This is a genomic window from Agromyces bauzanensis (assembly GCF_014645655.1).
GTDB lineage: Bacteria > Actinomycetota > Actinomycetes > Actinomycetales > Microbacteriaceae > Agromyces > Agromyces bauzanensis.
Genome location: NZ_BMMD01000012.1, coordinates 1 through 56,143, shown reverse-complemented (window position 1 = coordinate 56,143; position 56,143 = coordinate 1). Strand labels below are relative to the sequence as shown.

Below are 56,143 nucleotides of genomic sequence, written 5' to 3'. Positions count from 1 at the left end.
GAGGTAGTCCTCGATCGCCATCTCGATGGCGACCTTGCTGTTCGGACCCGAGAGGTCCTTGTAGACGCCCGACTGGTCGTTGAGCAGGCCGATGACGACCTTGTCGTTGCTGAGATCGGACTCGGGGGCCGGCGGGGGGCCTCCTGCGCAGCCGGCCAGCATCAGCGCGCTGGCTGCAAATCCTGTGACGGTGACGAGGCCGCTTCTCGTGGTTGTCATGGCTACTCCTTCGTAGGCGTTGCTGTGTTGTGGTGCCGGGGTGGGACTGGACGGTGGTCAGGTTGTGGATTCGGTACGGGACGGTGCTTCGGTGTGCGACATCCGGATGCCGCGGCTACATGCCCAGGTGTTCGAGCAGTTCGACTTCGCGAGCCTTGAAGTCGTCGTTGCTGAGTTGCTCGACGACGCGGCCTTGCGAGAGGAGGTAGTGGCGGTCTGCGACCGTCGACGCGAACTTCACGTTCTGCTCGACGAGCAGCACCGCGACTCCCTGCGCTTTGATCTCGCGGATGATCTCGCCGATCCGCTGCACGATGACCGGGGCCAGACCCTCGCTCGGTTCGTCGAGCAGCAGGAGCCGCGAGCCCATGCGCAGCACGCGGGCGATCGCGAGCATCTGCTGCTCGCCGCCCGAGAGCTGCGTGCCCATCGACGACCGGCGCTCCCGCATGCGCGGGAACGTCGCGTGGATCTGCTCCATCGACCAGGCGTCCTTGTGCACGACGGGCGGCAGCGTGAGGTTCTCGGCGACCGTGAGGCTCGCGTAGATGCCCCGGTCGTCCGGCACCCAGCCGATGCCGGCGCGGGCCCGCGCATTGGGCGACCACTTCTCGATCGGCTTGCCGTCGAACGAGATGCTGCCGCTCAGGTCGCGATGCAGGCCCATGATCGAGCGCAGCATCGTCGTCTTGCCGGCGCCGTTGCGGCCGACGAGGGTCACGACCTCGCCCTGGTGCACCTCGAGCGAGACGTCGTTCAGTACGCGCGCCTCGCCGTAGTTGGCGGAGAGTCCGTGGATCTCGATCATTGCGCCTGCCCCAAGTATGCCGTGATGACCTTCTCGTCGGTGCGGACCTCGTCGTACGTACCCTCGACGAGGATCTCGCCCTGCTGAAGCACGCTCACCCGATCGGCGAGGCTGCCGACGACATGCATGTTGTGGTCGACGAAGACCACTGTGCGGCCCGCCGAGATCTGCTTGACGAGCTCGATGGTACGGTCGACGTCTTCGAGGCTCATCCCCGCGGTCGGCTCGTCGAGCAGTAGCAACTTGGGGTCGAGGGCGAGGGCGAGGGCGAGTTCGAGCGCGCGCTTCTGGCCGTACGCGAACTCGCCCACATTGCGATCGGCAAGGTCTGTCATGCCCACCTTGTCGAGCAGGTCGAGTGACCGGGTGCGGAACCGGCGGAGCGTGCGCGACGACCGCCAGAAGCGCAGCCCGAGACCAGTCGGACTGGCGAGCGCGAGCTCGAGGTGCTCGAGCGCCGTGAGGTTATCGAAGAGACTCGTGATCTGGAACGACCGCGCGACGCCCAGGTGCGCGATGTTCTCGGGCTGCTTGCCCGTGATGTCCTGCCCGTCGAGGATGATCGTCCCCGACGTCGGCGTGAGGAAGCCCGACAGCAGGTTGAAGAGCGTGGTCTTGCCGGCGCCGTTGGGGCCGACGAGGGCGTGAATGGACCCGACTGCGACGTCGAGGTCGACGTGACGCACTGCGGTGAACCCCCGAAAGTTCTTCGTCAGCGCCCGAGTGCTCAGCAGCGGCCGTTGGTCGGTGCCGGCCGTCATCGGTTGGCCCGGGTGCGGGCTGGGCATCGTGATCGCATGGGGTGTGTCGCTCCTGCTGTCATAGAAGGAAGGGCTGAATCTGACGGATGATTCAGGTGTCACGACATTACCGCGCTGTCTCACCAAGATCAAGGAAGAGCCGCAAACAGCACCATGGCCGGTTTTGCAGCGTGGGTGTGCAGATACGCAGGATGGTGGACCCTTCGACGAGATCTCGCCATCGGTGAGCCATGGGGTCGGACGCCGTCCCGCGCTCGCGCGCGGTGTGGCACGCGGTACCACTCGGAGGCGGTGCCGAGCATTGGGGTCTTTCGAACCTGTGAAGCCTCACAACGATCGCAGACGGGGTCCTCAGCCGATGAGATACTTTGAGTTCCGTAGTATCCGATCTGGGAGGCGTTCGTGGACGTAGCGGTGTTCGGTGGGACGGGCCCGACGGGCCGCCTGGTGTGCCTCCAGGCATCGGCGGCGGGTCATCGTGTGCGGGCGGTGACTCGGCGCACTGGCGGGAATGTTCTGTCAGAGGACGACTCGGCGCGGGTTATGCGCGCTGATGCGCAGTCCGGGGACGGGGTGGTGGATGCCGTCGACGGCGTGGATGCGGTCATCTCCGTGCTCGGGACCGCGTACTCGCGTCACAAGATCACGATCTATTCAGAAGGGGTGCGCCACATCGTCGAAGCACTCCGTTCCCGGGGCAACGGTCGACGCCTGATCGTGGTCAGTTCGGGACTGACGTACCCTCCCCCGCGGACGAACTGGTTCGCTGACCATCTGCTGTTCCCGTTCCTGCGCGGCGTGGTCGGTCGCACGCTCTACGCGGACATGCGACGGATGGAGGAGTACCTGCACACCTGTGACGACATCGAGTGGACTGTCATGCGCCCCGGCCGGCTCTTCGACAGCGACGGGATCTCGGACTACCGCATCGACCTGAACCACCTGACCGGCGGCTACACCTCCCGCGCCGACCTCGCCGCAGCGATAGTCGCCGAACTCGCCACCACAGGCCACTTCTACCGTGCCGTCGCCCCGAGCACGGTCCGATGACCGACAATGCCGAGGAACTGCGCCAGCGCGTGCTCGACCTGCGAATCGAGCTGGGAATCCTCAACGACCGAGTAGCGAACGCGTGCGGCCTCAGACCCCGCGATCTCGACATCCTCGACGTGATCGACCGGGAGGGGAACTGCACGCCCACGCACTTGTGTTCGCGGACGGGAATCCACGGCGCCACGATGACCGGCATTCTGGGAAGACTCAGACGCGACGGCTGGATCGAGCGCATTGCCTCGACCACCGACGCGCGCTCGGCCACAGTGACCGCGACAGCACGGACGATGGAAATCCGCGCGATGTACGCGGCAGCGGACGAAAAGACCGCCCACCTCACAGAAGAGCTGAGCCCCATGCAACGCGAGACCATCTCACACTTCCTCCAACGGGTCAGCACCATCGCCCGCGACGTCGCCGACCACATCAACGCACCCCGGACGCGCGCGTAGTCCCCACCTGAGGGGCGTCAAACACGACATGCGGTCTTGCGCCCCGGCGGCGCCTTCGACAGCAGCAAGCGGGTCGTGCGAGGCGATCGTGGTCGCGGCCCGCGCCAGCGCCGGTTCGAGGGCGGTCAGGGCCGGGATGCGTCAGGCGGCTGGCCGGGTGGCAGTGTCGCGTCGGCGAAGTCGCGGGTTCTGGACGGCGGGCGGGATGTGGGCCATGTCGAAGTGCCCGATGCCGGTGCCGGGCGGCACGATCGCGTCGAGCTGGTCGAGCACATCGTCGGTGAGCACCACGTCGAGGCCGGCGAGCAGATCGTCGAGGTGCTCCATCGTGCGGGGTCCGATGATCGCGGAGGTGACGCCCGGGTGGGCGATGCTGAAGGCGACGGCGAGGTGCGTCATCTTCAGGCCGGCCTGCTCGGCGACCGGGACGATCCGCTCGACGGCGTCGAGGCGGCGCTCGTCGCGCATGTGCTGGAACATCGCTGTGCGGCGCAGATCCGTCTGCTGCCCCTTGCGGACACGGCCGGTGAGCAGGCCCTGCGCCAGTGGGCTCCACACGAGGACGCCCATGCCGTACCGCTCGGCGGTCGGCAGCACGTCGAGCTCGATGCCGCGGTCGAGGATCGAGTACGGCGGCTGCTCCGTGCGCACCGGCTCGAGGCCGCGGCGCGCGGCGATCCACTGCGCCTCGACGAGTTCGGTCGCCGGCAGCTTCGAGGTACCGAAGGCGCGGATCTTCCCGCTGCGGACGAGGTCGCTCAGCGCGGAGAGGGTCTCCTCGATGTCGGTCGTCGGGTCGGAGAGGTGGAGCTGGTACAAGTCGAGGTAGTCAGTGCCGAGGCGGCGCAGCGAGCCCTCGACGGCCTGCATGATCCAGCGGCGGGAGGCGCCGCGCGCGTTCGGGTCCTCGCCCATGGGCAGGCCGAACTTGGTGGCGATGACGAGTTCGTCGCGGCGGCCGGCGATCGCCTTGCCGACGATCGCCTCGGACTCGCCGTGCGAGTATGCGTCCGCGGTGTCGATGAAGTTGATGCCGGCGTCGAGTGCTTTGTGAATGATGCGGATGGAGTCCTCGTGGTCGGGGTTGCCAACCCGGCCGAACATCATCGCGCCGAGCGCGTACGGGCTGACCGTGATCCCGGTCCGGCCGAGGGTGCGGTACTGCATGGCGTGCTCCTTTGGTGGCGCGGCGGTCCGCACCGTAGGATCGACGAATCGGAACGTTGTCCCGTTACGATGCCCGACTATATGGGACAGTGTCCCGATTGGCAAGGAGGTGCCAGTGCCGCGGGCCGATGCGCAGCGCAACATCGACGCGCTCCTGGCTGCGGCCAAGGCGGAGTTCTTGACGAACGGTGTCGACGTCAGTGTCCGCGCCATCGCCGCGCGCGCCGGCGTTGGCACTGCGACCCTGTACCGGCACTTCCCGACCCGTGCCGACCTCATTTCCGCCGTTTTCCACAAGGCGATCGACGCGCTCACCGAGGCGGCGAACGACTTGGCCGCCGCTTACCCGCCCGACGCCGCACTCGAGCGCTGGGTGCACGGCTACATCGACTTCGTCGCCACCAAGCACGGACTGGCCGGCGCCCTCTACTCCGGCGACCCCGCCTTCAACGGACTCCGCGAGCACTTCGAGACCCGCATCGGCCCGACCCTGCAGCGGCTCCTCGACGAGGCGGAGCACGTCCGCGCGATCCGCCCCGGCATCGACCCGCTCGATCTGCTCGGCGCCGTCGCCAACCTCTGCATCCCCCCGCCCGACAGCACCGACACCTCCCGCCCCTACCGCATGGTCGCCCTCCTCCTTGACGGACTCCGCTACGGCGCGGCGTCCCGGCCCAGCGCGTCGGCGTGAGCTCCCACGAGGAGTAGAGCACCGCAACGGACGAACACGACTGCCGAACTGCACACGAACGTCCTCGTCATCGGCGCGTCTCCGGGCCTGGGACTCGCGATCGTGAAGCAGTAGCGCGACAACGGCGCGCACGTCGTCGCCACGGTGCGAGGGGCGAGCAGGACACCACTGCACGACCTTGAAGGCGCGTACATCGAACTCGATATCGAAACGGGCGACTGGCTCGGCGATCCGTCCGGTGCCCGTCAGCGACGGATACTGGTGCGGGTGAACGGCTCTTCCGATGCTTGAGTCTCGACCCTTCTCCCTCCTCATCGGCGTCGCCGACCGGGGGGGATCGCACCGCGGCAGCCGCGGCGGGGTGCGCTCCGTCCTCCTCGTCCGAGCAGCTGTCGAGACTCGAGAAAGTGCCGAGTCCGTCATCGTCGTCGGCAGGAAGCGGTACTGGCAGGCGTTGTCGACGAGGATGTCGACATCCTCGGGAGCCTCGAGCACAGCGAGACCGTCCGGGCTTGATGTCGGCGATCACCGCGCTCACCGATCCCCGGCGTCGCTGATCTTGGCGACGAGCGCGACCGCCCGACCTCGGAGGTCGACCCCGTGATCCCTCGAAGCGGATGCTTCCCGACTCGATCGTCACGTTCGAGGCGGGCAACCGGTTGATCGCAGCCGCCAACGTGGACTTGCCGGATCCAGACTCCCCACGATGGCGAGCGTGCGCCCGCTCGTTTCCAGAAGCGGGCGCTCCTGTTTCGGACGCGCGAATTGGCTCGGCCGGGCCAGTCACCGCCCTGATCCCGCTCCTCGAACCGGCCGCGGAACCGATCGAAGCGAGTCAGTCGATGCGGAAGTGGCTGAGTGCCAGCGGGACCCGCAGGGAACCGCTCCTCGTCGGGGAACGTGACCGGATCCGTGCGCCAGCGAGGTCCCGCGTACGTGGCGAGCGCCCGCTCATCACGCCATCGGGATACGTACTGGATGCGAACCGGATCCTCGAGATCGATCAGCACATCGTGACCGAGCAGCCCGTCATAGGCGTCCGGGAACGTCGCGACGAGCTCGTGGAGAAGCACCAAGAACTCGTCTCTCGACTCACGGTGCACGTGCGCCTCGGAGACCCGGATGATCACGGACCGAGCGTACCGCCGCCGAGGCATCGGCAGCGGGCATGTGGCGGTTCACCATGCCTATTTGGAAGAAGCGCCACTTATCATCCGAGCGCGATCCGGTCGGCCTTGCCGTCGGTCCAGCGCACGACGACATCGTCGCCATCGAGCTCCGCCCCGTCCGCCGAGACGTGCTCGCCCATCGGGTTCGCACCGCGCGCGCGATGGATGCCGGTCGTCACGTGCCCGGTGAGCGGCCGCAGCCCTCGTGAGCTCTCCCGCCGAGGTCGTCACGCGCACGGTCGGCGCGACGCCCGTAGCATCCTTCGGCTCGATATCGGCCGCGATCGCCCATCCGCCGGCATCCGCGCGCCACGGGCCGGCATCGCGCGGCATCGCCGCCCAGCCGAGGTCGACGAGCTCACCGGACTCCCCGTGCGAGGCGTCCACTGGCGGCTCCGCCTCGAGGCGAGCGACGCGCACCTCGACGACGCCCCGCGTTGCGATCGCGATGGTGAGCCGCGGGCCGACCACGATGCCGCCGGCTCGGGCGCGCCCGAGAGCTCGCCGAGTGGATCGGACCACGAGAGCCGGGACCGGGACACAGCGACACGGCCGTCGAGCCGCACGCGATCGATGGCACCGCGCCGCGACCGGCGGTAGAAGGGGTCGTAGCTCTCCGAGATGCCGAAGTGGTCACTCCCGTGCACGGCGACCCGTACGATCCGGCGCGCTTCACGCGGTCGAGCTCTCGGGGAGCAGCAGACCGATGAGCCCCTTGCTCGCCCAGTACGGGGAGGCGGGGCCGCTGTAGGTCTGGCGGATGCGTGATCATGATCGGCCGATGTTGCCCTGCATTGCAGGGACAGCGAATTCGATGTGAACATCGCTCAGTTGCCGCGTTCTGCTGAGACAATCGACGTCATGGTGGACGAGGAACGATCGAGCACCGGGAGTGATCGGCTCAAGCGGGGGTGGAGCGAGGCATGGGCTGTGAGCAACCGAGCGTACGCCGAGGAGGAGGAACGCGGCAGGCGACGGCACGCCGCCAGGCAGGATCGGCTTCGCGGCGGAGCGACCTCAGTCGAGATTCGGGAGTCGTTCGGGCGTGCCGCCGGGCGGATCGTCCGGCGCACGGCGGTGGCGATCGCGGCGGGAATCGGGGCGGTGTACCTCGGGCGCATCGGGTTCACGGGGATCTTCGACGGCCTCGGGGTCGCTTTCTGGGCGAATCTCGCTGCGATAGCTGGTGCCATCGTCTCCGGGCTCATCGCACTGCTGCAAGGCGCGTCCGTGGTCCGGCTCGTGATGCGGGCCACCCGGCACGCCGTGCGAGCCGCCGCAGACGAGCGCGGACTCACCCTCGTCACCGACATCGAGGGCGATCTCCCCCGCGACGGCGGGCCGGCGCGGTTCGCCTGGGACGAGGTGAAGAGCCTCGCCCGGTTCGTGACCTACGGGTGGAAGGAGGCCGAGGATCCCCCGGTCCAACCACCCCCCTCGCCCGAATACCTCGTCGTTACGGCGCGCGACGGCCGCATCGTGCGCACACTCGTGGATGGCCCCCGGGAACCCTGGCGGCGCCTGATGCTCATCGCACGCGACGTCGGCCCGGTGGCGGACGTCAGCAACATCGACAACGCGGCGTACCACTACATCGACACCGATCCGTTCCTCCTGCGGTTCGGGAAGTGACGAACCTCCCGCTCGATCGACACGGTGAGCCGGAGTCCGTGCTCGCCCCAGGTCGGCAGTGACACGGTCGCGGGCTCGCCGCGTTCGGCGTCCCAGCCGGAGGTTCCGTCGGAGCCGAGGAACATGAACTGGGGGAAGTCGCCACTCGCCAGATGCAGGCGCAACCGGTGCCCCGGTCGCACCCGGTAGGCGACGTGCTGCAGATCGATGCGCACGCTGCGCGGAGCGGCATCCATGCGAACGCGCACCTGCCCGCGCGCGATCAGCGATGCCCAGCCCGACGGCGCGACGTCGAGCAACCTCGCGAAGAGGTCCACGAGATGCGCGTCGGTGCGGAGCTCCGCCGTCACGTCGATCGGGCCGAGCAGCGTGACACCCTCCGGGAAGGGAGCGGAGTCGAGCGATGCGACGTCCGGGCGCAACGCGTCGCGTGCGAGGTCGCGCGCCGTCGTGAGCATCCGATAGGGGTCCGATGAGACCGATGGCACCGGGTCGACCCCGTCCGTCGACCACCTGAGCTCGCCCGGCTCGGCCGGCGAGTCCACCGTCAGCGCGCCGGCTCGTGAGCTCCCCGCGACGGCGCCGTGCAGCGTCAGACGCGTCGTGGCTTCCGGCGGCCACGACGTCGCGCTCCCCCAGTCGCCATAACAGACCTCGAAGGCGACCCGCGGCGTGGGCATGGTGCCCGGCCGGCCGAGCACATCATCGAAGAAGTCGAGCGCCGGCCCGAGCACGCGCGCGACGGGACTCGGCGCGGCGGATGCACCGCCGAACGCCTCCGCGAAGCGTCCGTTGTGATGGTCGATCGCCTCGAGTCGCATCCGCAGGCCTTCGGCCCAGCCCGCATGCGAGCGCAGTCCGGCGAGGTCGTGCCACGACCACGCCGCGAACGCATCGAACCAGCCGGCCGTGAACAGGATCGGCACGGGCGGCGCGCTCAGCAGGTCCTCGAGTCGGAGCGCGGTCAGCCCGCCGGGTGACCGCACCTCGCGGTCATAGCTCTCCGAGCGCGTGCCGATCGCCTCGAAGCAGCGCTCGAACTCGGCGGCGAGCGGACGCGCCGACCAATCGACCGGCCACTCGATCGTCTCGTGGGTCGCGAAGTACAGGGCGAGGAGCTCGCGGAAGCTCGACTGCTCGACGTCGGTCACTCCGACGCCGACCTCGAGCACGCGCCCGAGCTGCGTTCCCGTGACGCGGGGCGCGATCGCGCGCAGCGCGGGGTGACCGGTGGATGCGGCGGCGAGCGCCGTGAGCCCGAAGTACGAGTCGCCCCACATCACCACCGAGCCGTCGCTCCACGGTCGGGCGATGATCCACTCGATCGTGTCGTAGCCGTCGAGCGCCTCGTGCACGCCGAAGAGCGGCGCGCCGTCCGAGCGGTACCTGCCACGCACATCCTGCATCACGGCGGCGTAGCCGCGGGCCGTCGCGGCGCGCGCGATCTCGGGCAGGAACGCCGACTCGCCATCCTTGTCATACGGGATGCGCACCAGCATCGCCGGCGCGGGAGCGGCGCGATCCGGGAGGTAGAGGTCGGTCGCGAGTTCGGTGCCGTCGCGCATCGCCACTCGCACGTCGTTCGCATCGTCCGGCACGGGCGCGGGGGCGATCCGCCGGGGCTGGCGCGTCAGAGGTCGCCACCCGCTTCGATGAGCCGCGAGATCTCGCGTCGAAGGAGGCCGAGCCGCGCGTCCGCGAGCAGGGGCAGCCGCCGACGCTCGCTGCGCGCGTACTCGACGTCGATCTCGACCTGCAGCAGCTCCTCCCGCCAGAGCGCGGCCGCCGCGACCGTCTCACCGCGCGGGTCGATGACACGCGAGCCGCCCCAGAACGTCGCCCCCGACTCGACACCGACACGATTGCAGAACACGACCCAGCTCTGGCACATGCGCGCATGGAACTCGAGCAGGTCTCCCCAGTAGCGGACGTTGTCGACCTGGTCCGCGTCGACGTCGGCGGAGCTGTCGGCGATCATGAACAGCACCTCCGCCCCGTCCTGCGCGAGCAGCCAGGGCAGCATGGGCTGCCAGGCGTCATTGCAGATCACGACGCCGACCCGGCCGATGCCGGTGTCGAATGCGCGCAGCGCCTGGCCCGCGCTCGAATGCTTCTTCTCTTCCCAGGCGAGGTAGTTCGGCAGGTAGAGCTTGCGCTGGGTGTGCACGGTGCCGCCCGCGGAGAGATAGCTCGCCGAGTTGTGCAACCGCATACCGCGGCGCTCGTGGTAGCCGAGGAGCACGTCGATGCCGCCCGCGGTCAGTTCCGGAAGCCGCTGGTCGGTCGCGGCGATCGCGGTCTCAGGGCTGATCGCTCCCAAGTCGTAGCCGTGCAGGGCGAGCTCGGGCGTGACGAGGAGGCCGGCGCCGCCCGCTCGCGCCTCGGCGGCGATGTGCGTGACACGTTCGAGATTCGCGTCGACGTCTCCGAGCAGCGGGGCGAACTGCGCCACCGCGATCCGTGCCATGCGCGCTCCCCTGTCTCGACGATGAACCGGCCGACGGTTCTGGCACCGAACGCTACGACCCGGCTGTTACAACTCCGTTTCTAGTTCGTTGCAACAGGCTCAACACGCGATGCGTTATGTGAAACTAAGCGCACAATCAATCGAGAAGCCGACAGGAGGCGTACGTGACGTTCTGGGAGTTCCTGTTCTCGCGCGGCGACGACTTCGTCGAACTCGGCGGCCAGCACATCCTGATCGTGGGCGCCTCCCTCGTGCTCGCGACGATCGTCGGGGTCGGACTCGCGATGCTCGTGTACCGGGCGCCCGCCTTCCGCGAACTCACGCTCGCGGTCGCGAGCGTGATCTTCACGATCCCGTCGTTCGCGCTGCTCGTGCTGCTCATCAGTCCCCTCGGCCTGAGCACCGTGAACGTGCTGGTCGTACTCACCCTCTACGGCGTACTGCCCATCCTGCGGAACGCGGTGGTCGGACTTCGCGGCACGGACCCGGCGGCGCTCGAGTCGGCCAAGGGGATCGGCCTCACTCCCGCCCAGCAGTTCTGGAACGTCCGCGTGCCGCTCGCCTGGCCCGTCATCCTCGCCGGGCTGCGCGTGGCCTCGCTCATGCTCATCGCCATCGCCACGCTCGGGTATACGGTGCTCGGCCCCGGGTACGGCGAGTTCATCTTCACCGGCCTCTACCGGGTCGGCACCCCAGTCGCCCTGAATCTCGTGATCGCGGGCCTGCTCGGCGTCGTGCTCGTCGGCGTCCTCTCCGAGGCGCTCTTCACCATCCTGCGCCGGCTGACCGTACCGCAGTCCCTCTCGTAACCGCTCCAAGGAGCCCACCATGATCGACGATGCCCTGATCGCCTTCGAGGGCGTGACCAAGACCTACCCGGGCGCGGGCCGCGCGGCCATCAGCGGGCTCGACTTCCGCATCCCGCGCGGCGCCATCCTCACCCTGGTCGGACCGTCGGGATGCGGCAAGACGACCACGATGAAGATGGTCAACCGCCTCATCGAGCCCAGCTCCGGCCGCATCTCGCTCGACGGCAAGGATGTCTCGAAGGTCGACGCCACGGCGCTGCGCCGCAGCATCGGCTACGTCATCCAGCAGGTCGGGCTCTTCCCGCACCACACGATCTCGCAGAACGTCGCGGCCGTGCCCCGCCTGCTCGGCTGGGACAAGCGCCGCACGCACGACCGGGTCGCGGAACTGCTCGACCTTGTCGGGGTGCCGATGAGCGACTTCGGCGATCGCTACCCGGCGCAGCTCTCCGGCGGTCAGGCGCAGCGCGTGGGCGTCGCCCGCGCCCTCGCGGCGAACCCGGACGTGCTGCTCATGGACGAACCGTTCGGCGCGATCGACCCGATCACCCGCGTCGAACTGCAGGGCGAACTGCTCCGACTGCAGCGCGAGATGCACAAGACGATCCTGTTCGTCACGCACGATATCGACGAGGCGGTCAAGATGGGCGACCGCATCGCGGTGTTCGACTCGAACGCCACGCTCGCACAGTACGACACCCCGGATGCCGTGCTCGCCCGCCCCGCGAGCGACTTCGTGCGGCGCTTCGTCGGGGACGGTGCCGCACTGCAGCGCCTCAAGCTGCGGCGCATCTCGGATGTCCCGCTCGTCGATTTCGCCGACGCCTCGGCCGACGCCCCACGCATCGCCGGTTCGTCGACGCTGCACCAGGCACTCGACGCACTGCTGCACTCGCACGCGGATCACGTCGTCGTGACTGCCGTGGACGGAGGCAGACCGGTCGGCACGCTCTCGTTCGACCGGTTGCGCCTCGCACTGCGCGAGGCCGAGGGCGCCGAACGGGAGGTCGCCCGATGACGACGCTCGCGGTGCGCGAGGCGCGCGAAGTGCGGGGGGCGCGCGAAGTGCGGGGGGCGCGCGTCTCGAGCGTGTTCATCCGGGCGCTCACGCCCCTGACGATCCTGGTCGGCGCGCTGCTGCTCTGGACGTTCGTGCAGTCACGACCACTCGACTCGATCGAGCAGCGCAGCCTCAATGCCGACACGATCGTGCAGACGCTCGTGTCCCACCTTGTGCTGAGCGTCGTCGCGACCGCCATCGTGATCGTGATCGGTGTTCCCATAGGGGTGCTGCTCGCGCGTCGACGACTGCGCACCGTACACGACCTCGTCATGCCCGTACTGAACCTCGCCCAGGTGCTGCCGACGATCGGAGTGCTCGTGCTCATCGCCGTCGCAACCGGAACGCTCGGGTTCACCGCCGCCCTCGTCGGTCTCGTTCTGTGCTCGATCGTGCCGATCGTCATCAACACCGTCACCGGCGTGCAGCAAGTGTCACCTGCGGCGATCGAGGCGGCGAAGGGATTGGGACATACGGAATGGCAACGGATCGCGCACATCGAATTGCCACTCGCTGCGCCGACGATCTTCGCCGGCATCCGAACCGCGCTCATCATGAACGTCGCGAGCACGACGCTGGGCGCGTACATCAACGCCGGCGGGCTCGGCACGATCATCGTCGCCGGCCTCGCGAACAACCGACCGGTCGTGCAGATCGTCGGCGCCGCCCTCACGGCGATCGTCGCGCTCTCCATCGACTACGCCGTCGGACTCGGCCAACGCGCGCTGTCCCCATCCCCGGACTGATCCGCCAACACTCTACCCCCCGAGTCGCCTGCACCCCTCACGAATCAGGAGAGAACCCATGACATACCGTCCGCTCAGCACACGGCACCTCGCCGTGGCCACCGCCGCCAGCATCGCGCTGCTCGTGTCCGGATGCGCCGAGAGCGCGCCATCGCCCTCCGGCGACGGCGCGCTCTCGGGAGCCGAGATCGTCGTCGGCTCCAAGGAGTTCACCGAGTCGATCATCCTCGGCAAGCTCACCCAGCTCGTACTCGAGGCCGAGGGGGCGACGACGACCGACCGAACCGGCATCACCGGCAGCTCGACGGTGCGCGAGGCGCTGCTCTCCGGTGAGATCGACGTCTACTGGGACTACACCGGCACGGGCTGGGTCAACTACCTCGGCCATACGACCGAGGACGTGCCGGACGGGCTGTTCGACGTCGTGGCAGCGGAAGACCTCGATACGAACGACGTCGCGTGGATCGCGCAGGCGCCCTTCGAGAACTCCTACGCGGTCGCGGCCGCGCAGGAGTGGGTCGGCGAGTCCGGCGTCGAATCACTCTCGGACGCAGCCGAGTATGTCGCCGAGCACCCAGACGAGAACTCGATCTGCGCAGCGAGCGAGTTCATCGGGCGCGACGACGGTCTGCCCGGCCTCGAAGCCGCATACGGCAGCCCGTACGACGAGATCGTCGAACTCGACTTCAACCTGATCTTCTCCCAGGTCGGCGACTCCTGCACGTTCGGAGAGGTCTCGACGACCGATGCCCGCATCGACTCCGAGGAGCTCGTCGTGCTCGAGGATGACCTGGGCTTCTTCGTCGAGTACCGCGGGGCGGTCACGCTGCTGCAGTCGACACTCGATGAGCACCCCGAGATCGAAGACGCGCTCACGGCGCTGAGCGAGAAGCTCACCGACGACGTCATGCGCTCACTGAACGCGCGCGTCGACATCGACGGCGAGGAGCCGGAGGACGTCGCCGCCGAGTGGCTGGAGAGCGAGGGACTCGTCGGCTGAGCTCGCGTGGCCGCGGCGCCGCGCCGCGGCCACGCATCTCCGACCATGAATCACGCCCCCTCCCCGTCCGCCCGAACCCCCCCGGGCGGACGGGTCCGGCAGCTGCTCGTCGCGACGGCAATCGTGCGCCTGCCGGTCACCGTGTTCTCAGTGCTCTTCGTCATCCAGGGAGAGCCCTTCGGACTCACGGCGGCGGGCACCGCGATCCTGCTGTTCTCAGCCGGATCGGCGATCAGCGGCCTCGTCGCCGGGTGGCTGCTCACGCGGCATCCGCATCGCCTCGTGCTCGCGGTCAGCGGCGTGATCACGATCGGCCTGCTGCTCGCGCTCGGCCTCGCCGAGCTCGGGGTTGTCGCATTCTGGGCGGGAGCGCTCCTGCTCGGCATCGCTTTTCCCGCCACGCACATCTCAGCGCGATCGACCTACCCCGTGCTCACGCACGGCCCCAAGCTGCTGCGCACCTATTCCTGGGACGTCAGCCTCGTGCAGGTCTCGTGGATCGTGGCACCCGCGCTCATGATCGTCATCAGCCCGCTCGTCGGCGTGCGCGGCATCTACGCGATCCTCACCGCGATCGTCGCGATCGGACTCGCCTGGTATCTGGTCGCCTTCCCCGCGGCGGAATTCGCCGCCGCGATGCGCCGCGGCGACACGACTCCACTCCCGGCCGCCCGGGCTTGGGCATCCGTCTTCACCGAGCCGCGTATCGGCGTGTATGTCATCACCGTCGCGTGCATCATGTTCGTCTCGGGACTCGTGCTGCCGGTCATCCTGCATGCCGTCGACGTGCCGCAGCTGCAGGCACTGGCCGTGTCGATCTGGTCGGTGGGTTCGACCATCGCGTCGGTCGTCGTGAATCGCGACGGCATCCGGCGGCGGCGGCTCGTGTTCGGCGTGCTCATCGCGATGACGGTCGCGGTGCTGCCGGTCGCGACCGGCAGCGGCCTGCTCTTCGACGTCGCGCTGCTCGCTCTCGGCTTCGCGATGTCGCCGCTCACGGGTGCGGTGTTCTTCGAGTCCTCGCGCGCGTTCGCCTCACGGCTGCAGCCCATCGTGTTCGGCATCGTCACGAGCTCGCAGCTCGTCGCGCAGGGCGTCGGCTCGACGATCTCTGGCGCGGTGATCGACTCGACCGGGCAATACCTGCCGATCGCGGGGCTGTTCTTCGTCGTGCTCGGGGTGCTCGTCGCGCTCGTCACCGTCAACCCGTGGCGCGCGTTCGGCTCGACGACGAGTTGACCGGTGGCCTCACGTGGGGTCGGCCGAGATAGCGGTCCGGAGCCGGGCCGCGGCATCCCTCAGCTCGCTCACGATCGCGTCGCAATGCCGCTCGAACCGCTCGCTCGGGGCCGAGACCGAGAGCGCGCCGACGAGCGTCGCCTGTCCGTTCCGCTCGAACCGCAGGGGGAACGCCGCGGCCGAGATGCCTTCCGAGAACTCGTCGCGCACGATCACGAACCCCTGCTCGCGCGCCTGGTCGACGCCGGATCGCACCCGCTCCCAGGAGTGGCTCCCGGAGTCGGCCTCCCAGATCTGACGCAACTCCTCGTCCCGGCACTCGGCGAGCAGCACGTACCCGACCCCCGACCCGACGAGCGAGAAGGGCCGGCCGTTCCACGAGCGGCTGTAGAGGCGTCGTTCCGGCTCGGCAGACGTGAGCGTGACCGCATGGTCGCCCTCGCGCACCGAGAAGAAGACCGACTCCTCGAGCGATCGGCAGAGCGCTCGGATATGCGACCCGACCATCGTGAGCACGCGCGACATGAAGGCCTGCTGCGACAGGGCCACGATGCCCCAGCCGAGGCGATACCCCTGACGACCCGGCAGCCGCTCGACGAGTCCGTAGCGGGAGAACGTCTGCAGGTAGCGCGACACCTGCGCCTTGTCGAGATTCGTTGCCCGGGCGATGTCGCCGACGGCGTGCGCCGACGTCCCGTCGTCGCGCAGGGTGAGCAGCACGTTCAGCGCCTTGTCCAGGGACGACACCCGTTCCACGGCCATGTGCACTCCCGGACTATGCGTCAACAGCTATTGCCAATATAGCAACCGTGCGCACAACTCATTGACACAGTTTGTTGGAGTAAGAATACTCAAGCCGCCGTGGCGAACGACCCGAGTCCGCGCATCCCAGCGCGCCGGCCGTCCGGCGAGAACAGATCCTTGAAGCGGCACACGGGTTTTCAATGCCCGCGGCACGGCCGCCGTGCCGCGGGCAACCGGGTGACCACCGAGAGGATGGTGATCAGGCCGAAGAATGCGGCGCCGATCCCGTAGTACGTCGCGTACGAGGTGTCCGAGATGGGCGAGCCCTCCACCTCGGCGTAGCCGGGGTCCCTCGGGTTCACGAGTCCACGAAGGTCAGGATCACGTCGAATCCCCGGCGCATGCAGCATCCTTTCGGCGAGATTCTGAGCACTGCTTACTTCTGATGCCAGCCTTCCACTATGCAGGACTCCTTCGATCGCGTGCATGGCACCGCCGAGGATTTCGGCTGGTGGCCCGCCGGCTACGATCCCTCCGCTCCACCGCCGCGGATGTCGCAGCTCCTGCCGCGCACGCGGGGAACGTGACCGAGCAGCATGGGCAGGAAGCCGCGGGCTGGAGGGTTCTGTCCGGCTCACGTCACATCGCGTCATGAGAGCGTGGCCACGATGAACATCGTGTTTCGTTCGTTGCCGTTGATGTCCGGTCGAGGTCAGAGTGTGCGGGAACTGTACGCCCCTGCGGTTCAGCGCGCCGCGACGGGCCAAGGTGGCCCCCAACACCTGGCTGTCGTCGCGGCGCGCGCCCGCCGGCATCTCGAACTGCGACCGCCGAAGCTGCAGAGCGGGTCGTTCTTCCGTTCGCTGCAGAAACTGCACCGCAGGGTCGATCAGGCCTCGTTCGCGGTCGTGATGGAGGTTTCTGCGCACCGAAGCGGAAGTTGCGGGCGAGTCCCGTCGAGAGGCCGTGCGTCACCTCGGGGCGCGCGCACTCGACTCCCTCGGCACGAACGTCGGGTCGGCCGTGGACACGGTCTGCTGGAACCTCCGGCCCTCAATGGCCTCGAGCAGCACGCTCGCCGCTGTGCGTCCGTCCTCGTACGGGTGCTGGCTCACGGTCGATAGTGCCGGATGGAGATATTGGGCCACGGTGATCCCGTCCCAGCCCACGACCGACAGGTCGTCGGGAACGCGGAGCCCGGCGTTGATCGCACCGCTCATTCCGCCGATGGCCATGATGTCGTTCGAGTAGATGACGGCTGTGGGCGGATCGGGATCGGCGAGCAGCATGGTGGTCGCGTTGCGTCCGCCCGGCGCGGTGTAGTCGCTCTCGATCCACCATCCGCCGTCGACGCCGTGCGCCTCAAGCGCTCGCTGGTACAGTCGTCGCCGCAGCGACGCGGACGGAGTCGTCTGCGGCCCGCACACCTGTGCGATGCGCCGATGCCCGAGTCCGACGAGGTGATCGACCACCGCGGTGATCGCCGGGGCCTCGTCGTAGACCAGTACTGGCATGTCCGTCGGCCTCGCGGTCGGCCCCAGGCTGACGTACGGGAGGCCCAAGTCGTCGAGCATCGCCATGCGGCGATCGTCGCGCTGCGGGTCCATCAGGACGATGCCGTCGATCCTGCCGTCGCGTGCGAGCTGGGAGTAGGCAGCGATCTCCGTGGCCGAGTCGGCGACGACCTCGGTCACCAGCGCGTACTGCGCCGCGGCGAGCACGCTCTGCATCCCCGCCATGAAGCTCATGACCCACTCGTCTGACGCGAGCGCTTCGACGCTGATCTCGAAGACCAGGCCGATGGCGTACGCGCGGTTGGAGGAGAGCGAACGCGCGCGAACGCTCGGCGTCCACCCCATGCTCCGGGCCACCGCGGCGATGTGCGCACGAGTCGACTCACTCACGCCCGGGCGGTCGTTGAGCGCGTAGGAGACGAGCGCCTTGCTGACGCCCGCCGCCGCGGCCACGTCGCTGATCCGCACCGGACGCCGGCCCGCTTCCCTGCTCATCGCTTCCCGTTCATCCCTGCCTCACCACTCTGCGAAGCTCCCGTCAGGGTAGTCCCACGCGGGGTTGCCGTGTGGGATGCCGACCTCTTCGGCGCGCTGCCGCACGAGCTCCTCGTCGATGTCGATGCCCAGGCCGGGGCCCGTCGGGCGCTCGATGTGACCGTCCCGGGCGACCAGGACTCCGGGATCGGTGAGGATGCTCAGATCGTCGGATGCCGCGGACCCGAGGTCGATGATGTGCTCCTGCGCGTAGAAGTTCGGCACGGCGAGGTCGAGCTGGACGCAGGCGGCCAGCGCCACCGGTCCGAGCGGGCAGTGCGGTGCGATCTGCACGTCGAAGCTCTCGGCGAGCGTCGCGATGCGGAAGCACTCCGTGATCCCGCCCGCATGCGAGAGGTCGGGCTGGGCGATCGCGATGCCGGCCTGCAGCACGGGCAGGAACTCCTCGCGCGAGAAGAGGCGCTCGCCGACGGCGATCGGCACTGTGGTCGCTGCCGTGACACGCTCGAGCTGTCGCGAGTGCTCCGGCCGAAGGGGCTCTTCCAGGAACGCGGGCGCGGTGTGCGCGACGGCATCGGCGAGCCTGCGCGCATGCGGGACCGACACACGGCCATGCAGATCGATCGCGAAGTCGGCGCCCGGACCGACCGCCTCGCGCAGGGCCTCGAGGTCAGCAACGAAACGAGCGACGTGCTCCGGGCGGGCGAGGAAGTCGACCGGCCCTGCGATCGACGCCTTGACGAGGGTGTAGCCGCGCTCGGCGAGTTCCCTCGCGCGCTCGGGGTTGCCGGTCTGCCCCGGGCTACCCCACGTGTGGGTGTAGAGCCGGACGCGTTCGCGGACGGGGCCGCCGAGGAGCACGTGGATCGGCGCCTCGTAGTGCCGCCCGCGCAGGTCCCACAGCGCTTGATCGAGCCCGGCGACCGCCGAGGAAAGCACTGCGCCCCCGCGATAGAACCCGCTGCGCATCAGGCGGTTCCAGTGATCGGTGACCGGAAGGGGATCCTTCCCGAGCAGCAGTCCGGACATCTCCCGGATCGCCGCGGCGACCGTGCCGACGCGATGCTCGAGGGTGGCATCGCCCCATCCGGCGAGCCCGGCATCGGTGCCGATTCGCACGAGGAGCTGCCGCTCTCCCAGGATGAACGTCTCGACGGAGCTGATCTTCACGAATCCTCCTGACCCGGCTCGTCGTAGCGAGGGACGAAGCCGAGTATGCGCTCCGCGAGCGTCGTATCGATCGGAGCGGTGCGACCGGGATAGGCGGTGGCTCTCTGCACGCCCGGCGCGAACGTGCGGATCAGCTCCTCGGTCGGCGTGGTGCTGAAGACCGTCTTCGCGGCGACCTGCAGCGTGTGGCATCCGCTGAGGGGCCGGGTGAGCGCGAGACGGAACGCCTCGGCGGCATCGCGCGAGTCGAGCCATCCCCAGCCGTCGCCGGCGCACTGCGCCGACCGCTCGGCCTGGTAGGCGAGGAGGCCTTCCGCGTCCGCCGGAGGCACGACGAGCGGAAGCCGCAGCACGACGATCGTCGCCGCGAACCGGGCCGCGACAGCCTCCGCGGTGAGCTCGTCGACTCGCTTGCTCAGGGAGTACGGGTCGGCGATCTCGCCGATCGTCCGCTCGTCGACGGGAAAGCGGTCGGGGAGGTGCCGACGCGGGTTCATGATGAGTCCCGTCGCGTTGACGCTTCCTGCGACGGCGAAACGGCGCACGCCGGCCTCCGCTGCCCGCCACAGCAGCGTGAAGGTGGCCTCCGCGTTGTTGGCGAACACCTGCTCGGGTGCCGCGTCCCAGGCATTCGGAATCCCTGCGAGGTGGGCCACGGCGTCCACGTCCGCAAGAGCTGCCGTCACGACGTCCGGATCGCGGATGTCACCGCGTACGACGCGCACGCCCTCAGGAGCGGTCTGGCTCGATCGGGAGATCATCGTGACGGGATGGCCGACGTTGAGGAGGCGCCGCACGACGGCAGAGCCGACCAGTCCGCCACCGCCGGTCACGAGCACCCTCGGCAAGCTCATCGGCGCCGCTCGGCGACGATCAGCGCGTCCTCCGCGACGCCTGCCGGGCGGAGGTGAGTCGCCTTGCCCTCCCGAATGAGTTCGGGGACGAACGGCGCCCGGGCGGCGAGGTCCCAAGCCGAAACGACGTAGTCCGCGAAGTCGCGGGCAAGCTCCACGGGCCGATCATACGGGAAGTACAAGGCGAGGAGCGAGTCGTCGGCGGTGACCGCGAGACGGAAGCGCGGATCGATCTCGGCGAGCGGGTGCGACCCCGGCGTCGTACGGTCGAGCCGGTGCGTGCGGATGAGGTATCCGAGCAGCGCGATGTCGTGCACGCCGGGAAACGTCATCGCCTCGACCCACGTCGCCGGTTCCTGGGACCCGTGAGCGAAGAGGAACCTGCCCTCTGCGGTCGACCACATCCAGACGCCATGCGCGGCATAGCCCACGCCTGCCCCGGCCCCGGCGAGCACGCCCGCCCACGAGGCACGCCGCACGTCCGAACTGCTCCAGCGACCGGAACCGCCGACCATTCCGTGTCTTTCGTAGGGCGGCTCGACGTTGACGACGGGCTTGCGCGGCGTCCGCGCCGCGAGACGCTCAGCTGTCTCCCAGGCGAGCGCCTGCTGGGCGACGTTGTGCCCGGACTGGAAGAGGTACAGGTCGAGCCGATCGAGGATGTCGTCCGGGATCTGGGCGGCGGGCGCTCCGTGGGTGGTCACAAGCGCATCCGGAGCGCGTTCGCGCATCGTCGCGATCGTCTCGCGATAGGCGTCATTGGCCTCCGCCGAGTCGAAGCCGTCGTCGCCGCTGACGACGAAGACCGGCTCGAGATCGGCGAGCGCGTCGACGACTCGCTCGACGTGCGCGCGCCGGACGTCGGCCGGCATCACGACGTACGGCTCGAGTCGCGAGCCCCACGTCCCGGGCAGGTAGTTGTTCCACAGCACGGTGACGAAGACCTCGAGACCGAACTCGCGGCGTGCGATCTCGACGTACCGCCGGACATGCCCGACATAGTCCGCTTCCGGCGTCGCCCAGTCGAACGTGCCGTCCGGGCGCCGGGCGAAGGGGTAGCGGCTCTCGCGTCCCTCGGTGCGGTCGTGCACGATCGGCAGCACCGTGACGATCACCGCGGTGAAGCCCTGACGACGGCGCAGTCGGAGGTACAGGCGCCACTCGCCCTCGGGCACGTCGGAGAAGGCCGCCCAGTTCGTGTCGATCAGCAGCGGTAGGAACGCTCCGTCGCGCTCGATTCCGGTGCCGGACGCTGTGATGTTGATTGACAAGGGGTTCATCCCGTCCTCGGTCAGCGGCGCGTGCTTCGCGCCGATGCGAATCTGAACCGGTTCAGGATACACTAACGTCACACTCATCCGAGAGGAGTCCGATGACGATCCGCCCGAGCCGATCCACGCCCGCCGCGGCCGGGATCCCCGAAGCTGCGATCGGCGACTTCGTGTCGGAGCTCGACCGCATCGGGGGCGTCCACAGTGTCGTCGTGGTCCGCGCCGGCGCCGTCGTCGCGGAGGCGGCGTGGCATCCGTACCGCGTCGACGAGCCGCACACGCTGTTCTCGGTGAGCAAGAGCGTGACGTCGCTCGCCGTGGGCCTGGCGATCGACGAGGGACTGTTCGCGCTCGACGATCGGATCGTTGACCTGCTCCCGGAAGACGTCCCCGAGCACCCGCAGCCGCGACTGCGCGACCTGCGCGTGGAACACCTGCTGACGATGACGAGCGGGCACGCGGCCGACACGGTCGAGCCGTTCGGGCGGACGCTCGGACGGAGCGAGACGAACTGGGTGCGCGCCATCCTCGCGCTGCCGATCGATCTCGAGCCGGGAACGCGCTTCGTGTACAACTCGGGCGCGACCTACCTGCTATCGGCGATCGTCCAGCGACATGCGCGACAGCGGTTGACCGACTACCTCGAGTCGCGGCTCTTCCGGCCCCTCGGCATCGAACGGCCGACGTGGGAGCAGTGCCCACGTGGTGTCGACGTCGGCGGCTGGGGGCTGTCGCTGCGGCCCCTGGACATGGCGGTCATCGGCCAGCTGCTCCTCCAGCGCGGCGAGTGGCAGGGTCGGCAGCTCGTGCCGTCGGCGTGGGTCGACGCCGCCACCTCGCGGCACGTCGACTGCCGCAACGACGACCTCGGCGAAGACTGGGCGATGGGCTACGGCTACCAGTTCTGGCGGACGCGACACGGCGCGTACCGCGCCGACGGCGCGTGGGGCCAGTACATCCTGGTCTGGCCCCAAGAGGACATGGTGGTGGCTCTGACGGCGGGCGAGCCTCACATGGAGCTCGAGATCACGGCGATCTGGACGACGCTGCTCGGGCGCTTGGATGCCGCTCCGGACGAGCCACTCGCGGGCGAACCGTTCGGCCGCCCGGATCTCGTCGTGCCGCTCCCGCGGGGCGCCGCCGGCCATGTGCCGAGGCGTCATTACACGGCCATGCCGAACGCCGCGCGAATCGAGTCCATGACGCTGGCGCCCGGCGAGGGCGGCGTCGCGATCACCTTCGTCCGAGCGGGAGAGGTCCATCGCATACGCGCCGCCCACGGCCGCTGGTCGCCCGGCCGAAGCGCGGTCGGCGGGGTCGAGGAGCCGGTCGCCGCCTCATACGCGATCGGTGCGGACGGCGCAGTGGACGTGCACGTGCTCTTCACGAGGACGGCGTTCCGCTGGGTGATCACGCTCGCCGCGGGCGGCGGTCGCATCGAGCACACGGTCGCGTTCGGCGCGCTGCTCGTAGCCGAGCTCGAGCGCGTCGTGGTCTGACCGGCGCGAGTCGTCAGCGCCTGCCGCCGAACCCGGGGCCGAGTCTGCCATGCCGAGTTTCATACGTGTTCGGCAGATCCGTGACATCCGGCGGGAGGATCTGCTAGGAAGGTCGCATGAAAACTGAACCGGTTCACCTCTGGCGCCGACGCAGTCGCCGAATCGGTACGGCTGTTCTCGCGTTGAGCGCGGGGATCGCAGCCGTCCTGTTCGCGACACCGGCAGCCTCAGCAGCATCCCTCACCTTCGGCAGCTCCCACTCGTCGAAGGCCACCCTCGAGCTCGAGTCGCCCGCACCGCGATCCACGGTGTCGGACACGACCGAGTTCGCGTTCTCCGGCGCCAACCTCGGCAAGGTCGTGCTCTACTCACATGGGAAGGAGCTGGCCGTCGCGGATGTCGCGCCGGACGGCGCATCCGCCACCGCGACTGTCGACACCCTGCAGCTCGAGGATGGTTACCGCGCGCTCGTCGCGATCGGCTGGAGCTCCTCGACGACGCTCCCGCAGGTGATCGAGACGGTTCTCGTGAAGGTCGACAACACCGGCGCGGACGCACACCCCTCCGGCGCAGAGCTCGTCTTCTCCGACGAGTTCAGCGGGTCGGAGCTCGATCGCGACGACTGGTGTACGAGGTACCAGTTCTGGGAGCCGACATCCCAGCCCTCGCAGGAGGAGCTGACGAGTTCGGATCCCGGCTGCTACCACATCGCGCCGCTCACCGAGCGGGAGACGGGCCGGACGACGACCATCCTCAACCAGTACAAGGATGAGTCCGCGAAAGCCGCGGCCGCAGGCGAGACCGCGATCGCCGGCTGGTACGACACCAGGATCGAGGAGATCTCGGAGAACACCGGCGTCCTGGACAACGGCGACGGCACCTACGACTTCTCCCGGGCGTACCCGCCCGCGTATGGCTTTCACGACACGCTCGGCGGCTTCGACATCCGCCCGGCGCCGAACGCACCGGAATGGGAGCTGCCACAGGAGGAGGAGGTCTACCGCGACGTCAACAGCGAGGGGCAGGAGCTCCACACCGTGCAGGACGGCTACCTCTCGCTGTGGGCCACCCACACGCGGCAGGATGCGCCCGTGCTGCAGTACGAGTCGGCGATGATCCGATCCAAGGAGGAGTTCCTCCCGACGTGGGACGCGCCGCTCTACCTCACGGCCCGGGTCCGTGCGCCCAAGGTGCTCGGCACGTTCCCCGCGTTCTGGACGATCAACGGCTTCGGTGACGGTACCATCCCCATCGGCTGGCCTCCGGAGATCGACTTCTACGAGGGTCCCTACAACAACGACGGGACCTTCCCGACCGGTGGCCAGTTCGACAATCAGTACCATGTCGGACTCGTCGACTACCTGTGCGGGAACGAGTGCGGACCCATCACATGGTTCGACTTCGGCGACGTGCTCGACGGCTCGGCGGGCGACGAGGTCGGGTTCGACACGACGTATCACGACTGGCACGCCGATCGCGGCCTCGCAGGAGAGTGGGTCGAGGTCGGTGCCGCCTGGTATCCCGACCGCGTCTGCTTCTTTGCCGACGGCGAGAAGTTCGCGTGCGCGACGTATCGCTGGGGCCTGCCCGGCAGCGGCGTGGACGGACCGCTCGCCAATCCCGGCACGCTGCTGCTGAACCACGCGTTCGGCGGACGGTGGGGCGGGCACAACGGCGAGGAAGTGGACAAGCTCCCCGCAGCGTTCGACGTCGACCACGTCAGGGTCTACCAGCTCGGCGCGGTCACCGCTGCGGAGCTCTCGCCGGCCCCGGGGGGCTGACGGCGATCCCCGTCCGCGCACATCGCCCGTCCGCACGCGGGACGGGCGATGTGCCCGGAGTCTCGTCGCCGGCCGCGTGAGCGGCGACGCGTCATCCGATCCCGATAAGGCGCGCCGCAAGCGGCTCGGGTAGCGTGACCAGGAGGCACGCCCCTTCGTCGTCCCACTCGAGACCGGTCGCCACGTCGGTGGGGAACAGCACATTGACACGTGGTCCCGGCTCCGATCCCGGCAACGGTACGCGGATGGTGTCGGGCCCGCCGCCTCGCCGCCACACCGCCAGCAGTATTCCGTTGTCGCCGGAAAGACCCTGCACCACCCAGTCGTCATACCAGCCGGGCAGGCCGAGAGGCCACACCGGGACCATCTCGGGTATGCGGTCCCGATAGCTTCGATAGATCGCCATCGCCTCGGCCACCGTGGCCAACTGGGACTCGTCGAGCTTCCACATGCCGCCGCTCAGCTGCGGGCGCGCCAGCATCCCGTTCACGATCGCGAAGCGCAGCTCTTCGCGGCCGAACTCGGGCTGCGGGTATACCCAGACTCCCGCTTGCTCCGGCGTCACGCCGCTCGGCGCGCCCGCCGCGATCGTCGCATAGCGGACGTGGTCCGCTTGATCACTCGTCGAGAGGATCGAGAACTCGGCCAGCGTCGCGTAGTCGACGCGCGCGCCGCCGCTGGCGCAGTCCTCGATCACGAGCCCGGGATGACGCTCGAACAGGGCGCGGATCCACCTGAGGAACGCACGATGGTGCTCCAGGAGGGCGTCGCCGGAACTGTCGGCATCGACGTCCGTACCGATGCCACCGTTGATGTTGTAGTCGAACTTCAGGTAGCCAAGCCCATAGTCGCCGATCAGGCGATCCACGATCCAGTCCAGTCTCCGGACGACAGCGGGATTGCGAAAGTCCAGCTGATGCCGACCTAGGCTGTCGACGCGCGCGCCGTGGCGCTGGAAGAAGACTTCGGGCGGCAACTCCGCCGCCACGGGGCTCTCGACGCCCACGACGTCCGGCTCGAGCCAGAGTCCCGGGATCATGCCCGCATCTCGGATCGCATCGAAGATCCGAACGAAGCCGTGGGGGAAGCGAACCGACGACTCCCGCCACTCGCCGACGGTGTCCCACCACCCGGCCTCGTCGGCGTACCACCCGGCGTCAACGCAGAAGTACTCGCTCCCCGCCGCCGCAGCAGCTGTGATCACAGGGAGGAGACGCTCTTCGGTCGGATCGCCCATCAGGGAGTTCATGAAGTCGTTGAAGACGATCGGGAGGCGTTCGTCGTCCTCATTCGGTCGCCGCACGACCCGCCGGTAGCGTGTGAGCGCCTGCAGCGCGTCCTCGAGGCGGCCTGGCGTGCATGCCATCGCAAGCGGCGCCGCGGAGAACGACTCGCCGGGCGCGAGTACGCGGTGCCAGTGATGCTCCTGGTCGTTCGGACCGCCGGCCGACAGATAGATCGCAGCGAGGTGGTCGCCGACCTCCCACTGCCAGGACCCGTTCGCCTCGATCTGCCACGCCCACGTACGGTCACGACCGAGGTCCTGGAGGGCGCCCATCGGCAGGTACTCCGTCGTCGACTGCGAGCCGACGTTGGAGACGCAGATGCGGGACTTCGAGGAATGGTCGCCGGTCTCGGCGAATCCGACGTCGACGATCCCGAGCGATGGAAGCGTGTGCTCGGTCCAGTTGAACTCCGCGTAGAACGTGTTGTGAGGGATGCGAAGGCGAGTGCGTTCTCGCCAGTCCGCGTCGCGGAACCGCACGAAGCCATTGAGCGTGAGGCTCGAGAGGTGCTCGAGTGTCACGGGTGTCTCGGAGTCGTTGGTGACTTCCTGCAACACCCGGATGACCGGCAACTCGCCATACGTCGTGAACGTCGTGCGGAGGCGAATCCCGCTTCGGGCGCGCTGGACGAGCTCGAGGGTCGACCCGGCGAGATTCGTGGCGATCTCGTGGCTGACGTAGCGCAGCTCGAGCGACGTGCCGAGTGCGATGTGCCGCTGCGCCGTCGGCAGCCGGCCGCCTGCGACCAGAACCTCGCTCGGCGTCGTGGCGATGCGGGCTGGGATGTCGTCGGGAGCGGTTCCGGTGAGGTCGAGCCCCACGATCACGGCGCGGCCCTCGCCGTCCAGGGCGATCCGCAGGGTGACGGCACTGTTCCCCCACTCGATGATGTCGCTCATCTTTCTCATTCCTGTACGCCGACCGCCGCAGTCCGACGCAGTCGAACAATGGGTGCTGAACCGGTTCAATTATGTTCGCAGTCCGACCATGACCGCCAGTGGTGACTAAATCGGCCACGGGCTCGGCGTTCGTCCAGCGCCTCGCACTCCTCGCCCGTGCCGGTCACGAGGCCGACGGCGTGATCCGCCTGCTCGGCTCCGACGTCATCGGGTAGGCGCGATCCTTGCGATGCGCCAGAGCGCCCGCCGGAGTCTGGGCTGCTCACGGCCCTCCTCGAGCTCGGCGAGCGCCGTCTCATGGACGGCAGCGACGAACAGCCGCCCGGCCGACCCGGGATCCGGCGTAGCGAGCGCGTCGAGGTCCTCGGCGACGAGGTCGAGGTAGTGCGCATTGTGCTCGCGAATGCGGACGGCAACGACAGGGTCACTGCGGACGTCGAGCAGCATCGCCCTGACGCCTCGTGCGCTCAGACACGCATTGAGGTAGACCTCGGTGCCGCGCCTGAGCCGATCCGCGCCGGGCGGCAGGTCGGTCATCGCCGCGCGCACCCGGGCACCGAGCGCGTCGTAGAACGAGCGATGCAGCTCGACCAGGTAGGCGGAGCGGTCCGTGAAGTGCACGTAGAACGTGCCCTTCGAGACCCCGGCAGCGCGCACGACATCGTCGACCGTGGTCCCTGCGAGGGTTCCGGACTCGGCGGCGGCAAGGCCGGCGTCGAGCAGCAGTTGCCGGGTGGGGTGGGTGGTCTCTGGCATGCGGCGGATCTCCGGGTCCCTACGGTACGAGGATGACCTTGTGGCCGGGCGATCCGGCCTGTACGTCCCAGGCGCTCGCGATGTCGGACAGCGGGTAGGCGGCCGACTCGATCCGGACCCGCCCCGCTGCGAGATGCGCCGCGATCTCACGATACGCCGCCGCGACGGCATCCGGGGCGAGCCGCGTCCCGCTGAAGCCGAGGACGTGAGCACCGGTGTGCCGCAGCAGGCCGGCGTCGAGCTCGCTCGTCGCCGCCGCGGCCTGGCCAACGTTGAGCAGCGTACCGCCAGGCGCGAGCACGCCGAGTGCCGTAGCGGCGGCCGGCCCCCAGAGCGGATCGACGACGAGGTCGTAACTGCCCGCGAGCGCGTCGAGCGTCAGGGTCTCGTCGGCGCCGATGGCGAGAAGCGGCTCGAGGCGATCGCGGTCACGGCCGGCGGCGACGACCCGGCTCGCCCCGAGCAGCCGGGCGAACTGGACGAGCATGCGGCCGAAGGCGCCGGTGGCGCCGAGCACGAGCACGCGCTGACCCGGCTGGAGCAGGGCGCGATCGCGGAGGGCGACCAGCGCGCTGACACCGACGACGCCAGCCGCGGCAGCCGTCTCGTCGTCGATGCCGTCGGGGACCTCGACGCACGCGGCCTCGTCGACTGCGATCAGCTCGGCGAGCGAACCCTGGGCGAAACCTCCGAGCACCTGGAACCGGACCCGCGTCCCGGCGGCGATCGTCGGCGCGCGCAGGACGACGCCGACCCCTTCGACACCGGGCACGTGCGGCAGCGGCGGTGACCCGGCCGGGTGGCGACCCCCAGAGATGAGCAGATCGACGGCATTCAGCGCCGCCGCGCTCACCCGGATCAGGGCCTGGCCGGCACCGGGATCAGGTGATGCCCAGACTGCGGCCTCGGGGGCGCCGCCCAGCTCGGCGACGACCGCCGCACGCATCGCCCCCGCGGTCATCGCCTGGCCTCTGCAACGCCGAGGAGGAACGGAAGGACCGCTTCGAGGAACTCGGCGGGCCGGCTCGCCGCCGGGACGTGGCCGGTGTCGAGGACCGACAGGTGTGCGTCCGTCAGCCGGGCAGCCAACTCCCGGCCAGCGCTGACCGGGATGACCGGGTCGCGCGCGCCCCACACGACGAGCGTCGGCGCGGTAATCTGCTCCACCTCGCCGAGCAGGCTCGCGGACGGCTCGGAGAAGCCCCGCCACAGGACGCTGAGCAGTTCTGAAACCCCCGGCTTGGTCGCGATCGCGACCGCCGTCTGCTCTGCCGTCCTCGCCTCCGGGGTGTCGGCGCGCACGTACCAGTGGGCGAATCGGGGGTAGATCGCGCGCAGGAATCGCGGATGCCCCATCGCCCAGTCGAACAGCCGCACCTTCAGTGTGATCGGGATGAATCCGCCGGTGTCGACAAGGATCAGCGCGCGAGTGCGCTCGGGGTGCCGGAGGGCGAACCGTGCGGCGGCGAAGCCGCCGACCGAGTTGCCGACCAGCGCGACCGGACCACCGGTCACCGCATCGACCACGTCCTCGACGACATCCGCGAAGCCGTCGGAATCCGCCATCCAGTGCGAGTCCGGTGGCGGTGAGTCGCCATGCCCCGGCCAGTCGAGCGCGGCCGTGCGAGAGTGCGCGGCGAGTATCGGCCGGACGGCGTCCCAGTCGTGGCGGGAATGCCCGCCGGAGGGCAGCAACACGAGCGTCAGCCGATCATCGTCGCCCTCATCGACACTCACGAACACGTTGCCCGCACGGGTCGGGATCAGCTGACCCCGGTCCGTCCGACTCGTCGACCCGTCGCTCATGCCACCCACAATAGACAATGACTGACTGGTCAGTCAATCGGAAGATAGGATCGGTTGTACCGGCGGACACAGAAACCTGGTAGATGACTGCTGCCCGCGTTCGATGAAAGGATTCCGCGCGAGGATGACTCCCGCACAGGCTTCCCGGACCCAAGGCAGTTTCATGACCTCGTAGCGACTGTCGCCGACCGAGATCGTCATGTCGTGGAGGGCGATGTACACGATTCAGCCGGTGCCGTAGCGACGTCGCTCCCATTCGAGGCCGTCGAGCCTCACCGTCGCTCAATGGTTGCCGAGGCTGGACGTCATGATCATCCGCACCTCGGACTCGCGGGCATTCTCGACCAGTCGCGGCAGCAGCAGTTGTGTGGGTAGGAATCCAGCGAGTGGTTGGACTGGAAGGTCAGCTCGTGGCCGTCCTTGGTGATCTCGCGTTGAGGAATGATCCCGCCGGCGTTGTTCGCGAGCACATCGGTTCTCCGATAGCGGTCGAGGAGGGTCTCGGCGGCGATCCTGACCTGATCCTCGCATGGGAAGTCGGCCCCGATCGGATCAGTTCCCAGGTCCGGGGCGACCGCGGCCGTGCGCGCCCGGGATCGGCCCAACGCGATCACGGTCGCTCCGCCCGCCGAGATGCGCCACGCCGCGGCCGCCCCGATCCCAGCACTCGCGCGAGTGACAACCACCGCCTGTCCGGCATTCGAGTTCCACACGGGAGACGGAGGATGGCCTCCGGTCCTACCCTCTCGCGGCCTGACCCACCATGTGCGATCGGCCGGCTGGGGCGGAAGGCAGCGACGACCCATTGACGGACCCGGGATACTGTGGGCCGTCGTCAACCAGGAACGCTGGGGATGAACGTCGCGACCGGCTTCACGATTCCGGCAGCGACGAGCGATTCAGCGGTCTCCAGGATCGTGGTGCGCGTCTCACGCGTGGTCCAGCCGAGTTCGGTGCGAGCCCTGGCGGATGAGTTCCGTGCGGGCTGGTTGAGGAGAGGGAGGGCGAGGCGGAGCGTGGGGTCGAAGCGTGCGCCGAGGCGGACGATCCAGCCTGGGATCGCGCGGGTGGGGACGGAGTATCCCTTCGGGTTGTACTCCTCCGCGAGCACTCGGGCGATGTCCGCGAGCCAGATCGCTTCGGTGGACAGTACGTAGCGGCGGCCGATCGCCTCCGGGCGCTCGAGCACGACGCGGTGGGCTGTCGCGACGTCCCGCACGTCGACCGGCGCGAAGCCGAGGCGTGGCAGCCCGCTGAGCTCGCCGGTGAGCAGCTGGCGGATGATGTCGACCGAGACGTTCGTTGTTGCCGTCTGGACCGGCCCCAGGATGAGGCTCGGGTTCAGTACCGTCAGGTCGATGCCCAGCGACGCCGCATCAGCCCAGGCGGCGCGCTCGGCGATGGTCTTGCTCTTCGCGTACGGCTCCGCCCGCTCGACGACGGACCAGACGTCTTCGGAGAGCTCCCGCCCGTCCGACAGGTTGTGACCGGCACGGATCGCGTCGACGGAGGAGGTCAGGGCGATGCGCTTCACGCCGGCGCGCGCGGCTGCCTGGAGGACGCGTCGCGTTCCGTCGACGGCTGGACGGATGACCTCCTCCTCGTCCATCGGCCGGTACTTCGGGGCGGGCGAGGCGACGTGCTCGACCGCCGTCACCCCGTCCACCGCGGCATCCCAGCCATCGTCGTCGAGGAGCGACGCGGCAACCAGTTCGAGCCGTGTTCCGGCCTTGTCGGCGGCGGAGCGGAGGTGCGCGACATCCGCGCGATCCGGGTTGCGGACGGTCCCGCGCACATCGTATCCCTGGTCGAGCAAGTCGAGGGCCACATAGCCTCCGACGAAGCCGGTCACCCCTGTGACAAGAATCGGTCCCTTCGACATGCGCTCCTCCATGTGAACTGATCGTTGTTTAGATGCAGTCTAAGCGGTGTTCAGTTCGAGTGCAAGACGGTCTACGCTGGGAGCATGCATGAGACTGCGGCCGCCACTGCGGAGGTCGACAACTCCGCGCGGCCGTATCACCACGGCGCGCTGCGGAGCGAGCTGATCGCCGAGAGCCTGAAGACGATCTCGGAGCGCGGCGTCGCGGCCGTCAGTCTCCGGCAACTCGCGCGGGATGCCGGCGTGACGCCAGCGGCTCCCTACCACCACTTCCCTGACCGGGCGGCCCTGTTCGCCGCAATCATCGCCGAGGGTCACACGTTGCTCTACAAGCGCCTCGGCGACGCGGTTTCCGTCGCCGTGGATGCGACCGCCGCGCTCCGGGACATGCTCGTCGCCTACGCGCGATTCGCCGCTGACCACCCCGCCCACATGCGGGTCATGCTCCGTCCGGAGGCCGGCGACCCGGCGCGTCACCCGGAAGTCGCGGACACCCGGGCCGTCGACCTGCTCCGCGCGACCGTCGTCGCCGCCCAGCGCGAGGGCGCTCTCCCCAACGCAGACCCCGAGCCATGGGTGCAGCTGTTCTGGTCGCTTGCGGTCGGCTACGTCACTCTGTGGGTCGACGGGCCGGTCGAGGCCCGCTGCCATGCGCTCGGCACGACCCCCGAGGAGATGATCGAGCGCGTCGGGGACGCGATCGCGAGCCTGCTGCGGCGCCCGCGGGGCTGACAGGACGAGGGACGCCACGATGTCCACGCCGAACATCCGCGTCGCGCTCGACCAGGCTGCCGAGAACTGGCAGCCCTGTCGCGTCGCGACCGCCAACAACCACGACCTGAGGGTTGCGAAGGTGCAGGGCGAGTTCATCCGGAGTCGAGCGCCGCCCCCGAGCAGGCAACGAGACAGAGATCGTCATGCTCGAGCGCGTCGGTACCGTCAACACCGGCGACAGGGGCGGAGAACGGACCGCACAGCTGCGCGAGCTCGGATTGCCGAAGTGAGCAGGATCGCGCCGCATGCATACTGTCGAGTCGCTTCCGCACGAGCTCGCTCGCAAGCCGATGGTGCTCGGCCGTCGACTCCCAGCTCATCCCTCCAAGCATGCCCTTCGGCCGCATTCGGCATGCTCCCTAGTCCACCGGCGAACAAAGCTCGGCCGCCTTCGCTAGTGCCGCGTGGACCAGTTCGACATCCTCCATGCTCGTGCTCCAGTTGCAGAAGGCGGCGCGGAGCCCCGGCGTCCCGTCATACACGGTGCCGGTGAGGAACGCCTCGCCGGACGCGGCGACTGCGGCGGCGAGAGCGTTCACGCGCTCAGGAGTGGGATTCTGGGCGAGGGTGAGGCAGACGACATTGAGCCGGACCGGGGCGAGCAACCTCAGCGCCTGGTCGGCGTCGATCCGGTCGCCGAGGGCGCGGGCGAGGGCGATGTCACGCTCGACGATCTCCCGATGACCCTCGCGCCCGTAGGCGACCAGGGAGAACCAGGTGGGCAGCGCCCGGAATCGCTGCGAGTTCTCGGGGGTGAGGTGGATGAGGTCGGGGTCGTCGCCGACGACGGTGAGGTAGCTCGCGGTGTTCTGGAACACTTTCGTCTGCAGGTCGAGGCGGCGGCTGAACTGCACGGCCGCGTCGTAGGGCACGTTGAGCCACTTGTGCAGGTCGAGACAGATCGAGTCGGCGAGGTCGAGGCCGTCGACGAGGTGCGCGTGCTCGGGCGACAGCGCGGCGAAGGCGCCGAACGACCCGTCGACGTGCAGCCAGAAGGGGTAGCGCTCGCGGAGTGCGGCGATCGCGCGAAGGTCGTCGAAATCGACGGTGTTCACCGTGCCCGCGTTCGCGACGACGATCGCAGGTTTGCCGTCCAGGGAGGCGAGGGCCGTCTCGAGCGCGACGACATCGACCGCCTCCCGTCCGAGCAGGGTCGGAACCCGCTGCAGCCGGTCGCGGCCGAGCCCGAGCACCGACATCGCCTTCGGGATGCTCGAATGCGGCGTGCCGGAGAGCACCGTCACGGGGCCGAGCGCGGCGACGCCGTCGCGGGAGACGTCGGCGCCGAGCTGCTCGCCGATCCATTCGCGGGCGATCGCGAGGCCGACGGTGTTCGAGACGGTCGCGCCGGTGACGAAGGAGCCGCGATGCGCAGTGCCGATGCCGAACAGCTCAGCGAGCCAGGTGAGGGTCTGGCGCTGCAGCTCCGGGGCGAGCGAGTCGCCACCGGCGGCGACGTTCTGGTCGTAGGCGCTGGCGAGCCAGTCACCGGCGACCGACGCAGGGGTCGCGCCGCCGGTGACGAAGCCGAGATAGCGGGGTCCGGCGCTGCCGGAGAGGCCGGCCTCCCAGGTCTCGGCGAAGGAGGTGAGCGCGCCGCCGAGTCCGATGCCGTGCTCGGGTACCGGGACGAGGGCCGGTATCGGCACGGCGACCGCAACGGGACGATCCTCGAGCGAGGCCAATCCGCGTGCGGCCGCGGCGACCGTGGTGTCGAGCAGGCTCGGGAGGCGGTCGAGGTCGGCGGCGAGGCGCGGGTGCATGCGATGATGCTACGTCGATCACCGCATCGGTAGTTGGTCCACCCTGGATAAAGTGGACCAATGGTCTCGGGTCGAGTCGGATCGCGTGAGCTCGCGGCGGCGCTCGGGGCGTGGCGGTCCTCAGCGCCGACCCTCGCCGACGCGCTCGCGGAATCGGTCCGGGCGGCGGTGCTCGACGGCCGGCTCGGGGTGGGCACTGTGCTGCCGTCGGAGCGGGCACTGGCCGAGTCGCTGCGGGTGAGCCGCGGGACGTTGGTCAACGCCCTCGGAGTGCTGCGCCGCGGCGGATGGATGGTGACCCGTCATGGCAGCGGGAGCGAGTTGCGGCTCCCGACCGCCGTGACCGAGCGGATCACGCCGTGGACGCTCGACCATCCCGGCGGCGAGCTCGAGCTCGACCTCACGCATGCGGTCACTGCGGCGCCGCATGCCGCGGTGACTGCGGCGGGTCGCTTCGCCGCCGCAGCGCTCCCGCCCCTGCTCGTCGGCGACGGTGTCACCGAGACGCACGATGCGGAACTGCGCGCGGCGATCGCGGTCCGCTACACCGCTGAGGGTATGCCCACCGAACCACGCGAGATCCTCATCACGACTGGGGCGCGCGCCGCACTCCATCTGATTCTCGAGGAGCTCCACGACCGCCGGCGGCCGATCCTGGTGGAGAACCCGAGCTACCACGGAGCGCTCGCGCTGATCCGCGCCCGACGCGCCAGGACGATCGCGATCCCGGTCACCGAACAGGGCTGGGACCTGACCGCGATCGGCGCGGCCTCCCGCGGTGCGATCGCCTACCTCGTGCCCGACTTCCACAACCCGACAGGCGCGCTCATGCCGCCAGAGCAGCGCCTCGATCTCGCCACGCTCGCAGACCGGCTCGGCATCACCCTCGTCATCGACGAGACCATGCGCGACCTCGACCTGCGCGACCCCCCGCGACCCATCCCCCGCATCGCCGGCTCCCCGGTCGTCGCCCTCGGGACGACGAGCAAGACCGTCTGGGGCGGCATCCGCGTCGGTTGGATCCGGGCGAGCGCCCCGATGATCCGCCGGCTGCAGCGCAACCCGCTCACCGGGCTCTTCACGCCGTCGCCGCTGACCCAGCTCGCGGCCCGACCGCTGGTCGCCTCCCTCGACGAACTTCTCGTGCAGCGCCGCACCCAACTACGCACGCAGCGCGACCACCTCGCCGCCGCGCTCGAAGCCGGCGACGCCTGGGACTTCACGACCCCGGACGGCGGGCTGACGATCTGGCTCCGCGTCCACGGAATCTCCGCGCGGACCTTGGTCGATCGAGCGCATCGGCAAGGTCTCGCCCTCGCCCACGGCACGCAGTTCGCGATCGAAGGCGGGGCGATCGACCGCATCCGCATCCCGTTCACCGCGCACCCGGAGGCCCTCGACCGTGCGGTCGCGATCCTCCAGAACGCGCTCGAGCGTCCGCCCGACGGCGCAGAGGAGCATGCCCGCCCGGCGTTCGGCCGTGTCGGCGACACGGGTCTTGACACGATCTACTAGAGTAAATACTCTAACAGTTATGTCGAAGGATCCGAGTCCCCGTACGCCGCAGCGCACGGCCGCCCGGCGAGAGGAGATCCTCGAGGCCGCGCGGGAACTGTTCAACGCCCGCGGCACGGCGGCGGTGTCGACGAATCACATCGCGGCGGCGGCCGGGGTGAGCCCGGGCAACCTCTACTATTGGTTCCCCGACAAGCGGGCCGTGATCCGGGCGCTGTTCGAGGAGTGGAGCCGCTCGTCCGGCCCGTCCATCCCCGAGAGCGATGACCCGGGGGCGACTCTGCGTGCGTTCTTCGCAGGCGTCGTCGCCCAGCCGGCAGTCAGCGCCCGCTACGCCTTCTTCTCTCGTGAGCTGGTCGCACTGCTGCACGCGGATCCCGAGCTCGCCGCCGTGTATCGAAGCGCCTTCGAGGTGAAAACCGCCGCGCACAGCGCGGTCCTGGCTTCGCTCGCCGCGGCCGGCCTGCTGCACAACGCCGTCGGGAGCGTCGACCTGCGCGACGCGGTCGTCGCCGCATGGATCGCGAGCGAGGCCGCGCCCGCGTTCCTCGACGTCGTCGAGCCGGAGGCCGGACCCGTCCGCGCCCGGGCGGTAAGCACCGTGCTGCTGCGGGCGCTGCTGACCGAGGCGGGCGAGCGGCAGCTCGAGCACCCGAACCGACACCGCCTGACCGTGGAGCGATGATGAGCGAACCCCCAGCACCCATCCCGGGCGAGGAGCCTGCGCCGCCCGCCCGTGGCGGTCTGACACGGCGGCGCCTGCTGGCCTGGATCGGCATCGGCGCGGGCGGCGTCATTGCGGCCGGTGGCGCCGGGGCGGCCGTGCGGGGCGCCCTCAACGGCGTCTGGAGCTCTGGGCAGGGCGAACCGTACGAGCTGTGGCATCAGTGGGAGTCGCTGACCGGTGTCGAGGCGATCGTCGCCGCCGGCGTCCTCGCCGCGAGCCCCCACAACACGCAGCCGTGGCAGTTCACCGTCGCAGGCGAGACGGTCGAGGTGCGCTCCGATCCGATGCGGATGATGCCAGTCACCGATCCAGCCAGTCGTGAGCACCACGCCGGGCTCGGCTGCGCCGTCGAGAACATGGCCGTGGCCGCCCGCAGACAGGGGCTCGACACCGGGGTCACGGTGGTCCCCGCCGCGGCCGACCCGGAGCTCGTCGCGCGCGTCACCTTCGTGCCGGGCGCGCCAATGAGCGTCGAGGACCGGACCCGAGCCGCAGCGATCCCCCGACGGCACAGCGATCGCGGCCCCTATACGGACACGCCAGTCGATGCCGACGTGCTCGCGGGATTCGAGGCACTCGCCGGTGCCGGCGAGCAGGCCCGGCTCCTCGTGATCGCCGGCGCCACCGCGCGCGCGGCCATCGGTGAGCTCATCGTGCGGGCCACCCAGGCGATCGTCGACGACGCCGAGCAGTCCGCCGAAGGCTTCTCCTGGTTCCGCAACGACCGGGCCGACATCGACCGCTACCGCGACGGCCTCACGCTCGACGGCCAGGGACTGGATGAGGTCACCCTCGCGTTCGCGAAGATCCTCCCCGCGAGCTCCCGCGAGGACGGCGACCGGTTCTGGCTGAACACCACGCGGGACGTGGCCACGAAGACGGCGGCCGCCTATGGCATCGTCGTCGTCGACGACGTCTACGACCCGGTGCTGCAGTTCGCGGGCGGGCGACTCCTGGAACGGGCCCATCTCCACGCGACCGAGCTCGGCCTCAGCTTCCAGCACATGAACCAGGTGACGGAGCGCATCGACCGGGCCCGCGCGACCGGCTCCCGCGACGCCCTCACGGCCGACTGGACCGCCGCGCTCGGCATCCCCGCCGAGCAGGCGCTGGTCGCCTTCCGCCTCGGCCACCCCACACGCACCCCGAGACCGAGCCCCCGCCGCGCCGTCACCGACGTCGTCACCGGATAGCGGGCCCGGCCTCGGGCTGCGGCGCGTCCAGCAGCTCGGGGAGCGCGGCGAGCAGACGGCGCAGGGCGCGGTCGAAGCCGGCGAGATCCTCGGGGCTGAGGACATTGAGCAGCCGCGACTCGTTGGCCGCGTGCCGCTCCACGAGCCGGTCGATGAGGGCGAGGCCGTCAGGGGTGAGGGAGATGAGCTGGCTGCGCCGGTCGCCGGGCAGGCCGGCCCGCCGCACCAGGGTGCGCGCCTCCAGCCGATCGATCCGCTTGCTCATGCCGCCGCGGGTGGTAAGCAGCGACTCGGCGAGGCGTGAGGGGGTCACCGCGGTGTCGGGTCCGCTGCGCCGCAGGGTGGCGAGCACGTCGAATTCGCCGCGGTCGAGGCTCTCGGCGGCAAAGATCCCGTCTACGAGCTGCTGCCCGAGCAGCCCCAAGCGGGCGAAGCGGGCGAGCGGCCCCATGGCCGAGAAATCGAGTTCGGGCCGCTGCCGCTGCCATTGCGCGACGGCGTGGTCGGCGAAATCCGGAGCATCCTGCATATCGACGATAATAGTCAACCGAGATACAGTGTCTTGGGAAACTACCTAGGGAGCGGAATGGGCGCCATCGAGACTACGAGCCGGGCTGTCATTGAGGCCTCGCAGGAGGCTGCCTGGGCGCTGCTCTCCGACTACGCCAACGATCTGCACTGGCGGGAGGGGCTGCGCCGGATAGAGCAAGACCGCCCCGGCCCGGTCTACGAGGGCGCGCAGGTGGTCGAAGAGCTGGTCGTCCTCGGCCGCGCCGTCGTGAGCGAGATCGAGATCCACGGCGTCGAGCCCGGCGCCGCCTTCTCCTGGCGGGTCGGCGACGGCACCGCGGCCCTCGGCAGCCGCCGGCTGGTCCCCCTCGGCGCGGACCGCTGCGAGCTGATCCTGCACAAACGCCTCCAGCTCGCGGGCTCTGACCGGCTGCTGCAGCCCCTCGTCGCCCTCGCAGTGCGCCGCAGCGAGCGCGGCGACGCCTACCGCGCAGCGGACTTCGTGGCCGGTAGGGTGCGGGCATGATCCATGATGCGGTCTTCGGCGGCGCCGGCCCCTCCGGGCTGACGGCGGCCAGTCGGCTCGTGGCCCAGGGGGCTCGGTCACCTGGAGCACGGGCCTTGGCGGCCGATCGGGCGGATGCGACCGCGAAGGCACGGAGTGCGCCCCAGAGTGAAACGGCTATATGGAGGGCGCCGACCGCTATTCGTCGGTGATGGCGAGGATGACCTTGCCGCGCGTCACGTTGTCCTCGATGAGTCGGTGCGCCTGCGCAGCATCGGCGAGCGGGAGCTCGTTGTCGATGATGACACGGTAGACGCCGTCCGCGATCTCGGCGAGGAGGGTCGAGAGATCGGGGCGGGGATCCCAGCCGAGGGTCTGGCGGTTGGTGAACTGGAAGCCGTGGATGCTGATGTTGCGGGGGTAGAAGTCCCGGGTGTCGATCGTGCCGGCTTCGCCCGCGACGTTCGCGACGACGACGACGCGGCCACCGGCAGCGGCGAGGCGGAGGCTGACGGGGAAAGCCGCTCCGCCGACGAGGTCGAGGACGAGGTCGACACCGCGGCCGGCGGTGAGGCGCTTGGTCTGCTCGACAAGGTCATCGCGGTCGCGTCGCAGCACGTGGTCTGCGCCGAGCTCGCGGGCCAGTGCCGCTTTCTCGTCGGATCCGACGACCGCGATCACGGTCGCGCCATCAGTCTTCGCGGTCTGGACCGCCGCGGTGCCGACGCCACTTGCAGCGGCGTGAATGAGGACGCTCTGCCCGGCGCGGAGTCCGCCGAGCTCGCGAAGGCTTGCGCGGGCGGTGAGCCAGGCGACCGGAAGCGCCGCCGCCGTGGTGAGCGGAACCCGATCCGGGACCGGGACGGTGCGAGTCGCGTCGGCGAGGGCATATTCGGCGTAGAACCCGGAGGGCCCCCACGCGACCACACGATCGCCGACCCGGAACCCGTCGAGGTCGTCCCCGAGTGCGGCGACGACTCCGGCGCCCTCGATGCCGGGAGTCGCCGGGAGCACAGGAAGCGTGTTATAACGCCCGGACCGCAACAGGATGTCGGATCGGTTCACGGACGCGGCGACGAGCCGCAGCAAGAGCTGACCCGGTCCGGGCTCCGGCATGGGCGCCTCTGCGAGATCAAGCACCTCGGCATCTCCGAACTCGCTGAGCTGTGCAACATTCACGTCGACCTCCTGTTACTGGATGAATCAGTGACAGTCTGCGTTACCGGTTCATCCGGTGTCAATGCGATAGGCTCGATGGCATGTCCGCTTCCCGGTTCCGACTCGACGGCGCACGGGTCTGCCTGAACCTGGTCGCGACACTCGGCAAGCGGCATGCCGAGCCGATCGAGCGCATCCCTGACGCGGAGTCCGGCACCGCCTGGCTCGCCGCCGCCGGCGTCCTGCCCACCGGCGCGATGGACAGCATGACCAACGGGCAGCTCGATCGTCTTCGTCGTCTGCGTGAGGCCGTGAACGAGCTGGTCCGTGCAGCGATGGCGTCACGGCCGCTTCCGGCCGACGCGCTCAGCGCCGTCAACGCCGCGGCGATGCGTCCGGACCTCGCCCCGATCCTGCGACAACCCGGCCTGGGGGCGGTCGCCTGGCAGGGTAGTGCCGTCGACGCCGCGATCTCGACCATCGCCCGCGACGCCGTCGAACTGCTCGCGCATGGGCGGATCGACCGGATCCGCGAATGCGAAGGCCCAGACTGCTCACTACTCTTCTACGACGACTCCCAGGCAGGGCGGCGCCGCTGGTGCTCGATGAACGTCTGCGGCGCCCAATCGAAGGTGCGCAACTACCGGTCGAGGAGGCGCCAGGCATGAGAACGCGAGATGTTTTCTCCCATGTCCTCGAGGCCGTCCGGAGCGGTGCCGATCCCGATCATGCGAGACGATCCCCCGCCCCGCGAGTGCTCCACCAAGCCGGCCGCGGCGAGACCACCCTCCGAAGCACGAATACTACGCCGAGCACCTCCGCGAGATGCTGACCGACTTCGACGCGGACCGCACACCGCGATTCCGCTCCGTGCCCGTAACAACCGGAGTGGTGCCGAACCGGTTCAGATTCGCATCGGCGCGAAGCGCGCGCCGCTGACCGAAGACGAGATGCCCGCTCGACTGATTCACCCCCGCAGTCTTGACAGTGCCACAAGACGGTGATTCAATCCTCCTGAACCGGTTCAGTACCAGTACCCACAGCAACTCTGCGAACGTCTCGAGCCAAAGCCGGCAGGTTGACGATCTCGCAACCCATACAAGGATGTAAGGAGCCAAGATGAGTCCCATCGCCACGAAGCGGCGGATCTTCGCCTCGATCGGTGCCGCCGCGGTTGCCGCGAGCGCGCTTTCGGGCTGCGCGGCCGGCGGATCGCCGTCTGAGGACGACCAGATCACGATTCTCTCCGGTTGGCAGGTCGGCGACGCGACGGGCGATTTCCTGTCGGCCGCTGTCGCCGACTTCACCGAGGACACCGGGATCAAGGTCAACGTCGAGACGGTCGCCTTCGAAGATCTCCGGACGACGGTCGAAACGGCGTCGGTCGCGGGCCAGATGCCCGATCTGATCACGCTCAACTTCACCCCCGAAGTGAAGCCCTGGCTCGACAACGGTCTCATCGCCGATGTCACGCCCTACCTCGATGAGTGGGGAATCTCCGACATCCTGCTGCCTGGTGTCGTCGACCCGTGGTGGACCTATGACGGGAAGGTCGGCGGGTTCCCGTACCAGAGCGGAAGCTGGCCGGTGTGGTACAACACGGATCTCCTCGCCCAAGCCGGCATCGACTCCATCCCGACGACGGTCGACGAACTCGTCGTGGCCGCCACGGCCCTGCGTGACGCCGGGATCGAGCCGTTCTGCTTTCCAGGCAAGGACTGGGGCGGCGGCGGCCAGTTCTGGCTGTGGGCGCAGCTGTTCACGGGCGACAGGATCGCCGACATCATGGCGAACGGAGGATTCGCCGACGATCCGGACGCCCTGAAGGGGATCGAGCTGCTCGGCGATCTGCGTGACGGCGAAGTGTTCATCCAGGACGCGGCAGGCTACGCCTACGACGACTGCGTGAACGCCTACGACGAGGGCAAGGTCGCGATCGCGCACTTCGGCTCATGGGGCTTCACGGCCCTCGGTGAGGAGGTTACCGCGGCGACGACGGTCGCGGGACTGCCGCTTCCCGACGGCGCAGCCTACGACAAGCCGATCCTCTTCCCCATCGGCGGGAACGGGCTGATGCTCTCCCAGAACGCCGCCGACGACGAAGCGAAGCTGAGCCTGGTCAAGCAGTTCATCGACTTCCTCTACGCACCCGAGCAACTCCAGGCGTGGGTGGGCGAGTCCAACCAGATCTCGTCGGTCCAGGCCGCGGTCATCGGCGACGTCGAGTGGAGCAATCCGCTTCTCCAGCAGAATGCGACGATCACCGACAACAACGACCTCGCGACGATCCACGACCTCTACGTCAAGGCCGGCGTCGACATCACCCCCGAGGTCACGTGGTTCATCGGCACACCGGGTGCCACAGCTGAGGAGTTCGCGGCGCGGCTCGACCAGCTCTGGCAGGGCTGAGCTCGGCCGCAGTCTCCTCCCACCGCGAGGCGGGTCCGGCATGCGCCGGACCCGCTTCCTGACCACGAAAGTCCGAAGTGACAACCGAGACGATCATCATGTCGACGGAGACGAAGGCGCCGAAGACCGCCCCACCCCGTGCGGGATCGCTCCGCCGGAGCAACCGCGTGCTGGCGTTCTTCACCATCCCCTCGCTCCTCTGGTACCTGATCTTCACCATTGGTCCGCTGATCGCGATGTTCCTCATCTCCTTCACGGACTGGACGAGCATCATCGCGACGCCCGAGTTCATCGGCTTCGAGAACTTCGCCGAGATGTTCAACGACCCGCGAGTCGGGACGGCGATCGTGAACACTGCGATCCAGCTCGTGGCGACCGTCCCCATCCAAGTCGTCGGCGGCTTCATGCTCGGCTACTTCCTCAGCCTCAAGTTCCGCGGCCATCGGTTCTTCCGCGTCGTGCTCTTCATCCCCGCCCTCATCTCCGTGGCGCAACTCGGCACGATCTTCACCGTCGTGTTCGGGCCGGCCGGACTCATCAACTCCCTGCTCACGGCCGTCGGACTCGAGGAATGGACCAGGGCTTGGCTCGCGAACGAGAGCACGGCGATGCTCTGCATCATCCTGGTCGGCATCTGGTCGGGGCTCGGGTTCAATTCGATCCTCTTCGCCGCGCGGCTCTCGGCGATCGACGGCGACGTCTACGCCGCCGCCGAACTCGACGGCGCGAACCACTGGCAGCGCATGTGGCGCATCGCGTTCCCGATCTCGATCGACTTCTTCGGAGTCGTGCTGATGCTCCAGTTCCTGTGGACGCTGTTCGGGTCTGCCGCGCTCATCCTGGTCATGACCGCTGGCGGACCTGGCCAGGCCACATCGACACTCTCGTGGCTCGTCTATCGCTTCGCGTTCACCGGAGCGCCGTCCATTGGATACAGCCAGGCCATCGGCGTCCTTCTGTTCATCCTGGGGAGCATCGGTCTCCTCATCATCCGCCGAGCGTTCCGGCAGAGGTACTGATATGAGCTCGCAAGCAGAAGCCGTCACGCGCCGACGCCGGACTCGCCCGAGCAGGGGCTTCGTGGTCGCCTACATCGCGATCGGACTGTACGCGGTGACGCTTCTGCTGCCGCTGTATTGGATCGTCATCTCAGCATTCAAGGAGCGGTTCGAAGTCTTCCGCACGCCGTTGACTCCGTCGTTCTCCGCCGGCTGGGAGAACTTCGCCTTCGTCTGGACGTACCTCGAAGCAGGCACCGCGCTCTGGAACTCGCTGTACATCACCGCCAGCGCCCTCATCCTCACGCTCGCCGTAGCACTGCCCGCGGCGTACGGCCTCGCCCGCGCGAGGGGCAGGATCGGCAGCATCGTCGAGCGCGTCTATGCATTCGGATTCCTGATCCCCGGGTTCGCTGCGCTCGTGCCGACACTCCTGCTCGCGATCGGGCTGGGAATGTACCGTACGCGCGAGTTCATCATTCTCTATCTGTCGGCATCGGCGCAGCCCCTCGCCGTGATCCTGCTCACTCAGTTCATGCGCACCGTCCCGAGCGAGCTCGAGGAGAGCGCGACGATCGACGGGGCGAGCAGGTTCAGGATCTTCCGCAGCGTCTACATCCCGCTCGTCGTCCCCGGCATCGCGACCGTCGGCATTCTGCAGTTCATCTCGTACTGGAACGAGTACCTCTACACCCTCGTCATCGTCGGACCGCAACCGATCAACCGCACGATCCAGGTCGCGTTGCCGACACTCGTGAGCGCGACCGGCAACACGAACTACGCGCAGGTCGCCGCGGGAGCGGTCATCTCGATCATCCCGGTGTTCGTGATGTACCTCATCCTCAACCGGCGACTCGAGGACGCCCTCGTCCAGGGAGCCGTGAAGGGCTGACGATGGGATACACCACACGGGAGGACCGCGAGGACGGACTCGAGCTCCGCGGCATCCGCTTCGATGGCGAACCAGTCCTCGGCCGTTTCTATTTCGCGGCCCGCGACCCGCACTGGCGCACGGCTCGGATGATCGTGCAGCACCGAGAGCGCACGCGGACGCGCGACGGCTTCACGCTCCGCATCGATGCGGAGCCGGCCGACGCCGCGTTCCCGCTGGCCGCCTCCCTGATCGCGACGGCGGCCGGGAACGTGCTCACCGTGGAGACGCTCGGCATCGCCCTCGCCGACTTCCCCTACAACAGGATCGGACCATGCCTGCTCTTCGACGACCGCACGTTCCGGCACGCGGAGGCGACGACCGAACGCGGCGGCGTGCGCAACAGCTTCACCTTTCCCGGCGAGATCGTCGCGCGGGCTCGCAGCCATCCGGACGCACCCGCGTTCCACAGTCCGTTCACGCGGCTGCGAGCGAAGCCTCCCACTGGGGGACGCCTCGACGTCGAGATCACGGGAGACGAGCTCGAGCTCGAGGACCAGCGTAACTGGACCGACGCCTCCTACAAGGCGTACACCACCACGACGGGACCCGTGCCGCTCCTTGCACGCGCTCAGCAGCGCTTCGAGCATCGCGTGCAGCTGCGGTGGACCCCCGGCCGCCAGCACACGACTGGGCGCCCGCACCCGATCGGGCGCCAGCGCGTCCAGATCGGCGAGCCGGTGGGCCGGATGCCCCCTGTCGGCGTGTACGACGGATGCCTCAGTCCGGCATCGCTGCGCCCAGCAGGTGGATTCATCGAGCTCAACGAGCATCCGCCCGCACAGAGGCCACCCGCCGTGGAGCTGGGCGTCAACGGCGCCGTGCACGCCGCGGACGACGACTCCGTGCTGGAGACGGCCGCGATGCACGGCGACCTCGTCCGCCATGCCCGTGCGCTGGCGGGCGGCGCGCCTGTGCACCTCGGGCCGGTCTCCTTCCTCGATGTGGCCGGCGACTGGCTCGACGACGCGCACCGCTACGTCCCCGAGCCGCCCGGTGGACCCGCGCCGCGCCGTTGGACGACACCGCTTGCCGCGACCTGGGTCGTGGCAAGCGCCGCATCCGCCGCACCCGAGGCGCCGGCGTCGCTGCGCTACTTCTCGCGCGACATTCCACCGGACTCTCCCGCCGCTACCGCCATCTCCCGCCTGGCGGCGCTCGCCGGTCGCCCGCTGCACAGGGCCTCCGCTCCCGCCCCGCTCGGCGTGCTGGCCGTCGATGCGGAGGACGGCCTGCGGGTGGCCATCGCGAACCCGAGCCCCGATGCACAGCGGGTGGTCATGCCCGACGGTCGCGAGGTGACGGTCCCCGGCTTCGGCACGGAGTGGGTCACGATACCGGGACGCACCTGACATGGCCGACTTCGACATCGTCCGCTTCGGAGCGGTCGGGGATGCCGCGACGAACGACGCCGTCGCGATCCAGGCTGCAGTCGACGCGGCGGCGGCCGGCGGCGGGGGTCGTGTCGTGGTGCCCGCGGGACGACGGTTCCGAAGCGGCACGATCACGTTGCGCTCGCATGTCGAACTCCACCTGGAGCACGGCGCCGTGCTCCAGGCCAGCGGGGATTGGGGAGACATCACGGCCCGCCGGCCCGTGAGCGCACTGTCGGGGGGCGTCGTCCGCGACGACTTCCCGGACGGCGGGGCCTTCATCTGGGCGGAAGGAGCGACGGGCATCGCCATCACGGGCCCGGGCACGCTCGACGGCTCGGCGCACGCGTACGTGCGCAAGGATCTCGGCCCGATGTACCGCATGCACCCCGAGCGCCCCTTCACGGTCTTTCTCCTCGACTGCGCGGACGTCTCGCTCACCGACTTCCGCATGGCGGATGCCGCGCTGTGGTCGCTGCGGCTCACGGGCTGCGAGGACGTGCGCATCGCCGGGCTCGTCATCCGTGCGGACATGAAGACGCCCAACGCCGACGGGATCGACATCGACCGGTGCCGCGGCGTGCGCATCTCCGGCTGCGACATCCGCACGCCCGACGACGCGATCTCGCTCAAGGCCGTCGACGAGTTCGCCGGCTCGGGGGAGTGCGAGGACGTCATCATCTCGGACTGCATCCTCGAGAGCGCCTCGAGCGCGATCGTCCTGGGCGCAGACGCGACCGGCGCGATCCGCAACGTGGTCGTGACCGGCTGCGTCATCCGCCGCAGCAATCGCGGCGTGTCGCTCAAGCTCGGCCAGGAGGGTCGCTTCGAGGACATCCTCGTGTCGGACTGCCTGATCGAGACGGCTCTCGTCGCCGAACAGTGGTGGGGACGCGGGGAGCCGCTGCACATCAGCGCGTTCCCATGGTTCGACAGGGTCGGCTCGATCCGGAACGTGCGGTTCGTGAACATCCTCGCGCGCGGCGAGAGCGGCGTGAACATGTCTGCGGTGGGACCCGGGCACGTCACGGAGGTCCTCCTCGACAACGTGCGCATCGAACTCGTGGACACGGCGGCAGAGACCGGGGGCCTCTTCGATCGGCGGCCGTTCGCAGGCGGGCCCGACCTCTACCCTCATCCGATCTCCGGCTTCTACCTGGAGAACGTCGGTGACGCGACCCTGCGCGACTGCGAGGTCGTGTGGACCGGCGCCGCCCCATACTTCGCCCATGCCGTGGAGGCGGTGAGCTGCCCGGGCCTACGCGTCGAAGGACTGCGTGGCGGGGCCGCGCGGTCCGGGCTCGCCGCCGTCGTCAGCCGCTGACGGCGACGCGCACGCGCGATTCCGGCACCGTGGAGCCCTCCATCGAGAGCCAGAGCTCGAGGACGCCGCTGCGTGGGTCGCCGAGCGGCTCCAGTGCGAGGGGATCGACGCCGACGCGCACCGGCACCTCCTCCCCCGGGGCGGCCGCGACCCGCGCGAACCCCGCGAGCACCGCACGGCGGGGGGTGCGGCCGGGCACGACCGCGCGTGCGTAGAGCTGCACGAGCTGCACGCCGCCGCGGGCTCCCGTGTTGCGCAGCGTCGCCTCCAGCCCGGCGTCGGTCGCCGTCGCGACGTGTGCCGTGAAGGGGGTCGCCTCGCTGAGTTCCCAGGAGGTCCAGCCGAGCCCGGCACCCAGAGGCAGGGGCGCGCCTGCATCGGCGTCCACGTAGCGCGAGGTCGTCTCGATCCGCTCGTCGCTCGCCGCGGGCAGCGTGCCGCTCGCGGCGGGCAGGGACGCCGCGAGCCTTCCCGTCGGCTCGCGCTCCCCGTACACGATCTCGACGAGCACGTCGGCACCCGCCGGCCCGGGAAACGCGCTCCACAGCACGGCGGCACAGCTGTCCACGAGATCGCCGAGCCCGTGCGGACGCCCCGAGATGACGATCGCCACCGTCGGCACGCCGGTCGCAGTGACGGCGCGCGCGAGGGAGAGCTGCGCGGCGGGCAGCCGCACCTCGGCCATGTCGAAGCCCTCGCCGCTCGTCGCGCGGAACGCGCTCTCACCGGGGAGGCCCGCTCCGTTGGACTGGAAGTCGTCGTCGTAGCCGCGCTCGCTCGTGCCACCGAGCACGAGCACCGCGACATCCGCCGTCGCGGCCGCCGCGACGGCACGGGCGATCCCCCCGTCGAGCGGCGTCTGGAGGTCGCAGCCAGGTTCCGCTGCGAGACCCGGCGACCGCTGCGCGAACGCGTCGCGCAGGCTGCGCGCGACGCCCTCGGCCTGCGGTGCGACGTAGTCGCCGAGGAGCGCGCCCGGCGCGCTCGCGAGGGGTCCGAGGAGCGCTACCCGCGCATTCGCCTTCAGCGGCAGTGCCGACCGATCGGACAGTAGCACCGCTCCGGCGCCCGCGAGCTCGCGCGCCCAGACGGCGTCGGGAGGAGGCGGGAACGAGGGGGCGGGAGACGGCGGATCGAGCAGGCCGAGCCGCACCTTGACGCCCAGGACCCGACCGCACGCGAGGTCGAGGTCTGTGTCGTCGATCAGTCCCCGCTCGATCGCGTCCTCGAGGTGCTCGAACGCCTCGTCGCACAGGCTCATGTCCACCCCCGCACGCAGCGCGAGCGAAGCGGACTGCGCAGGCGTCGCACCCGAGGTCTGTAGCCGATCGATCGCGAACATGTCCGACATGACGAACCCGTCGAACCCCCACCGGGTGCGCAGCACGTCCGTGAGCAGAGCGCGGTCAGCCACGCACGGCACGCCGTCGATGTCATTGTAGGCGGCCATGACACCCACCGCGCCGGCCCGCACGCCGGCGTGCGCCGGTGGCAGATGGATCTCGGCGAGCTCCCGCGGACCGATGGGAGCGCCGGAGCCGTTGCGCCCACCGATCCCTGCGCCCTGCGCCGCAAAGTGCTTGAGCACTGCACCGACGCCCGGCACGTCGCGGATGCCCCGCACCGTCGCCTCGACGAACTGCGCGGCGAGGTAGGGACTCTCGCTGTAGCACTCCTCGGAGCGGCCCCAGCGCGGGTCGCGCAGGAGGTCGAGGCCCGAGACGAGCGCAATGTGGGCACCGCGAGCGCGCAGCTCAGATGCCGACCGAGCAGCGGCTTCGCGGGCGAGCTCGGGTCGCCAGCTCGACCCGAGGGCGAGCGGAACGGGAACGACAGTTCCGCCGAGCGCCTGGTGCCCGTGTGGTGCCTCCTCGACCATGAGCGCCGGGATGCCGAAGCGGCTCGATGCGATCACTCGCTCCTGCACGAGTGCCGCGAGCTCCGCCCCCTCCTCCGGTCGCACTCCGTCGCTCCAGTCGCTGCCCGTCCAGGCGTCGGCGCGCTGAAGACCGTAGATCGCTCCGATACCGCCCCGCCGTGCCGCCTCCTCGTCGAGCATCGGTTCGACCTGGAGGCGTCCGGCCGCCGTCCGCGACCAGATGTTCCAGCCGGGAAGACGCTGACCCAGCTGAGCGGCCTTCTCCGCGCGAGTCATGCGTCCGAGCAGGCCGGCGACGCGCTCGTCCACAGGCCGGCGCGGGTCGCGGAAGACCTCCATCGCCCCCGGCTCGGCCTTCATCGCGCGCCCTGAGCCGGACCCGCCAGCAGCGCCGCGACGCCGGCCACGGCATCCTCACCCGCGAACGCCGACCCGAGCGCCACCGCTCGCGCCCCGGCTGCGAGGTAGTCGGCGGCTTCGGCGGGTGTGACGCCGCCCGTCGCGACGAACGACACGTCGGGGAACGGGCCGCGCATGGCGGCGAACCATCCCGTGCCCAGCTGCGCCGCCGGGAAGGCCTTGAGCCAGCGGTACCCGTGCGTGAGGCAGGTCTGGATGTCGGTGGCGGTCGCGACGCCAGGGAGAAGCGGGATGCCGCGTGCCGCCGCCTCCGCGAGCACCGCCGTGTCGACGCCGGGGCTCACCGCGAAGTCGGCGCCGGCCCCAGCGGCGGCATCGAGGTCGCCGACGTCGAGCACGGTCCCCGCCCCGACGGGGCGCGTCCCGCCGGCCGCGCGAACCGCCCGCAGCGCCAGAGCGTCGTCCGGTCGCTGCAGCGGGATCTCGACGAGGGGCACTCCCGCCGCCCAGGCGCGCTCGGCCAGTTCGACGCTTCGCGCTGGGCCGAGGCCCCGCAGGATCACAAGCACGGGGCTCGCCGCGAGCTGCAGCTCGAACCAGTCGGAGCTCACGCGATCACCTCCGCGAAGTCGGCGGTCGTCCCCAGGACCGTCCGGGCCATCGTGTTGCCCTCGGTGAGGCAGCGTTCGGGCGACCCGCCTCGCAGCAGCCCCGCGATGAACCCCGCGGCGAAGGCATCCCCCGCGCCGACCGCCTCGTGGACGTCGGCACGCTCGGGTGCGACCTCGACAACCGCCTCTGAGCGGAACCAGGTCGCCGCGCGTGCGCCGTCTTTCACGACGATGGTGCGCGACTCCGAGCCGATCAGCGCTGCGAGATCGGCGGCGGTCGCGACATCCCACAGCGCCTGGCCCTCATCGAGACCGACGAACACGAGGTCGCAGCGACGGGCGAGCGAGAGAAGACGCTCCGCGGCGTCCGATCCCCAGAGCGCCGGGCGGTGGTTGACGTCGAAGGACACGGGAAGGCCGACCGCGCGGCGGCGGCCGATGACCGCTTCGACGAGGGCGGCGCACGAGGGGGAGAGCGCGGAAGTGATCCCGGTGAGATGGACGAGCGGAACCTCGCCGAGCGGAAGCCCGAGGGCGAAGTCGGGCCCGAGCCGCGAGGCGGCCGAACACCTCCGGTAGTAGTGGACGCGCGTGCCGTCCGGCCCCGGATCCTTCAGATAGAGGCCTGTGGGCGCGGTGTCGTCCACGGCCGCGAGCGTGACGTCGACGCCGCGTCGGCGGAGGGTGGCGAGCACGCGTTCACCGAGGGGGTCGGCGCCCACTGCGCCGGCCCACGCGGCCCGGATCCCAGCCCGCGCGAGGTGAGTGGCGACGTTGGACTCGGCGCCGCCGACGTCGAGACGGAAGTCCCGCGCCTCGGTGAGCGGCTGCGCCTCCGCCGGGGTGACGAGGATCATGGCCTCGCCGATGCCGAGGACTTCGACGCCGGGCGACGCCGGCGCGGTCATCGCAGCTCCCTGGCATGTTCGGGGACGAGCTCTGCCGCGTGCCTCAGCACGGGTCGGCGTGTCAGCTCCGTGTCGCGTCCGGGCGGAATCCCTCGGACGCGCAACTGCATCTGTTCACCGGGCAGCAGCGTGACGACTCCGGCGTCTGCCTCGGCGGCGGGATCGATGCGGTCCGCGAGCACGCAGACGTCGCGCGCAACCGATCGTGCGGAGATATCGAGCACGACATCGCCGCCGTCGCGGCGCGTCCGGGTCTCGAGCGGATCGGGGTCGAGGGCCAGCTCGGCATCCGCCGCCCAGAACCAGACGCCGCGCCCTTCCGCCGTCGTCGCGACAAGCACCTCGGTGCGTGGGTCGTCCGGGTGAGCGAGCGTGGCCGGCAGGGGCAGGGCGAGCGCGCCGAGCGCGGGGACGGTCACGTCCCAGCGCTCGCTCGTTCGGTCGCCGCCGTCGAGACCGATGCGGCGCACTTCGAGCGCGGCGACCCAGTCGACCGGGTCATCGTTGACGAGATGGACGACCGGACCGGAGCCTCCGGGCTGGATCGTCACGAGGCGGGTCGCGTAGGCGGCGCGCAACGCGTACCACGCGGGTTTGAGCCGCCCGTCGCCATCGACGACGGCCCACGAGATCACCGGCCAGCAGTCGTTGAGCTGCCACAGGATCGTGCCCCAGTTTCGCGGGCGCAGCGCCCGGAAGTGCTCGATCCCGAACGCGATCGCACGCGCCTGCACGAGTTGGCCCGCGAAGTGCCAGTCGTCTCCGTCGTGCGCGGCCGGGAAATGGTCCGTGATGGCGCGCGCGAGCTTGGCATGCCCGTCCTCCGCCTTCTGATGGGACCGCAGGAGCGGCGAATCGGGCCCCAGCGGCCGGCTGCTGACGGCCCGCTCCAGTGTGGACCACGCCGGCGGAGCCTGCCATCCGAACTCCGCCGCGAAACGGGGCCGATGGCCGCGATACGCGGGATAGTCGAGTCGGTTCCACACGTCCCAGATGTGCATCGTGCCGTGGTCGGGGTCGTTCGGGTGGATCTCCGGCGTCCCGGAGTAGGGGCTGCCGGCCCAATAGGGGCGCGTCGGGTCGACCGCGGCGACGACGCGCGGGAGGATGTCGAGGTAGTAGCCGGCGCCCCACGGGCGGCCGCCGATCGCGGGGCGCCATCCCCAGTCCTGCTCGCCCCAGAAGTTCTCGTTGTTGCCGTTCCAAAGCACGAGACTCGGATGCCGGGAGAGCCGTGCGACGTTGTCGCGCGCTTCCGACTCGACCTCGCTGCGCAGCGGCTCGGACTCGGGGTAGGCGGCGCACGCGAAGAGGAAGTCCTGCTGCACGAGCAGACCCGCTTCGTCGCACAGGCGATAGAACTCGTCGCTCTCGTAGCATCCACCGCCCCAGACTCGGACGAGGTTCACGCCGGCATCGAGCGCCTGCCCGAGCCGCGTGCGCAGCCGCTCGCTCGTGACACGCGGAGGGAAGCAGTCGTCGGGGATCCAGTTGACGCCGCGCACGGGGATCGGGGTGTCGTTCACCATGATGCGGAACGCGCTCCCCTCCTCGTCGGCGGACGTGTCGAGCCGCACGTCGCGGAACCCGATGCGCGACTCCCACGAGTCGATGACGTCGCCGTCCGCCTCGAGCGTCACGGCGAGGTCGTGCAGCGCCGGCTCGCCGAAGCCGCGCGGCCACCAGCGCTGCGGCTTCGCCACGCGCAGTCGCGCCGGCTGCCCCGCCGGCACGCGGACCTCGGCGTCCCCGGCGCGCACGCGGAGCTCGGATCCGGGATGCGGCTCGTGCACCGCGGCGAAGACCTCCACGATCCCATCGCCGGCGTCCAGCGCGGTGAGCACCCGCACGTCGCCGATTCGGCCACGACTGCTGAGCTCGATGCGCGCGTCGCGCCAGATCCCCGCGGTGACGAGGGTCGGCCCCCAGTCCCATCCGAAATGGGAGGCGGACTTGCGGATGAAGTTGTACGGATGCCGATACTGGCGGGGTAGATCGCCCAGCCGCTCGGCCTCGGTCACTGCGTGGCGCAGCGCCGACGAGAAGGTCACGACGAGCGCGTGACGCCCCGGTCGGAGGTCGACAGGGAAGCGGTAGCGCCGGTGCATGTTCGACGTCTCCGCCACGAGCACGCCGTCGAGCTCGATGCGGCAGATGGTATCCAGCCCGTCGAAGCAGAGCACCGCCTCCTCGCCGTCGTGCGGCTCATGCACGAACTCGAGCCGATACCGCCAGTCAGCGCGCCCGATCCAGGCGACGGCATCCTCGCGGTCGTCGAGGTAGGGATCCGGGATGAGACCGGCCGCAAGCAGATCGGTGTGCACGGTGCCCGGCACGGTGGCTGGAATCGGCAGGGCCTGCGCGACATCCTCCGACACCGCGTCCTCGCTGCGGGCGAGCTCCAGCGCCCAGCCTTCGCGGAGCGGGATACGGCGGGCCGACGCGACATCGTGGAGGGGCACCAAGGCAATCTATCCCAGAACTGAACCGGTTCACAAGCGGCCCACAGCGGCCACCGCCGCGGTCCGCGGTATCGCGCGACCCGGGCCAGGCGCGAGCTGCGCCTCGTCGTCGCGCTATCGGCCATTCCTCAGACGCCATGAGGGTGGGCTTCTGAGTTGGTCTTGTGGCCCAGGGCCTCACGGTGCAGTCAGCATCGAGGCGCCCGACCTCTATGCGGAAGACATCCGAGCCTTCTTCGCGCGACGACCCTGTGATTGCGGGCCTCGCAGGATCCGGCGCTTACGATCTTGAGGGCCTGCGCATCGCCAGCCGCCCCCCGGCGAGGGCGACCCAGGCCAGCAGGAGCGCAGTGAGGATGCGCTGCGCGAGCCCGGCGCCCGCCAGCCCACCGAAGGTGAGCCCCAGGAAGACGACGAGCGAGATGAGGGCGCCGGTGACGAGCGCCACCGCTGCGGTACGCGGCGTCGCCCCAGGAGCGCCCCAGAACGAGCCGAGCGACACCGCCCCGGAGGCGGCCAGGGCGAGGAACGCGGCGAGGGCGGCGACCGTGTGGATCAGACCCGTCGGAGTCGGCGGCGAGACGACCGGCACATCGGTCGGCGCGAAAGCCGCGATCGCCATCCCCGCGCTCGCCACGACGAGCAGGACCGTGATGGTGCGGCGCCGCCCCGTCGAGACGGGGAAGCCGCGCGACATGCCTGCGGCGAGCGCTGCGAATGCGAAGGCGTTCGCGAGGAACGCCACCGTCATGAGCCACCCGTGCGGGCCGACCGCGTAGGCGCTCAGTGGGTCGTCGACGGGCGAGACGTCAGGTCGGAGCACATGCAGCACGGCAACGAGCACGACGAACAGCGCCACTCCGCCCTGGGCGAGGCGCCCTGAGATCCGTGCGCGACGGGAGGTCGTCAGGGTCTGAGCAGTCATCGGGGGGTTCCTTCCTCGGGTACGGCGGGTTCAGGGATGGGACGCGCGGCCGCCGCGGACCGGGCGGTCGCCCGCACACGCGATGCCCGCGGGGACTGTGGCCGGGATCGCACCCCGAGGGTCGGTGCCGCGGCGAGCACGAGCAGCAGAACGGCGGCGGCGAAGGCCGCGGTGAGGGCGAACCCCGCGGCGAAGCCGAAGGATGACGACACGGATGCCGCAGCGGCGACGCCGAGTGCGGCGCCGAGCTGGTTCGCCGCGTTCGCGGCGCCGGACGCGGTGCCGACGCGTTCCCGCGGTGCGGCGTGCACGGCGGCGATCTGGCTCGGTACGCCCACGAGCGGGATGGCGAGGCCGTAGGCGACGATCGCGGGGAGCACGCCGACCGAGTACGGGCTCGCCGGGCCGGCGAGCGCCAGCGCTCCGAGGGCGGCGGCCCCCACCGTCGCACCGAGCGCGGCCGTCAGTCGGGTGCCGATCCGGGGCACCAGCGCGCCGGCGAGCACCGCGCCGCCGATCGCGGCGAGCCCCATCGGGACGACCGCGAGTCCCGCTTCGAGCGCGCTCATCCCGCGCTCGGCCTGGAGCGACTGCGCGAGCAGGAAGAACATGCCGACGAAGGCCGCCCCGTTGAGCGCGAGGGAGAGAATCCCGACCCACGTCGGCCGGGCGGCGAGCATCCCGAGGGGCACGAGCGGCGCGCGCGATCGCAACTCGATCGCGACGAACACTCCGAGCAGCACCAGGCCGGCGATCGCGAACATGATGGCGATCCAGGCCTCGTCGGCCGTACCCGCCGCGGCCGCGACGAGCAGTGTGGCACCGGCGGTCGCGGTGACCGCGCCCGCCGCGTCGAAGCCCCGCGCCGCGGGTGCGCGAGACTCGCGCACCAGGCCGAGCACGAAGGGGACGATGAGCACGGCGATCGGCACGTTGACGAAGAACACCCAGCGCCACCCGAGCTGCTCGATCAGCACGCCGCCGAGGGCGACGCCCGCCGTCCCGCCCAGTGCGCCGAGCGAGGTCCACACTCCGAGGGCGGTCGCGCGACCGCGACCCTCGGGAAACGTCGTGAGCACGAGCGCGAGCGCCGCCGGCGACATGAGCGCGGCGCCGAGCCCCTGGACGACGCGGGCGGCGACGAGCGACTCGGCGGTGTCGGCGAGGCCGCCGCCGAGCGAGGCGGCGGTGAGCAGCCCGAGGCCGGTGAGGAACATCGCCCGGCGCCCGATGACGTCGGCGAGACGGCCGCCCAGCAGCAGCAGTCCGCCGAAGGCGAGCGTGTAGGCGTTCACGACCCACGAGATCGCATCGGAAGCGAACGACAACTCGGCGCCGATCGAGGGGAGGGCGACGTTCACGATCGTCACGTCGAGGACGACGAGGAACTGCGCGAGCGCGAGCGCGACGAGCAGTAGCCAGTCCCGGAGGTCCCGTATTGATGAAGACCGTGAATCGTTCACGATCATGAATTATATTGACGTTTGGCAAATCATGCAATCGTTGAATCGTTCGCTAGCATGATTGATGTGCCGCTGCCCGAATCGCTCGCTCCCGCCCACCGTGTCCGCGCGGAAGGCGTGCGACAGCGCATGTCGCTCGCGGTGCACCGCCTCGGCTTCGAGGTGCTCGCGCGGGGCGAGCGGGCGCTCGCCCCGCTCGGAATCGACGGGCGCGACTACCTGACTCTCGCGATCCTCGGCACCGACGAGCCCGACTCGCAGCAGGATCTCGCCGAACTCGCCTGGAAAGCTCCGCAGGTCATCGTGGCGGTGGTCGACTCACTCGAGCAGCGCGGTCTCGTCGCGCGCCGACGCGCGGCCGACGACCGCCGCCGCTCCGTGGTCGACCTCACCCCGGCCGGGCGCGAACTCCTCGCGCGCGCCGACACGCTCATGGACGACGTCACCGACGCCGTCTTCAGCGCCCTCGCACCGAGCGAGCGTCACGCGCTCCACGACACCCTCCGCCGAGCACTCGATGACGAGGCGCCCTGAATCGGCCTGGGTTCGCGGTTTCGTTCCTGTCCGTTCCCTGTCCGGCACGTGAGTCGGCCAGGCAGATGCACCCCGAGCAGCTCGAGGGGGCACGACGGCGACGGAGGTGCATCCCGACACCATCGCCCGCCGGGTGCGGGAGATTTCCGGCGAGCCCGAGCCGAGCGTGCCAAATGGTGCGTGCAAGGGATGGGTCTCCTTACGAAACCCCGAACGGCTCACTACACGGGCCACATTCGCCGCTCTCGCCGGTGTCGCCCCGATTCCCGCGTCGTCCGGTCAACGCACCCGACACCGGCTCTCCCGCGGCGGGAACCGACACGCGAACGCCGCACTGCACAGGATCGTGCTGCTACGCATGCGACACCGAGAGTGTGTTGGCCGCGCTCGCAATCGAACCGTTCCCGACCACTCGATCTGTATCGATCCACGAAGGACTCCAGAACCCGACGCGGAACTGACACCATCTCGATGACGAGGAGGTCAGATGAGATTCCCTAGGTCAACCTCAGGCGGCGATTTGTTGCATGGCGCCTCCGTGGAGTTGGGGGTTGTAGGTGGTGTGGTCTTGCCAGCAGCGCCAGATCACGC

The 56,143-nt window shown here is 69.7% G+C and carries 54 protein-coding genes and 1 pseudogene (1 of these 55 cut by a window edge); 25 read left to right on the top strand and 30 right to left on the bottom strand.

The window, feature by feature from the left end; all coding sequences use genetic code 11:
* The 3 genes from IEX31_RS11215 to IEX31_RS11205 all read right to left on the bottom strand — a co-directional run.
* A protein-coding gene (locus IEX31_RS11215; RefSeq protein ID WP_188743523.1) for an ABC transporter substrate-binding protein crosses the window boundary here: on the bottom strand, positions 1-219 show its beginning. Its footprint begins 1,029 nt before the window's first position; only the first 219 of its 1,248 coding nucleotides appear in the window; the start codon lies at positions 217-219; its stop codon lies off the left edge, out of view.
* A gap of 115 nt (positions 220-334) precedes the next feature.
* Positions 335-1,027 (bottom strand): ABC transporter ATP-binding protein, encoded by a 693-nt coding sequence (locus tag IEX31_RS11210; protein ID WP_188743522.1) that lies wholly within the window; start codon positions 1,025-1,027, stop codon positions 335-337.
* Complete coding sequence (locus tag IEX31_RS11205) at positions 1,024-1,788, bottom strand: ABC transporter ATP-binding protein (protein ID WP_188743521.1); 765 nt, start codon at positions 1,786-1,788, stop codon at positions 1,024-1,026. The genes IEX31_RS11210 and IEX31_RS11205 overlap by 4 nt, the downstream gene beginning before the upstream one ends.
* Before the next feature lie 402 nt (positions 1,789-2,190).
* Here IEX31_RS11205 and IEX31_RS11200 point away from each other — a divergent pair, with 402 nt between their 5' ends.
* Both IEX31_RS11200 and IEX31_RS11195 read left to right on the top strand, forming a co-directional pair.
* Positions 2,191-2,838: an NAD(P)-dependent oxidoreductase gene (locus tag IEX31_RS11200; protein WP_188743520.1), complete on the top strand. Its 648-nt coding sequence runs from the start codon at positions 2,191-2,193 to the stop codon at positions 2,836-2,838.
* Positions 2,835-3,293, top strand: coding sequence for a MarR family winged helix-turn-helix transcriptional regulator (locus IEX31_RS11195; RefSeq protein ID WP_188743519.1), 459 nt, complete (start codon positions 2,835-2,837; stop codon positions 3,291-3,293). Before IEX31_RS11200 ends, IEX31_RS11195 begins: the two co-directional genes overlap by 4 nt.
* 141 nt (positions 3,294-3,434) lie before the next feature.
* Here the strand turns inward: IEX31_RS11195 and IEX31_RS11190 are convergent, their stop codons facing one another.
* Complete coding sequence (locus IEX31_RS11190) at positions 3,435-4,460, bottom strand: aldo/keto reductase (protein WP_188743518.1); 1,026 nt, start codon at positions 4,458-4,460, stop codon at positions 3,435-3,437.
* A gap of 115 nt (positions 4,461-4,575) precedes the next feature.
* Here IEX31_RS11190 and IEX31_RS11185 point away from each other — a divergent pair, with 115 nt between their 5' ends.
* A complete protein-coding gene (locus tag IEX31_RS11185) occupies positions 4,576-5,151 on the top strand; it encodes a TetR/AcrR family transcriptional regulator (protein ID WP_229662287.1) in 576 nt (191 codons plus the stop codon).
* Positions 5,152-5,570: 419 nt separating this feature from the next.
* Here IEX31_RS11185 and IEX31_RS19595 read toward each other — a convergent pair whose 3' ends face one another.
* The 3 genes from IEX31_RS19595 to IEX31_RS11170 all read right to left on the bottom strand — a co-directional run bounded on the left by IEX31_RS19595 (position 5,571) and on the right by IEX31_RS11170 (position 7,082).
* On the bottom strand, positions 5,571-6,308 hold the full coding sequence (locus IEX31_RS19595) for a putative quinol monooxygenase (protein ID WP_373285519.1): 738 nt from the start codon (positions 6,306-6,308) through the stop codon (positions 5,571-5,573).
* Between the two features lie 53 nt (positions 6,309-6,361).
* Complete coding sequence (locus IEX31_RS11175; RefSeq protein ID WP_188743515.1) at positions 6,362-6,499, bottom strand: hypothetical protein; 138 nt, start codon at positions 6,497-6,499, stop codon at positions 6,362-6,364.
* Between the two features lie 493 nt (positions 6,500-6,992).
* Positions 6,993-7,082: a DUF2264 domain-containing protein gene (locus tag IEX31_RS11170; RefSeq protein WP_229662293.1), complete on the bottom strand. Its 90-nt coding sequence runs from the start codon at positions 7,080-7,082 to the stop codon at positions 6,993-6,995.
* 168 nt (positions 7,083-7,250) lie between these two features.
* Between IEX31_RS11170 and IEX31_RS11165 the strand changes: the two genes are divergently transcribed.
* Complete coding sequence (locus tag IEX31_RS11165; RefSeq protein WP_188743514.1) at positions 7,251-7,952, top strand: hypothetical protein; 702 nt, start codon at positions 7,251-7,253, stop codon at positions 7,950-7,952.
* Here the strand turns inward: IEX31_RS11165 and IEX31_RS11160 are convergent.
* Together IEX31_RS11160 and IEX31_RS11155 are read right to left on the bottom strand one after the other, a co-directional pair.
* Positions 7,910-9,550: a CocE/NonD family hydrolase gene (locus tag IEX31_RS11160; protein WP_188743513.1), complete on the bottom strand. Its 1,641-nt coding sequence runs from the start codon at positions 9,548-9,550 to the stop codon at positions 7,910-7,912. The two genes, IEX31_RS11165 and IEX31_RS11160, sit on opposite strands and share 43 nt — an antisense overlap.
* Before the next feature lie 32 nt (positions 9,551-9,582).
* Positions 9,583-10,419, bottom strand: coding sequence for a nitrilase-related carbon-nitrogen hydrolase (locus IEX31_RS11155; RefSeq protein ID WP_188743512.1), 837 nt, complete (start codon positions 10,417-10,419; stop codon positions 9,583-9,585).
* A gap of 164 nt (positions 10,420-10,583) precedes the next feature.
* On the opposite strand from IEX31_RS11155, the gene IEX31_RS11150 reads away from it, so the two are divergent.
* The 5 genes from IEX31_RS11150 to IEX31_RS11130 are packed head-to-tail and all read left to right on the top strand — an operon-like array spanning position 10,584 to position 15,273.
* Entirely contained in the window at positions 10,584-11,228 is a 645-nt protein-coding gene (locus IEX31_RS11150; protein ID WP_188743511.1) for an ABC transporter permease, read from the top strand.
* 19 nt (positions 11,229-11,247) lie between these two features.
* Positions 11,248-12,246, top strand: a complete 999-nt coding sequence (locus IEX31_RS11145) for an ABC transporter ATP-binding protein (protein ID WP_188743510.1) — start codon at positions 11,248-11,250, stop codon at positions 12,244-12,246.
* On the top strand, positions 12,243-13,034 hold the full coding sequence (locus tag IEX31_RS11140; RefSeq protein WP_188743509.1) for an ABC transporter permease: 792 nt from the start codon (positions 12,243-12,245) through the stop codon (positions 13,032-13,034). Before IEX31_RS11145 ends, IEX31_RS11140 begins: the two co-directional genes overlap by 4 nt.
* 58 nt (positions 13,035-13,092) lie before the next feature.
* A complete protein-coding gene (locus tag IEX31_RS11135; protein ID WP_188743508.1) occupies positions 13,093-14,034 on the top strand; it encodes a glycine betaine ABC transporter substrate-binding protein in 942 nt (313 codons plus the stop codon).
* Between the two features lie 45 nt (positions 14,035-14,079).
* Positions 14,080-15,273, top strand: a complete 1,194-nt coding sequence (locus IEX31_RS11130; RefSeq protein WP_188743507.1) for an MFS transporter — start codon at positions 14,080-14,082, stop codon at positions 15,271-15,273.
* Between the two features lie 9 nt (positions 15,274-15,282).
* On the opposite strand, the gene IEX31_RS11125 is transcribed toward IEX31_RS11130, so the two are convergent.
* Positions 15,283-16,035, bottom strand: a complete 753-nt coding sequence (locus tag IEX31_RS11125) for an IclR family transcriptional regulator (RefSeq protein ID WP_188743506.1) — start codon at positions 16,033-16,035, stop codon at positions 15,283-15,285.
* A gap of 179 nt (positions 16,036-16,214) precedes the next feature.
* Positions 16,215-16,379, bottom strand: coding sequence for a hypothetical protein (locus IEX31_RS11120; protein ID WP_188743505.1), 165 nt, complete (start codon positions 16,377-16,379; stop codon positions 16,215-16,217).
* Positions 16,380-16,478: 99 nt separating this feature from the next.
* Between IEX31_RS11120 and IEX31_RS19290 the strand changes: the two genes are divergently transcribed.
* Complete coding sequence (locus IEX31_RS19290; protein ID WP_268236982.1) at positions 16,479-16,604, top strand: hypothetical protein; 126 nt, start codon at positions 16,479-16,481, stop codon at positions 16,602-16,604.
* Between the two features lie 384 nt (positions 16,605-16,988).
* Here the strand turns inward: IEX31_RS19290 and IEX31_RS11115 are convergent, their stop codons facing one another.
* From IEX31_RS11115 to IEX31_RS11100, 4 genes are read right to left on the bottom strand one after another with little or no spacing between them, the layout of a single operon-like run.
* Positions 16,989-18,026, bottom strand: coding sequence for a LacI family DNA-binding transcriptional regulator (locus IEX31_RS11115; RefSeq protein WP_188743504.1), 1,038 nt, complete (start codon positions 18,024-18,026; stop codon positions 16,989-16,991).
* 21 nt (positions 18,027-18,047) lie between these two features.
* The gene (gene dgoD, locus IEX31_RS11110; protein ID WP_188743503.1) at positions 18,048-19,196 is read right to left on the bottom strand and encodes a galactonate dehydratase; all 1,149 of its coding nucleotides are present in this window, start codon (positions 19,194-19,196) and stop codon (positions 18,048-18,050) included.
* Positions 19,193-20,050 carry an NAD-dependent epimerase/dehydratase family protein gene (locus tag IEX31_RS11105; protein ID WP_188743502.1) on the bottom strand — a complete coding sequence of 286 codons (858 nt, stop codon included), beginning with the start codon at positions 20,048-20,050 and terminating at the stop codon, positions 19,193-19,195. Before IEX31_RS11105 ends, dgoD begins: the two co-directional genes overlap by 4 nt.
* The gene (locus IEX31_RS11100; RefSeq protein ID WP_188743501.1) at positions 20,047-21,330 is read right to left on the bottom strand and encodes an apiosidase-like domain-containing protein; all 1,284 of its coding nucleotides are present in this window, start codon (positions 21,328-21,330) and stop codon (positions 20,047-20,049) included. Before IEX31_RS11100 ends, IEX31_RS11105 begins: the two co-directional genes overlap by 4 nt.
* Positions 21,331-21,422: 92 nt before the next feature.
* On the opposite strand from IEX31_RS11100, the gene IEX31_RS11095 reads away from it, so the two are divergent.
* Both IEX31_RS11095 and IEX31_RS11090 read left to right on the top strand, forming a co-directional pair.
* Complete coding sequence (locus IEX31_RS11095) at positions 21,423-22,820, top strand: serine hydrolase domain-containing protein (RefSeq protein WP_188743500.1); 1,398 nt, start codon at positions 21,423-21,425, stop codon at positions 22,818-22,820.
* Positions 22,821-23,002: 182 nt separating this feature from the next.
* Positions 23,003-24,601 (top strand): glycoside hydrolase family 16 protein, encoded by a 1,599-nt coding sequence (locus IEX31_RS11090; RefSeq protein ID WP_188743499.1) that lies wholly within the window; start codon positions 23,003-23,005, stop codon positions 24,599-24,601.
* Between the two features lie 91 nt (positions 24,602-24,692).
* On the opposite strand, the gene IEX31_RS11085 is transcribed toward IEX31_RS11090, so the two are convergent.
* The 6 genes from IEX31_RS11085 to IEX31_RS11060 form a co-directional block, all read right to left on the bottom strand.
* The gene (locus tag IEX31_RS11085; protein WP_188743498.1) at positions 24,693-26,786 is read right to left on the bottom strand and encodes an alpha-galactosidase; all 2,094 of its coding nucleotides are present in this window, start codon (positions 26,784-26,786) and stop codon (positions 24,693-24,695) included.
* Positions 26,787-26,990: 204 nt separating this feature from the next.
* Positions 26,991-27,542 (bottom strand): TetR/AcrR family transcriptional regulator, encoded by a 552-nt coding sequence (locus IEX31_RS11080; protein ID WP_188743497.1) that lies wholly within the window; start codon positions 27,540-27,542, stop codon positions 26,991-26,993.
* A 19-nt stretch (positions 27,543-27,561) separates the two neighbouring features.
* On the bottom strand, positions 27,562-28,503 hold the full coding sequence (locus IEX31_RS11075) for a quinone oxidoreductase family protein (RefSeq protein ID WP_188743496.1): 942 nt from the start codon (positions 28,501-28,503) through the stop codon (positions 27,562-27,564).
* Complete coding sequence (locus IEX31_RS11070; RefSeq protein ID WP_188743495.1) at positions 28,500-29,348, bottom strand: alpha/beta fold hydrolase; 849 nt, start codon at positions 29,346-29,348, stop codon at positions 28,500-28,502. Before IEX31_RS11070 ends, IEX31_RS11075 begins: the two co-directional genes overlap by 4 nt.
* Positions 29,349-29,659: 311 nt before the next feature.
* The gene (locus tag IEX31_RS11065) at positions 29,660-30,154 is read right to left on the bottom strand and encodes an SDR family NAD(P)-dependent oxidoreductase (RefSeq protein WP_229662292.1); all 495 of its coding nucleotides are present in this window, start codon (positions 30,152-30,154) and stop codon (positions 29,660-29,662) included.
* 29 nt (positions 30,155-30,183) lie between these two features.
* Entirely contained in the window at positions 30,184-31,230 is a 1,047-nt protein-coding gene (locus tag IEX31_RS11060) for an NAD-dependent epimerase/dehydratase family protein (RefSeq protein ID WP_229662286.1), read from the bottom strand.
* A gap of 84 nt (positions 31,231-31,314) precedes the next feature.
* Here IEX31_RS11060 and IEX31_RS11055 point away from each other — a divergent pair, with 84 nt between their 5' ends.
* Positions 31,315-31,962, top strand: a complete 648-nt coding sequence (locus IEX31_RS11055) for a TetR/AcrR family transcriptional regulator (RefSeq protein WP_188743492.1) — start codon at positions 31,315-31,317, stop codon at positions 31,960-31,962.
* 401 nt (positions 31,963-32,363) lie between these two features.
* Here the strand turns inward: IEX31_RS11055 and IEX31_RS11050 are convergent, their stop codons facing one another.
* Positions 32,364-33,767 carry a pyridoxal phosphate-dependent decarboxylase family protein gene (locus IEX31_RS11050; RefSeq protein ID WP_188743491.1) on the bottom strand — a complete coding sequence of 468 codons (1,404 nt, stop codon included), beginning with the start codon at positions 33,765-33,767 and terminating at the stop codon, positions 32,364-32,366.
* Positions 33,768-33,827: 60 nt separating this feature from the next.
* On the opposite strand from IEX31_RS11050, the gene IEX31_RS11045 reads away from it, so the two are divergent.
* The 3 genes from IEX31_RS11045 to IEX31_RS18915 are packed head-to-tail and all read left to right on the top strand — an operon-like array spanning position 33,828 to position 37,202.
* Positions 33,828-35,282, top strand: coding sequence for an aminotransferase-like domain-containing protein (locus IEX31_RS11045; RefSeq protein ID WP_188743490.1), 1,455 nt, complete (start codon positions 33,828-33,830; stop codon positions 35,280-35,282).
* A gap of 19 nt (positions 35,283-35,301) precedes the next feature.
* Positions 35,302-35,967 (top strand): TetR/AcrR family transcriptional regulator, encoded by a 666-nt coding sequence (locus IEX31_RS11040; RefSeq protein ID WP_188743489.1) that lies wholly within the window; start codon positions 35,302-35,304, stop codon positions 35,965-35,967.
* Positions 35,967-37,202 (top strand): Acg family FMN-binding oxidoreductase, encoded by a 1,236-nt coding sequence (locus IEX31_RS18915; RefSeq protein ID WP_229662285.1) that lies wholly within the window; start codon positions 35,967-35,969, stop codon positions 37,200-37,202. The genes IEX31_RS11040 and IEX31_RS18915 overlap by 1 nt, the downstream gene beginning before the upstream one ends.
* Here the strand turns inward: IEX31_RS18915 and IEX31_RS11030 are convergent.
* A complete protein-coding gene (locus IEX31_RS11030) occupies positions 37,192-37,731 on the bottom strand; it encodes a MarR family winged helix-turn-helix transcriptional regulator (RefSeq protein ID WP_188743488.1) in 540 nt (179 codons plus the stop codon). The two genes, IEX31_RS18915 and IEX31_RS11030, sit on opposite strands and share 11 nt — an antisense overlap.
* Before the next feature lie 57 nt (positions 37,732-37,788).
* Here IEX31_RS11030 and IEX31_RS11025 point away from each other — a divergent pair, with 57 nt between their 5' ends.
* Positions 37,789-38,238 carry an SRPBCC family protein gene (locus IEX31_RS11025; RefSeq protein ID WP_188743487.1) on the top strand — a complete coding sequence of 150 codons (450 nt, stop codon included), beginning with the start codon at positions 37,789-37,791 and terminating at the stop codon, positions 38,236-38,238.
* A gap of 177 nt (positions 38,239-38,415) precedes the next feature.
* On the opposite strand, the gene IEX31_RS11020 is transcribed toward IEX31_RS11025, so the two are convergent.
* Positions 38,416-39,396 (bottom strand): quinone oxidoreductase family protein, encoded by a 981-nt coding sequence (locus tag IEX31_RS11020; protein ID WP_229662284.1) that lies wholly within the window; start codon positions 39,394-39,396, stop codon positions 38,416-38,418.
* An 80-nt stretch (positions 39,397-39,476) separates the two neighbouring features.
* Between IEX31_RS11020 and IEX31_RS11015 the strand changes: the two genes are divergently transcribed.
* The 6 genes from IEX31_RS11015 (at position 39,477) to IEX31_RS10990 (ending at position 46,410) form a co-directional block, all read left to right on the top strand.
* Positions 39,477-40,043 carry a CGNR zinc finger domain-containing protein gene (locus IEX31_RS11015; RefSeq protein ID WP_188743486.1) on the top strand — a complete coding sequence of 189 codons (567 nt, stop codon included), beginning with the start codon at positions 39,477-39,479 and terminating at the stop codon, positions 40,041-40,043.
* Between the two features lie 451 nt (positions 40,044-40,494).
* Entirely contained in the window at positions 40,495-41,784 is a 1,290-nt protein-coding gene (locus IEX31_RS11010; RefSeq protein WP_188743485.1) for an ABC transporter substrate-binding protein, read from the top strand.
* A 98-nt stretch (positions 41,785-41,882) separates the two neighbouring features.
* A complete protein-coding gene (locus tag IEX31_RS11005; RefSeq protein ID WP_188743484.1) occupies positions 41,883-42,803 on the top strand; it encodes a carbohydrate ABC transporter permease in 921 nt (306 codons plus the stop codon).
* Between the two features lie 61 nt (positions 42,804-42,864).
* Entirely contained in the window at positions 42,865-43,674 is an 810-nt protein-coding gene (locus IEX31_RS11000; protein ID WP_229662283.1) for a carbohydrate ABC transporter permease, read from the top strand.
* Positions 43,675-43,676: 2 nt separating this feature from the next.
* A complete protein-coding gene (locus tag IEX31_RS10995) occupies positions 43,677-45,065 on the top strand; it encodes a D-apionate lactonase family protein (protein WP_188743482.1) in 1,389 nt (462 codons plus the stop codon).
* Between the two features lies 1 nt (position 45,066).
* Entirely contained in the window at positions 45,067-46,410 is a 1,344-nt protein-coding gene (locus IEX31_RS10990; protein ID WP_188743481.1) for a glycoside hydrolase family 28 protein, read from the top strand.
* On the opposite strand, the gene IEX31_RS10985 is transcribed toward IEX31_RS10990, so the two are convergent.
* From IEX31_RS10985 to IEX31_RS10960, 6 genes are all read right to left on the bottom strand, one after another.
* Positions 46,400-48,649 (bottom strand): glycoside hydrolase family 3 N-terminal domain-containing protein, encoded by a 2,250-nt coding sequence (locus tag IEX31_RS10985; protein ID WP_188743480.1) that lies wholly within the window; start codon positions 48,647-48,649, stop codon positions 46,400-46,402. The genes IEX31_RS10990 and IEX31_RS10985 overlap by 11 nt on opposite strands.
* Positions 48,646-49,260, bottom strand: a complete 615-nt coding sequence (locus IEX31_RS10980) for a bifunctional 4-hydroxy-2-oxoglutarate aldolase/2-dehydro-3-deoxy-phosphogluconate aldolase (RefSeq protein WP_188743479.1) — start codon at positions 49,258-49,260, stop codon at positions 48,646-48,648. The genes IEX31_RS10985 and IEX31_RS10980 overlap by 4 nt, the downstream gene beginning before the upstream one ends.
* Positions 49,257-50,168: a sugar kinase gene (locus tag IEX31_RS10975; RefSeq protein WP_188743478.1), complete on the bottom strand. Its 912-nt coding sequence runs from the start codon at positions 50,166-50,168 to the stop codon at positions 49,257-49,259. Before IEX31_RS10975 ends, IEX31_RS10980 begins: the two co-directional genes overlap by 4 nt.
* A complete protein-coding gene (locus IEX31_RS10970; RefSeq protein ID WP_188743477.1) occupies positions 50,165-52,630 on the bottom strand; it encodes a glycosyl hydrolase 2 galactose-binding domain-containing protein in 2,466 nt (821 codons plus the stop codon). The genes IEX31_RS10975 and IEX31_RS10970 overlap by 4 nt, the downstream gene beginning before the upstream one ends.
* A gap of 280 nt (positions 52,631-52,910) precedes the next feature.
* A complete protein-coding gene (locus IEX31_RS10965; RefSeq protein ID WP_188743476.1) occupies positions 52,911-53,555 on the bottom strand; it encodes a DUF998 domain-containing protein in 645 nt (214 codons plus the stop codon).
* Positions 53,552-55,018 carry an MFS transporter gene (locus IEX31_RS10960; protein ID WP_188743475.1) on the bottom strand — a complete coding sequence of 489 codons (1,467 nt, stop codon included), beginning with the start codon at positions 55,016-55,018 and terminating at the stop codon, positions 53,552-53,554. The genes IEX31_RS10965 and IEX31_RS10960 overlap by 4 nt, the downstream gene beginning before the upstream one ends.
* A 66-nt stretch (positions 55,019-55,084) precedes the next feature.
* Here IEX31_RS10960 and IEX31_RS10955 point away from each other — a divergent pair, with 66 nt between their 5' ends.
* A complete protein-coding gene (locus IEX31_RS10955) occupies positions 55,085-55,552 on the top strand; it encodes a MarR family winged helix-turn-helix transcriptional regulator (protein ID WP_188743474.1) in 468 nt (155 codons plus the stop codon).
* A gap of 229 nt (positions 55,553-55,781) precedes the next feature.
* A pseudogene (locus tag IEX31_RS19750) lies at positions 55,782-55,925 on the top strand (transposase); the annotation flags it as partial.
* Positions 55,926-56,143: the final 218 nt, after the last annotated feature.

What these genes read in the sequence shown, in the direction of transcription:
- IEX31_RS11075 (WP_188743496.1), bottom strand. Translation starts at nt 28,503, where the DNA reads ATGACCGCGGGGGCGATGCGTGCGGCGGTCGTCGCCGAGCTGGGCGGC.
- IEX31_RS11085 (WP_188743498.1), bottom strand. Translation starts at nt 26,786, where the DNA reads ATGAGCGACATCATCGAGTGGGGGAACAGTGCCGTCACCCTGCGGATC.
- IEX31_RS11155 (WP_188743512.1), bottom strand. Translation starts at nt 10,419, where the DNA reads ATGGCACGGATCGCGGTGGCGCAGTTCGCCCCGCTGCTCGGAGACGTC.
- IEX31_RS11105 (WP_188743502.1), bottom strand. Translation starts at nt 20,050, where the DNA reads ATGAGCTTGCCGAGGGTGCTCGTGACCGGCGGTGGCGGACTGGTCGGC.
- IEX31_RS11005 (WP_188743484.1), top strand. Translation starts at nt 41,883, where the DNA reads ATGTCGACGGAGACGAAGGCGCCGAAGACCGCCCCACCCCGTGCGGGA.
- IEX31_RS11025 (WP_188743487.1), top strand. Translation starts at nt 37,789, where the DNA reads ATGGGCGCCATCGAGACTACGAGCCGGGCTGTCATTGAGGCCTCGCAG.
- IEX31_RS11050 (WP_188743491.1), bottom strand. Translation starts at nt 33,767, where the DNA reads ATGCACCCGCGCCTCGCCGCCGACCTCGACCGCCTCCCGAGCCTGCTC.
- IEX31_RS11140 (WP_188743509.1), top strand. Translation starts at nt 12,243, where the DNA reads ATGACGACGCTCGCGGTGCGCGAGGCGCGCGAAGTGCGGGGGGCGCGC.
- IEX31_RS10965 (WP_188743476.1), bottom strand. Translation starts at nt 53,555, where the DNA reads ATGACTGCTCAGACCCTGACGACCTCCCGTCGCGCACGGATCTCAGGG.
- IEX31_RS11125 (WP_188743506.1), bottom strand. Translation starts at nt 16,035, where the DNA reads ATGGCCGTGGAACGGGTGTCGTCCCTGGACAAGGCGCTGAACGTGCTG.
- IEX31_RS11095 (WP_188743500.1), top strand. Translation starts at nt 21,423, where the DNA reads ATGACGATCCGCCCGAGCCGATCCACGCCCGCCGCGGCCGGGATCCCC.
- IEX31_RS19290 (WP_268236982.1), top strand. Translation starts at nt 16,479, where the DNA reads ATGCAGGACTCCTTCGATCGCGTGCATGGCACCGCCGAGGATTTCGGC.
- IEX31_RS10995 (WP_188743482.1), top strand. Translation starts at nt 43,677, where the DNA reads ATGGGATACACCACACGGGAGGACCGCGAGGACGGACTCGAGCTCCGC.
- IEX31_RS10985 (WP_188743480.1), bottom strand. Translation starts at nt 48,649, where the DNA reads ATGAAGGCCGAGCCGGGGGCGATGGAGGTCTTCCGCGACCCGCGCCGG.
- IEX31_RS11115 (WP_188743504.1), bottom strand. Translation starts at nt 18,026, where the DNA reads ATGAGCAGGGAAGCGGGCCGGCGTCCGGTGCGGATCAGCGACGTGGCC.
- IEX31_RS11010 (WP_188743485.1), top strand. Translation starts at nt 40,495, where the DNA reads ATGAGTCCCATCGCCACGAAGCGGCGGATCTTCGCCTCGATCGGTGCC.
- IEX31_RS11060 (WP_229662286.1), bottom strand. Translation starts at nt 31,230, where the DNA reads ATGTCGAAGGGACCGATTCTTGTCACAGGGGTGACCGGCTTCGTCGGA.
- IEX31_RS11045 (WP_188743490.1), top strand. Translation starts at nt 33,828, where the DNA reads ATGGTCTCGGGTCGAGTCGGATCGCGTGAGCTCGCGGCGGCGCTCGGG.
- IEX31_RS11070 (WP_188743495.1), bottom strand. Translation starts at nt 29,348, where the DNA reads ATGAGCGACGGGTCGACGAGTCGGACGGACCGGGGTCAGCTGATCCCG.
- IEX31_RS10975 (WP_188743478.1), bottom strand. Translation starts at nt 50,168, where the DNA reads ATGACCGCGCCGGCGTCGCCCGGCGTCGAAGTCCTCGGCATCGGCGAG.
- IEX31_RS11030 (WP_188743488.1), bottom strand. Translation starts at nt 37,731, where the DNA reads ATGCAGGATGCTCCGGATTTCGCCGACCACGCCGTCGCGCAATGGCAG.
- IEX31_RS11210 (WP_188743522.1), bottom strand. Translation starts at nt 1,027, where the DNA reads ATGATCGAGATCCACGGACTCTCCGCCAACTACGGCGAGGCGCGCGTA.
- IEX31_RS11195 (WP_188743519.1), top strand. Translation starts at nt 2,835, where the DNA reads ATGACCGACAATGCCGAGGAACTGCGCCAGCGCGTGCTCGACCTGCGA.
- IEX31_RS10990 (WP_188743481.1), top strand. Translation starts at nt 45,067, where the DNA reads ATGGCCGACTTCGACATCGTCCGCTTCGGAGCGGTCGGGGATGCCGCG.
- IEX31_RS11100 (WP_188743501.1), bottom strand. Translation starts at nt 21,330, where the DNA reads ATGAACCCCTTGTCAATCAACATCACAGCGTCCGGCACCGGAATCGAG.
- IEX31_RS11135 (WP_188743508.1), top strand. Translation starts at nt 13,093, where the DNA reads ATGACATACCGTCCGCTCAGCACACGGCACCTCGCCGTGGCCACCGCC.
- IEX31_RS19595 (WP_373285519.1), bottom strand. Translation starts at nt 6,308, where the DNA reads ATGCCTCGGCGGCGGTACGCTCGGTCCGTGATCATCCGGGTCTCCGAG.
- IEX31_RS11065 (WP_229662292.1), bottom strand. Translation starts at nt 30,154, where the DNA reads ATGGGTCGTCGCTGCCTTCCGCCCCAGCCGGCCGATCGCACATGGTGG.
- IEX31_RS11205 (WP_188743521.1), bottom strand. Translation starts at nt 1,788, where the DNA reads ATGACGGCCGGCACCGACCAACGGCCGCTGCTGAGCACTCGGGCGCTG.
- IEX31_RS11130 (WP_188743507.1), top strand. Translation starts at nt 14,080, where the DNA reads ATGAATCACGCCCCCTCCCCGTCCGCCCGAACCCCCCCGGGCGGACGG.
- IEX31_RS11040 (WP_188743489.1), top strand. Translation starts at nt 35,302, where the DNA reads ATGTCGAAGGATCCGAGTCCCCGTACGCCGCAGCGCACGGCCGCCCGG.
- IEX31_RS11015 (WP_188743486.1), top strand. Translation starts at nt 39,477, where the DNA reads ATGTCCGCTTCCCGGTTCCGACTCGACGGCGCACGGGTCTGCCTGAAC.
- IEX31_RS18915 (WP_229662285.1), top strand. Translation starts at nt 35,967, where the DNA reads ATGAGCGAACCCCCAGCACCCATCCCGGGCGAGGAGCCTGCGCCGCCC.
- IEX31_RS11190 (WP_188743518.1), bottom strand. Translation starts at nt 4,460, where the DNA reads ATGCAGTACCGCACCCTCGGCCGGACCGGGATCACGGTCAGCCCGTAC.
- IEX31_RS11080 (WP_188743497.1), bottom strand. Translation starts at nt 27,542, where the DNA reads ATGCCAGAGACCACCCACCCCACCCGGCAACTGCTGCTCGACGCCGGC.
- IEX31_RS11145 (WP_188743510.1), top strand. Translation starts at nt 11,248, where the DNA reads ATGATCGACGATGCCCTGATCGCCTTCGAGGGCGTGACCAAGACCTAC.
- IEX31_RS11055 (WP_188743492.1), top strand. Translation starts at nt 31,315, where the DNA reads ATGCATGAGACTGCGGCCGCCACTGCGGAGGTCGACAACTCCGCGCGG.